The 56,873-nt window shown below is 40.3% G+C and carries 64 protein-coding genes and 1 other RNA gene (1 of these 65 cut by a window edge); 48 read left to right on the forward strand and 17 right to left on the reverse strand.

Annotation, left to right across the window (positions count from 1 at the left end; all coding sequences use genetic code 11):
* The 3 genes from ATG70_RS03060 to ATG70_RS03070 form a co-directional block, all read left to right on the forward strand.
* Positions 1 to 929, forward strand: partial view of an alanyl-tRNA editing protein gene (locus ATG70_RS03060; protein WP_142329548.1) — the 3' portion only. The gene continues 304 nt to the left of window position 1, outside the view; 929 of the gene's 1,233 nt are visible here — the last part of the coding sequence; the start codon falls outside the window, past its left edge; its stop codon occupies positions 927 to 929.
* A 182-nt stretch (positions 930 to 1,111) separates the two neighbouring features.
* Entirely contained in the window at positions 1,112 to 1,435 is a 324-nt protein-coding gene (locus tag ATG70_RS03065) for a PadR family transcriptional regulator (protein ID WP_098442904.1), read from the forward strand.
* A 4-nt stretch (positions 1,436 to 1,439) separates the two neighbouring features.
* Positions 1,440 to 2,186 carry a DUF1129 family protein gene (locus ATG70_RS03070; RefSeq protein WP_098442905.1) on the forward strand — a complete coding sequence of 249 codons (747 nt, stop codon included), beginning with the start codon at positions 1,440 to 1,442 and terminating at the stop codon, positions 2,184 to 2,186.
* A gap of 29 nt (positions 2,187 to 2,215) precedes the next feature.
* On the opposite strand, the gene ATG70_RS03075 is transcribed toward ATG70_RS03070, so the two are convergent.
* Positions 2,216 to 3,181: a DMT family transporter gene (locus ATG70_RS03075; RefSeq protein ID WP_098442906.1), complete on the reverse strand. Its 966-nt coding sequence runs from the start codon at positions 3,179 to 3,181 to the stop codon at positions 2,216 to 2,218.
* A gap of 106 nt (positions 3,182 to 3,287) precedes the next feature.
* On the opposite strand from ATG70_RS03075, the gene ATG70_RS03080 reads away from it, so the two are divergent.
* Entirely contained in the window at positions 3,288 to 3,878 is a 591-nt protein-coding gene (locus ATG70_RS03080) for a helix-turn-helix domain-containing protein (protein WP_098442907.1), read from the forward strand.
* Positions 3,879 to 3,913: 35 nt separating this feature from the next.
* On the opposite strand, the gene ATG70_RS03085 is transcribed toward ATG70_RS03080, so the two are convergent.
* A complete protein-coding gene (locus ATG70_RS03085; RefSeq protein ID WP_098442908.1) occupies positions 3,914 to 5,365 on the reverse strand; it encodes a SulP family inorganic anion transporter in 1,452 nt (483 codons plus the stop codon).
* 356 nt (positions 5,366 to 5,721) lie between these two features.
* Between ATG70_RS03085 and ATG70_RS03090 the strand changes: the two genes are divergently transcribed.
* Positions 5,722 to 5,919 (forward strand): helix-turn-helix domain-containing protein, encoded by a 198-nt coding sequence (locus ATG70_RS03090; RefSeq protein WP_098442909.1) that lies wholly within the window; start codon positions 5,722 to 5,724, stop codon positions 5,917 to 5,919.
* A gap of 58 nt (positions 5,920 to 5,977) precedes the next feature.
* On the opposite strand, the gene ATG70_RS03095 is transcribed toward ATG70_RS03090, so the two are convergent.
* A complete protein-coding gene (locus ATG70_RS03095; RefSeq protein ID WP_098442910.1) occupies positions 5,978 to 7,321 on the reverse strand; it encodes a sugar porter family MFS transporter in 1,344 nt (447 codons plus the stop codon).
* A gap of 192 nt (positions 7,322 to 7,513) precedes the next feature.
* Between ATG70_RS03095 and ATG70_RS03100 the strand changes: the two genes are divergently transcribed.
* The 3 genes from ATG70_RS03100 (at position 7,514) to ATG70_RS22305 (ending at position 9,959) form a co-directional block, all read left to right on the forward strand.
* Complete coding sequence (locus ATG70_RS03100) at positions 7,514 to 8,134, forward strand: TetR/AcrR family transcriptional regulator (RefSeq protein WP_098442911.1); 621 nt, start codon at positions 7,514 to 7,516, stop codon at positions 8,132 to 8,134.
* Positions 8,135 to 8,174: 40 nt separating this feature from the next.
* On the forward strand, positions 8,175 to 9,614 hold the full coding sequence (locus ATG70_RS03105; protein WP_098442912.1) for a DHA2 family efflux MFS transporter permease subunit: 1,440 nt from the start codon (positions 8,175 to 8,177) through the stop codon (positions 9,612 to 9,614).
* Between the two features lie 180 nt (positions 9,615 to 9,794).
* Positions 9,795 to 9,959 carry a hypothetical protein gene (locus ATG70_RS22305; RefSeq protein WP_179886165.1) on the forward strand — a complete coding sequence of 55 codons (165 nt, stop codon included), beginning with the start codon at positions 9,795 to 9,797 and terminating at the stop codon, positions 9,957 to 9,959.
* 42 nt (positions 9,960 to 10,001) lie between these two features.
* On the opposite strand, the gene ATG70_RS03110 is transcribed toward ATG70_RS22305, so the two are convergent.
* Positions 10,002 to 10,805 (reverse strand): MerR family transcriptional regulator, encoded by an 804-nt coding sequence (locus tag ATG70_RS03110; protein ID WP_098442913.1) that lies wholly within the window; start codon positions 10,803 to 10,805, stop codon positions 10,002 to 10,004.
* A 160-nt stretch (positions 10,806 to 10,965) separates the two neighbouring features.
* Between ATG70_RS03110 and ATG70_RS03115 the strand changes: the two genes are divergently transcribed.
* From ATG70_RS03115 to ATG70_RS03130, 4 genes are all read left to right on the forward strand, one after another.
* A complete protein-coding gene (locus tag ATG70_RS03115; protein ID WP_257147598.1) occupies positions 10,966 to 11,871 on the forward strand; it encodes an alpha/beta fold hydrolase in 906 nt (301 codons plus the stop codon).
* A 17-nt stretch (positions 11,872 to 11,888) separates the two neighbouring features.
* Entirely contained in the window at positions 11,889 to 12,449 is a 561-nt protein-coding gene (locus tag ATG70_RS03120; protein WP_098442914.1) for a maltose acetyltransferase domain-containing protein, read from the forward strand.
* A gap of 165 nt (positions 12,450 to 12,614) precedes the next feature.
* Complete coding sequence (locus tag ATG70_RS03125) at positions 12,615 to 13,748, forward strand: sensor histidine kinase (protein ID WP_098442915.1); 1,134 nt, start codon at positions 12,615 to 12,617, stop codon at positions 13,746 to 13,748.
* A gap of 111 nt (positions 13,749 to 13,859) precedes the next feature.
* Positions 13,860 to 14,069, forward strand: coding sequence for a hypothetical protein (locus ATG70_RS03130; protein ID WP_098442916.1), 210 nt, complete (start codon positions 13,860 to 13,862; stop codon positions 14,067 to 14,069).
* 527 nt (positions 14,070 to 14,596) lie between these two features.
* Here the strand turns inward: ATG70_RS03130 and ATG70_RS22310 are convergent.
* The gene (locus ATG70_RS22310; protein ID WP_160919990.1) at positions 14,597 to 14,773 is read right to left on the reverse strand and encodes a hypothetical protein; all 177 of its coding nucleotides are present in this window, start codon (positions 14,771 to 14,773) and stop codon (positions 14,597 to 14,599) included.
* A 353-nt stretch (positions 14,774 to 15,126) separates the two neighbouring features.
* Here ATG70_RS22310 and ATG70_RS03135 point away from each other — a divergent pair, with 353 nt between their 5' ends.
* The 4 genes from ATG70_RS03135 to asnB all read left to right on the forward strand — a co-directional run bounded on the left by ATG70_RS03135 (position 15,127) and on the right by asnB (position 19,360).
* Positions 15,127 to 15,609 carry a DinB family protein gene (locus ATG70_RS03135; RefSeq protein ID WP_098442917.1) on the forward strand — a complete coding sequence of 161 codons (483 nt, stop codon included), beginning with the start codon at positions 15,127 to 15,129 and terminating at the stop codon, positions 15,607 to 15,609.
* A 121-nt stretch (positions 15,610 to 15,730) separates the two neighbouring features.
* A complete protein-coding gene (locus ATG70_RS22710; protein WP_257147599.1) occupies positions 15,731 to 16,330 on the forward strand; it encodes a peroxiredoxin in 600 nt (199 codons plus the stop codon).
* Positions 16,331 to 16,540: 210 nt separating this feature from the next.
* The gene (locus ATG70_RS03150) at positions 16,541 to 17,152 is read left to right on the forward strand and encodes a class I SAM-dependent methyltransferase (RefSeq protein ID WP_098442920.1); all 612 of its coding nucleotides are present in this window, start codon (positions 16,541 to 16,543) and stop codon (positions 17,150 to 17,152) included.
* Positions 17,153 to 17,452: 300 nt separating this feature from the next.
* On the forward strand, positions 17,453 to 19,360 hold the full coding sequence (gene asnB, locus ATG70_RS03155; protein ID WP_098442921.1) for an asparagine synthase (glutamine-hydrolyzing): 1,908 nt from the start codon (positions 17,453 to 17,455) through the stop codon (positions 19,358 to 19,360).
* A 52-nt stretch (positions 19,361 to 19,412) separates the two neighbouring features.
* Here the strand turns inward: asnB and ATG70_RS03160 are convergent, their stop codons facing one another.
* Complete coding sequence (locus ATG70_RS03160) at positions 19,413 to 20,795, reverse strand: DUF2254 domain-containing protein (RefSeq protein WP_257147600.1); 1,383 nt, start codon at positions 20,793 to 20,795, stop codon at positions 19,413 to 19,415.
* 226 nt (positions 20,796 to 21,021) lie between these two features.
* Between ATG70_RS03160 and ATG70_RS03165 the strand changes: the two genes are divergently transcribed.
* From ATG70_RS03165 to ssrS, 5 genes are all read left to right on the forward strand, one after another.
* The gene (locus tag ATG70_RS03165) at positions 21,022 to 21,489 is read left to right on the forward strand and encodes a CBO0543 family protein (protein ID WP_179886168.1); all 468 of its coding nucleotides are present in this window, start codon (positions 21,022 to 21,024) and stop codon (positions 21,487 to 21,489) included.
* Between the two features lie 63 nt (positions 21,490 to 21,552).
* Entirely contained in the window at positions 21,553 to 21,873 is a 321-nt protein-coding gene (locus ATG70_RS03170) for a DUF3889 domain-containing protein (protein ID WP_179886169.1), read from the forward strand.
* 134 nt (positions 21,874 to 22,007) lie between these two features.
* Positions 22,008 to 22,310 (forward strand): hypothetical protein, encoded by a 303-nt coding sequence (locus ATG70_RS03175; protein ID WP_098442923.1) that lies wholly within the window; start codon positions 22,008 to 22,010, stop codon positions 22,308 to 22,310.
* 131 nt (positions 22,311 to 22,441) lie between these two features.
* Positions 22,442 to 23,356: an AEC family transporter gene (locus ATG70_RS03180; protein ID WP_098442924.1), complete on the forward strand. Its 915-nt coding sequence runs from the start codon at positions 22,442 to 22,444 to the stop codon at positions 23,354 to 23,356.
* 81 nt (positions 23,357 to 23,437) lie between these two features.
* Positions 23,438 to 23,621, forward strand: a non-coding RNA gene (gene ssrS / locus ATG70_RS03185) — 6S RNA.
* Between the two features lie 156 nt (positions 23,622 to 23,777).
* Here ssrS and splB read toward each other — a convergent pair.
* Entirely contained in the window at positions 23,778 to 24,806 is a 1,029-nt protein-coding gene (splB, locus tag ATG70_RS03190; RefSeq protein WP_098442925.1) for a spore photoproduct lyase, read from the reverse strand.
* An 11-nt stretch (positions 24,807 to 24,817) separates the two neighbouring features.
* The gene (locus ATG70_RS03195; RefSeq protein WP_098442926.1) at positions 24,818 to 25,078 is read right to left on the reverse strand and encodes a transcriptional regulator SplA domain-containing protein; all 261 of its coding nucleotides are present in this window, start codon (positions 25,076 to 25,078) and stop codon (positions 24,818 to 24,820) included.
* A gap of 596 nt (positions 25,079 to 25,674) precedes the next feature.
* Between ATG70_RS03195 and ATG70_RS03205 the strand changes: the two genes are divergently transcribed.
* The 8 genes from ATG70_RS03205 (at position 25,675) to ATG70_RS03240 (ending at position 32,089) form a co-directional block, all read left to right on the forward strand.
* Complete coding sequence (locus ATG70_RS03205) at positions 25,675 to 26,166, forward strand: CBO0543 family protein (protein ID WP_098442928.1); 492 nt, start codon at positions 25,675 to 25,677, stop codon at positions 26,164 to 26,166.
* 352 nt (positions 26,167 to 26,518) lie between these two features.
* Positions 26,519 to 27,076 (forward strand): HD domain-containing protein, encoded by a 558-nt coding sequence (locus tag ATG70_RS03210; protein ID WP_098442929.1) that lies wholly within the window; start codon positions 26,519 to 26,521, stop codon positions 27,074 to 27,076.
* Between the two features lie 28 nt (positions 27,077 to 27,104).
* Complete coding sequence (locus ATG70_RS03215; RefSeq protein ID WP_098442930.1) at positions 27,105 to 27,647, forward strand: histidine phosphatase family protein; 543 nt, start codon at positions 27,105 to 27,107, stop codon at positions 27,645 to 27,647.
* Between the two features lie 534 nt (positions 27,648 to 28,181).
* A complete protein-coding gene (locus ATG70_RS22715) occupies positions 28,182 to 28,427 on the forward strand; it encodes a biotin/lipoyl-binding protein (protein WP_098442931.1) in 246 nt (81 codons plus the stop codon).
* 237 nt (positions 28,428 to 28,664) lie between these two features.
* Entirely contained in the window at positions 28,665 to 29,855 is a 1,191-nt protein-coding gene (locus tag ATG70_RS03225) for a dicarboxylate/amino acid:cation symporter (RefSeq protein WP_098442932.1), read from the forward strand.
* 122 nt (positions 29,856 to 29,977) lie between these two features.
* Positions 29,978 to 30,733 carry a class I SAM-dependent methyltransferase gene (locus ATG70_RS03230; protein ID WP_098442933.1) on the forward strand — a complete coding sequence of 252 codons (756 nt, stop codon included), beginning with the start codon at positions 29,978 to 29,980 and terminating at the stop codon, positions 30,731 to 30,733.
* Positions 30,734 to 30,829: 96 nt separating this feature from the next.
* Positions 30,830 to 31,276 (forward strand): hypothetical protein, encoded by a 447-nt coding sequence (locus ATG70_RS03235; RefSeq protein WP_098442934.1) that lies wholly within the window; start codon positions 30,830 to 30,832, stop codon positions 31,274 to 31,276.
* Between the two features lie 45 nt (positions 31,277 to 31,321).
* Positions 31,322 to 32,089, forward strand: a complete 768-nt coding sequence (locus ATG70_RS03240) for a TIM barrel protein (RefSeq protein WP_257147601.1) — start codon at positions 31,322 to 31,324, stop codon at positions 32,087 to 32,089.
* 63 nt (positions 32,090 to 32,152) lie between these two features.
* Here the strand turns inward: ATG70_RS03240 and ATG70_RS03245 are convergent, their stop codons facing one another.
* Positions 32,153 to 32,833, reverse strand: coding sequence for a bacteriorhodopsin (locus tag ATG70_RS03245; protein ID WP_098442936.1), 681 nt, complete (start codon positions 32,831 to 32,833; stop codon positions 32,153 to 32,155).
* A gap of 159 nt (positions 32,834 to 32,992) precedes the next feature.
* Here ATG70_RS03245 and ATG70_RS03250 point away from each other — a divergent pair, with 159 nt between their 5' ends.
* Positions 32,993 to 33,619 (forward strand): 3'-5' exonuclease, encoded by a 627-nt coding sequence (locus ATG70_RS03250; protein ID WP_098442937.1) that lies wholly within the window; start codon positions 32,993 to 32,995, stop codon positions 33,617 to 33,619.
* Between the two features lie 29 nt (positions 33,620 to 33,648).
* Here the strand turns inward: ATG70_RS03250 and ATG70_RS03255 are convergent, their stop codons facing one another.
* Positions 33,649 to 34,278 carry a redox-sensing transcriptional repressor Rex gene (locus ATG70_RS03255; protein ID WP_098442938.1) on the reverse strand — a complete coding sequence of 210 codons (630 nt, stop codon included), beginning with the start codon at positions 34,276 to 34,278 and terminating at the stop codon, positions 33,649 to 33,651.
* A 186-nt stretch (positions 34,279 to 34,464) separates the two neighbouring features.
* Positions 34,465 to 35,127, reverse strand: coding sequence for a peroxiredoxin (locus ATG70_RS03260; protein ID WP_098442939.1), 663 nt, complete (start codon positions 35,125 to 35,127; stop codon positions 34,465 to 34,467).
* Between the two features lie 170 nt (positions 35,128 to 35,297).
* Here ATG70_RS03260 and ATG70_RS03265 point away from each other — a divergent pair, with 170 nt between their 5' ends.
* From ATG70_RS03265 to ATG70_RS03275, 3 genes are all read left to right on the forward strand, one after another.
* Positions 35,298 to 36,146 carry an MBL fold metallo-hydrolase gene (locus tag ATG70_RS03265; protein ID WP_098442940.1) on the forward strand — a complete coding sequence of 283 codons (849 nt, stop codon included), beginning with the start codon at positions 35,298 to 35,300 and terminating at the stop codon, positions 36,144 to 36,146.
* A 67-nt stretch (positions 36,147 to 36,213) separates the two neighbouring features.
* On the forward strand, positions 36,214 to 36,468 hold the full coding sequence (locus ATG70_RS03270; protein ID WP_098442941.1) for a hypothetical protein: 255 nt from the start codon (positions 36,214 to 36,216) through the stop codon (positions 36,466 to 36,468).
* A gap of 171 nt (positions 36,469 to 36,639) precedes the next feature.
* Complete coding sequence (locus ATG70_RS03275; protein ID WP_098442942.1) at positions 36,640 to 36,849, forward strand: hypothetical protein; 210 nt, start codon at positions 36,640 to 36,642, stop codon at positions 36,847 to 36,849.
* A gap of 67 nt (positions 36,850 to 36,916) precedes the next feature.
* On the opposite strand, the gene thiM is transcribed toward ATG70_RS03275, so the two are convergent.
* From thiM to ATG70_RS03290, 3 genes are all read right to left on the reverse strand, one after another.
* Positions 36,917 to 37,717, reverse strand: coding sequence for a hydroxyethylthiazole kinase (gene thiM, locus ATG70_RS03280; RefSeq protein ID WP_373560752.1), 801 nt, complete (start codon positions 37,715 to 37,717; stop codon positions 36,917 to 36,919).
* Between the two features lie 109 nt (positions 37,718 to 37,826).
* Positions 37,827 to 38,069 (reverse strand): hypothetical protein, encoded by a 243-nt coding sequence (locus ATG70_RS03285; protein WP_098442944.1) that lies wholly within the window; start codon positions 38,067 to 38,069, stop codon positions 37,827 to 37,829.
* A 2-nt stretch (positions 38,070 to 38,071) separates the two neighbouring features.
* Positions 38,072 to 39,700 (reverse strand): ABC1 kinase family protein, encoded by a 1,629-nt coding sequence (locus ATG70_RS03290; protein ID WP_098442945.1) that lies wholly within the window; start codon positions 39,698 to 39,700, stop codon positions 38,072 to 38,074.
* A gap of 603 nt (positions 39,701 to 40,303) precedes the next feature.
* Here ATG70_RS03290 and ATG70_RS03295 point away from each other — a divergent pair.
* The 4 genes from ATG70_RS03295 to ATG70_RS03310 all read left to right on the forward strand — a co-directional run bounded on the left by ATG70_RS03295 (position 40,304) and on the right by ATG70_RS03310 (position 44,173).
* Positions 40,304 to 41,191, forward strand: coding sequence for a diacylglycerol/lipid kinase family protein (locus ATG70_RS03295; protein WP_098442946.1), 888 nt, complete (start codon positions 40,304 to 40,306; stop codon positions 41,189 to 41,191).
* A gap of 124 nt (positions 41,192 to 41,315) precedes the next feature.
* The gene (locus ATG70_RS03300; RefSeq protein ID WP_098442947.1) at positions 41,316 to 42,263 is read left to right on the forward strand and encodes a nucleoside hydrolase; all 948 of its coding nucleotides are present in this window, start codon (positions 41,316 to 41,318) and stop codon (positions 42,261 to 42,263) included.
* A 193-nt stretch (positions 42,264 to 42,456) separates the two neighbouring features.
* Positions 42,457 to 43,065, forward strand: a complete 609-nt coding sequence (locus ATG70_RS03305; RefSeq protein ID WP_098442948.1) for a serine/threonine protein kinase — start codon at positions 42,457 to 42,459, stop codon at positions 43,063 to 43,065.
* 7 nt (positions 43,066 to 43,072) lie between these two features.
* Complete coding sequence (locus tag ATG70_RS03310) at positions 43,073 to 44,173, forward strand: AI-2E family transporter (RefSeq protein WP_098442949.1); 1,101 nt, start codon at positions 43,073 to 43,075, stop codon at positions 44,171 to 44,173.
* 37 nt (positions 44,174 to 44,210) lie between these two features.
* On the opposite strand, the gene ATG70_RS03315 is transcribed toward ATG70_RS03310, so the two are convergent.
* Positions 44,211 to 45,008, reverse strand: a complete 798-nt coding sequence (locus ATG70_RS03315) for a peptidoglycan-binding protein (protein ID WP_098442950.1) — start codon at positions 45,006 to 45,008, stop codon at positions 44,211 to 44,213.
* Positions 45,009 to 45,246: 238 nt separating this feature from the next.
* Between ATG70_RS03315 and ATG70_RS03320 the strand changes: the two genes are divergently transcribed.
* From ATG70_RS03320 to ATG70_RS03335, 4 genes are all read left to right on the forward strand, one after another.
* A complete protein-coding gene (locus ATG70_RS03320; protein WP_098442951.1) occupies positions 45,247 to 45,510 on the forward strand; it encodes a hypothetical protein in 264 nt (87 codons plus the stop codon).
* 111 nt (positions 45,511 to 45,621) lie between these two features.
* Positions 45,622 to 46,284, forward strand: a complete 663-nt coding sequence (locus ATG70_RS03325) for a type 1 glutamine amidotransferase domain-containing protein (RefSeq protein WP_098442952.1) — start codon at positions 45,622 to 45,624, stop codon at positions 46,282 to 46,284.
* 156 nt (positions 46,285 to 46,440) lie between these two features.
* Entirely contained in the window at positions 46,441 to 46,719 is a 279-nt protein-coding gene (locus tag ATG70_RS03330; protein ID WP_098442953.1) for a hypothetical protein, read from the forward strand.
* Between the two features lie 78 nt (positions 46,720 to 46,797).
* Complete coding sequence (locus tag ATG70_RS03335) at positions 46,798 to 47,667, forward strand: aldo/keto reductase (protein WP_098442954.1); 870 nt, start codon at positions 46,798 to 46,800, stop codon at positions 47,665 to 47,667.
* A 32-nt stretch (positions 47,668 to 47,699) separates the two neighbouring features.
* Here the strand turns inward: ATG70_RS03335 and ATG70_RS03340 are convergent, their stop codons facing one another.
* Positions 47,700 to 48,200, reverse strand: a complete 501-nt coding sequence (locus ATG70_RS03340) for a cupin domain-containing protein (RefSeq protein WP_098442955.1) — start codon at positions 48,198 to 48,200, stop codon at positions 47,700 to 47,702.
* A 232-nt stretch (positions 48,201 to 48,432) separates the two neighbouring features.
* Between ATG70_RS03340 and ATG70_RS03345 the strand changes: the two genes are divergently transcribed.
* The 7 genes from ATG70_RS03345 (at position 48,433) to ATG70_RS03375 (ending at position 55,907) form a co-directional block, all read left to right on the forward strand.
* On the forward strand, positions 48,433 to 48,930 hold the full coding sequence (locus ATG70_RS03345) for a PTS sugar transporter subunit IIA (RefSeq protein ID WP_098442956.1): 498 nt from the start codon (positions 48,433 to 48,435) through the stop codon (positions 48,928 to 48,930).
* A gap of 76 nt (positions 48,931 to 49,006) precedes the next feature.
* Positions 49,007 to 50,410, forward strand: coding sequence for a PTS system trehalose-specific EIIBC component (treP, locus tag ATG70_RS03350; protein WP_098442957.1), 1,404 nt, complete (start codon positions 49,007 to 49,009; stop codon positions 50,408 to 50,410).
* A gap of 91 nt (positions 50,411 to 50,501) precedes the next feature.
* Positions 50,502 to 52,190 carry an alpha,alpha-phosphotrehalase gene (gene treC / locus ATG70_RS03355; protein ID WP_098442958.1) on the forward strand — a complete coding sequence of 563 codons (1,689 nt, stop codon included), beginning with the start codon at positions 50,502 to 50,504 and terminating at the stop codon, positions 52,188 to 52,190.
* Positions 52,191 to 52,194: 4 nt separating this feature from the next.
* The gene (treR, locus tag ATG70_RS03360; protein ID WP_098442959.1) at positions 52,195 to 52,914 is read left to right on the forward strand and encodes a trehalose operon repressor; all 720 of its coding nucleotides are present in this window, start codon (positions 52,195 to 52,197) and stop codon (positions 52,912 to 52,914) included.
* Between the two features lie 118 nt (positions 52,915 to 53,032).
* A complete protein-coding gene (locus ATG70_RS03365; protein WP_098442960.1) occupies positions 53,033 to 53,554 on the forward strand; it encodes a GNAT family N-acetyltransferase in 522 nt (173 codons plus the stop codon).
* A 40-nt stretch (positions 53,555 to 53,594) separates the two neighbouring features.
* On the forward strand, positions 53,595 to 54,842 hold the full coding sequence (locus ATG70_RS03370) for an NAD(P)H-dependent flavin oxidoreductase (RefSeq protein WP_098442961.1): 1,248 nt from the start codon (positions 53,595 to 53,597) through the stop codon (positions 54,840 to 54,842).
* 63 nt (positions 54,843 to 54,905) lie between these two features.
* Entirely contained in the window at positions 54,906 to 55,907 is a 1,002-nt protein-coding gene (locus ATG70_RS03375) for a zinc-dependent alcohol dehydrogenase family protein (protein WP_098442962.1), read from the forward strand.
* A gap of 92 nt (positions 55,908 to 55,999) precedes the next feature.
* Here ATG70_RS03375 and ATG70_RS03380 read toward each other — a convergent pair whose 3' ends face one another.
* A complete protein-coding gene (locus ATG70_RS03380) occupies positions 56,000 to 56,854 on the reverse strand; it encodes a glycine betaine ABC transporter substrate-binding protein (RefSeq protein ID WP_098442963.1) in 855 nt (284 codons plus the stop codon).
* Positions 56,855 to 56,873 lie beyond the last annotated feature (19 nt).

A 56,873-nucleotide genomic window follows, 5' to 3' on the forward strand; every position in this document is an offset into this window, starting at 1 on the left:
GCTTTGATCACATGCAGCAGCATGCAGGACAGCACATTCTTTCAGCAGCTTTTGAAGATCGGCTCGGGTTTTGCACAGTCAGCTTTCATCTTGGTCAGGAAATTTGCACGATTGATTTAGATGTTGCTCAACTGAGCGAAGAAGATGCCGCAGTAGCAGAAGCGTTTGCAAATGATGTCATCCAACAAAACCTGCCGATTGAAACGAAGTGGGTAAACGAAGAAGAATTGGCGAAGTATTCGCTTCGCAAGCAGCTCGCTGTTTCAGAAAATATCCGACTCGTGATGATTCCAAACGTTGATTATAGCGGTTGTGGTGGAACGCACCCTTCTTCGACTGGCCAGGTACGGGCCATTTCACTATTAAAAATCGAAAAGCAGAAAAAACAAACCCGCGTTCATTTTGTTTGTGGGCAACGTGTAACGAATGAACTGCGAACAAAACAAGCTGTTGTACAAGGGCTAACGAATGTATTGAGCGTTCCGGAATCCAAGCTTGTTGATGCAGCTGAACGCGTACTTCTTCAATCAAAAGAATATGAAAAAACAATTGATGAGTTAAATGAAAAGCTCTTTTCATTTGAGGCGAAAGAATTGTTACAATCAGCCGAAATGATCCATGATCAAAAAGTCGTTCAAATGATTTCGTCTCAATATGGCATGAAAGATTTACAAAAGTTAGCGAAAATGATCCTGAAGGAAGATTCAGAGGTTGTTGTCTTTTTCATTGGCGAAAGCGATCAGAAGCTTCAGATCGTGTGTGGTAGAGGAGAAAAAATCGATCAAGATATGAATCTTACCTTAAAAAAAGTACTCCCTTTCATTAATGGAAAGGGTGGAGGAAAGAAAGACTTTGCACAGGGTGGAGGAGACACCATTCGCTCGGCAGAAGAAGTGTTAATTGAACTAGTAAAGGCCACATTTCAATAATAAAGGAGCGCGCTGAGGTCTCAGTGCGCTTTTTTATAGTTGGAAATAAAATGAAAATAACCCTTGCCTTACAAGGTAGTGGTCGATATACTGTAAGCATACCTTGTTTTACAAGATAGTTTAACCATTCTTATAACTCTTGCATAACAAGTGTTGTGAGATTTAAGGAAAAGGTGAAGGACATGCAAACGACGCAAATGTTAAAAGGCATTATTGATGGCTGTATTTTATCAATCATTAATGAAGGAGAGGTTTATGGCTACGAGCTTGCCTCAAAGCTTGATTCGTACGGGTTTGAGTCGTTTAGTGAAGGAACGATTTATCCAATTCTCATTCGCTTACAGAAAGATCAGCTGATTCAATCTACTTTAAAAAAATCGACAGCTGGTCCAAAACGAAAGTATTATTTATTAACGGAAAAAGGAGTGGAAGAGTTAGCGGGTTTTCAAAAGCGATGGGATCATTTAAGTTCAACGGTGAATCAAATTTTACACAAGGGGGAGTAAAAAGATGACGAAAGAAAACGAGAAATTCATTCAAGAGATGCGCGTTTACCTGATTACGAAAGGAGTGGATGAAGAGGAAATTGATAGCTTTCTTATGGAAGCGGAAGATCATCTAACTGAAGGAGAGAAAGAGGGAAAGACAGCAGCTGATATGTTTGGGAAATCACCAAAAGCGTATGCGAAAGAGCTTATTGCTTCGATGGAGCAGTCGCCAAAGGACAATCGAAAGCTTATTGCGCGATTAATCGCTGGTGTATTTGGAATCTTTTTAGTTTCCCAGTTCATCGATGGAAATACTGCTTTCTCGTTAATTGAACTGATTGGCTATCCCTTTTCGACGGTTCTCTGGTTGATCGCACTAATCAGTGCGCTGCGGCTTAGTTCATTTCACAATGGTGTGAAAAGTTTTATGATTGTATATGGCATAACGATGATTCCGATACTTTTTACAGTAGGGGTAACGATTTTTCATATGGAGTACGGAACAGACATTTTATTTCTCAGTCAACCAGTTGTTTTTACAATAGGAGGCATCATTATTCTAGGTTTAATTGCGAACTTTACCTCTCTTATAGGAATCTTATCAAGCCTGGTATTAATGGCCATCCTTTTTGGAAGTCAGTTCCTTATTCGTCTGTTTCAGTTAGAAGGTTTCGGATGGGAAATAGGCGCCTATGCTGTTAGTGTGATTGGACTTCTTTTGATGATGAACTTTCAGAAGCAAGTACCGAAACCATTTATGAAAGGCTAGATTAAGTGACTCCGATGTTAAAAGAGGCTTTACTTAACTACCTCTACAGGTAATCGGGTCATCATGTTTACACGAAAACTATGCAAAATAATGCCAGTGATAATAAGCATCATACCGATCCATGCGATCGTATTTGGGAGTGGACTAGATAGAAAGACTCCCTCACCAGCGAGAACAAACAAGACTTGCGTTGATTGCGTCGCTTCAACGGAGGCAAGCTTCGATTGATTGCGTCTCACACGATCCGTTGCGATGAAGAATAGGGTTGTCGCGATAACTCCTGAACAGACGGCTACAATAAAGGATTGAATCACCTGTCCACTAGAAGGAAGACCAACGTTTGGAATGGCAAATAGACAGATCGCGATCCAAAAAGGCAGACTGGCAAACGTCATGCCAAATACACGCTGAAACGTATCCAGACGTCCGTCGCAAATCTCCATCATTTTTCGATTTCCAAGCGGATAGGCAAATGAGGCAAGTAGGACAGGAAGAATGCCAATGAAAACTTCATTCCATGAAAGATCGCTCGCTTTTTGCCATTGAATGAGAATAACGCCAGCGAGAATGATGGTGGATATGAGAAGCGCCTTCGTTTGGATTCGCTGGCGTTTTTTTATTGGACCAAGTGTCGCTTGTAGGGTTGAATAAAAGAGTGGTGCAACGAGAATACCGGCTACAATTGTGATTTGCCACGTGCCAGCAACAAGCCACCCTGCTCCATATGATGCTGCGTAGGTTAATGGCGCATAAAATAAGACAAATCCAACAAAACTCCAGCTGAACCATTGAATGGGGTGCTTCTTCATTTCAATAAGAACTTGTTTCATGTTCCGTCTAACGAGTACAATAATAAGAAGAAAAGGAACCATGAAGAGGAAGCGAAGGGAAGCGCTCCACATCCAGCTACCGCCTGCTAATTCCATTGATCGATTCAGTATAAATGTGACTGCGAAAAACATAGAGGCGAGAATGCCGAGCGCTATTTCCTTCATCCTTATCACTTCCTATAAGTGAATTATAATTAACTATTGATATATTATAATATACTAAACGAATAAGTGAAGAAGTACAAGAAAAAATTGTAGAGAGGACTATTTTGTGAGCGATCAAAAAGAAACCAATGCACAAAAGCTTGCTCAGCAAGTTGGCGCAACGTTAAGAAGTATTCGAAAAGAACGAGAAATGAGTTTGCAGGATCTTGCTGAAGTAACGGATGTTAGTAAACTGACGTTAGGGAAAATAGAAAGAGGAGAAGCGAATCCTTCTTTAACAGTCATATGGAAAATAGCGAATGGCCTTTCCATTCCGATCTCCAGTCTACTTGCAGAAAAAGAAGAAGTCGTTATTTCGAGAAAAAACGAAGGAAATAAGGTGTTGAGCTCAAATGAAGATTTGACACTCGAACCGATGTTTACGAACAGTGGCTATGGTTCTCTTGAAACACATCGTGCTTTTCTAAAACCAGGTGGTCAGTATTATGCAGAGGCGCACCAAGAGGGTGTGGTCGAATATGTGACTGTCATGGAAGGAAAGGCTACCGTTCAAGTTCTGGAGGAAACATATGAATTAAACATGTATGATTCAATTAAATTTAAGGCGGATCAGCGACATGGTTATCTCAATCCTAACCTCGATCCAGCCGTGCTTCATTTCGTCATGATCTATCCTAATGCTAAGCAACAACCATAGAAAAAAGCCACAGAACTGTGGCTTTTTTCTTCTCATTATTTATTATAAACGGCTAAACGATCAATGAGTTGTGAACTCTCTTGGTTCACACCGGTTACTTTCACATCGACCTCGTTTTGTCTGAATTTCATAATCACTTTATCAACAGCACCAACCCCTGAGTCATCCCAGACGTGAGCATCAGATAAGTCGATTTCGACAGCTTTGATGCCTTCTTCTTTGTAATCAAAGCTATTCACAAAGTCAGTAACAGATGCGAAGAAAAGCTGACCATGAATGTGATAAATCTTTTTCTCAGTAATTTCGTCAATTTTCTCTTCAACACGTACTTTAGAGATTTTAGAAGCAAAGAATAGGGCACTTAGAATAACCCCAGCAAGAACACCTTTTGATAGATCATGTGTTGTGACAACTGTAATAACCGTAACAACCATCACGGCTGCGTCTGAACGCGGCATTTTATGAAGGTTTTTCAGTGAGCCCCAATCAAATGTACCGATTGAAACCATGATCATAACGCCGACAAGGGCTGCCATTGGTATTTTAACGAGTAGATCGTTTAATACTAAAATTAAAATCATTAAGAAAACACCAGCGACGAATGTCGATAAGCGTCCTCGTCCACCTGATTTCACGTTAATAACTGATTGTCCGATCATCGCACAACCAGCCATTCCGCCGAAAAATCCTGCAACTACGTTTGCCATACCCTGACCCTTTGCTTCTTTGTTCTTATTGCTATCCGTGTCTGTTAGATCATCCACGATTTGTGCAGTTAAGAACGTTTCAAGCAAACCAACAACAGCTAAAGCCATTGAATAAGGAAAGATAATCGCAAGCGTTTCAAAGTTCAGTGGGATACTTGGGATCAAAAATAACGGTAATGCTTGCGTTAATTCGCCCATATCGCCAACTGTTCGTACGCCACTGTTTAGTGAAATAGCTACGATTGTGATGACAACGATCGCGATAAGTGGTGACGGAACAGCTTTTGTGAAGCGTGGGACAATATAAATAATCGCAAGAGCACCTGCTACCATTAGATACATTGGCCAAGATTCACCAACAAAGTGTGGAAGCTGTGAAGTGAAAATTAAGATAGCCAGTGAGTTAACAAATCCAATCATGACAGAGCGTGGGACAAACTTCATAAAGCGAGCAAGTTTAAATACGCCAAGGAAGAATTGGATTACCCCTGTTAAGATTGTTGCTGCAAGTAAATATTGTAGCCCGTGATCGGCGACTAGCGTTACCATCAGTAGCGCCATTGCTCCTGTTGCTGCAGAAATCATTCCTGGTCTACCGCCAACGAATGAAATCACTACGGCGATACAAAAGCTTGCGTATAGTCCAACCATTGGATCGACTCCAGCGATGATGGAAAAGGCAATCGCTTCTGGGATTAAGGCAAGTGCGACAACGATGCCTGCTAGGGTATCATTTTTCACATTGCCAAACCAATCTTGTTTAATAGAAGATAAGTTCAATGTTGCACCTCTTTCTAAATCTAGTATTGTGATGACTCCTAACTCTCATAGAAGTCGGGTCCGTTTACAACAAGATGAAGTTTAGCACAGAATCTATGAAAATGGAAATAGGTATGTAAGCGAGAATCATAGGTGTTATTCTTGTTAATTCTCCTATATACGCTTATTTACACATTAACTTGATTTTGATAATTTACTACTAGCACGATAAAAACGAGTGATTGAAGTTCTTTTTAATCTAAATGAACCTAATTTGATATAACCTGTTATAATGAGTTATCGTATTGGTAGAGTTTTGGTCCATAGTCGAAAGAACTTTGTTAGAATAGGGTGATAGATTGATAAGGAGCGATAACATGAGTCAGGATAATGAGCATCATGATATTATGACAATCTCTCAAGTGGCGAAATATTTTCAAATTAGTGAGATGACCACATATAAATTAGTTCAGGATGGTAAAATTCCGGCTTTTAAAATTGGTAGTCACTGGCGTATTCAAAAGTCTGATCTTACTGAATTAATTAAGAAGCTTAAGAACGGTGAGCGGATTTAGACGCGCTAAACGAAGAAAGCCCGATGATCCAAACGGATCATCGGGCTTTCTTCATTACTTATGAAGCAGAAGCTTCTCCTCTAAGCTCATTTTCAATGTCTTCAAGACTTCGTCCTTTTGTTTCTGGTACATATTTCATGACAAATAAGAAGGCAAATACGCCGATTACTGCAAAGATCACAAATACCCATGCTGTTCCGAGCGCACCAAGTAAAACAGGGAAAAACAATGAAACAATTAGGTTTGATGCCGATAACAGGAGTGTTGTAAATCCTGTCGCTGCGCCACGTGCTTTATTCGGGAAGAGTTCTGGTAGCATAACCCAAACAACCGGACCCCAAGTGGCGGAGAAAAAGACGATAAAGAGACCGAGAAAGACAACGGTTAACCAGGCAATTGTCGTGGTCAATTCTGCCGTAAAGAGAATCGTAGCAAGAACGGCTAAGCTTAACGACATGCCAACATTGCCGAGGAGTAACAGTTTTTTTCGACCGAGTTTATCAATCGTAGCGATCGCAACAAGCGTCATTAAGACATTTACGATTCCGATCCCAAGCGTGCCAAGAATGGAAGCTGAATCACCGAGACCAGCTTTCGTGAAAATGGTCGGTGCATAGTAGATCACCGCATTAATACCAATTAACTGCTGAAAGATGGCGATCCCACTTCCAACGAGAAGCATCGGTCGAATCCATTTTGATTTAAGAACATCCCACGTGCTTTCTTCCACTTCTTCAATCTTCTTCATTTGCTTCATTTCTTCATCAATTTCATCTTGCTTTCGCGTTAAAGCCATGACGTTTCGCGCCTCATCTTCACGATTTCTTTTGATGAGCCAGCGCGGGCTTTCTGGCATAAAGAGAACGCCAATCATTAAGACGAGTGCTGGAACGGAAGCGAGTCCAAGCATCCAGCGCCACCCCTCAATTGGTGCAAATGCATAATTAATGAGGTAAGCAAGCACAATTCCTATCGTAATCATTAACTGATTAAGTGAAGCAAGTGCGCCCCTTGATCTTGTTGGCGCCATTTCTGATAAGTATACAGGTACTATGGCTGTGGATCCCCCGACAGCAAGTCCAAGAATAACGCGACCTATAATTAAAACGACAGCGTTCGGAGATAGCGCCAATACGAGTGAACCGATTAAATAAATGAGTGCGATTGCAAAAACAACCCGTCTTCGCCCAAAACGGTCTGAGACATATCCGCTCATGCCAGCCCCTACGATCGCACCACCTAATAGCGAGCTAACGACAACCCCTTGTAGAAAATCGGATAAAGGGATGTCTTGTTCAATAAATAATAACGCGCCGGATATGACACCGGTATCATATCCATACAATAATCCCCCGAGAGCCCCGAAGAAAAAAATCCAACCTTTGCTTATGTTTCTTTTCATAGAAGTACCCACCTTTTTCAAAACTTCTTTCTTCCAAATAACTTCCACTTTTTTGTTGGAAGCAAACATGTCATTTGAAAACGAATGTGTTCAGAAAAGGAAAGCTCTATTCTTGACTTGTGACACGGTGTCACATATAGTTGGGGAGGTGATATGACACCGTGTCATAATTTTGTTGGTAGGTGATTTAATGTGCCAAAAGCAACGTTCTATAATTTAAAAGAAGAAAAGCGACAAATCTTAATTGATGCTGCGAAACAGGAATTTTCAAGAGTTTCTCTTTACGAAGCATCTATATCCAATATCTTAAAAACAGCTGGCATTCCAAGGGGAAGTTTTTACCAATACTTCGAGGATAAAGAAGATGCGTTTTTTTATTTATTAAATGAACATGCAAAAGAACGTCACGAATGCTTGGTTTCAAACTTAAAAAAGTTTGAAGGAGATTTGTTTAAAGCGATTAGTGAAATTTTTAGGTCAACACTTGAGCATTCTGAGGATAAAGGGCAAAGGGATTTTATACGAAACGTATTACTTAACATGAACTACAAAATTGAAAACACGTTTTCACAATATTTATCAGAAGACGTTGCTAATGAGCGGTATGATGATATTTATGATCTTGTTAATGCCGAACAGCTAAATGTATCAAACCGAAAAGAAATGTTTCATGTGATGCAAATTCTAACCGCAGTTACCTTTCATAATTTGATTCAAAGTGTTTCGAACAACTTATCGGTCTCAGCTGCAATGAAGAAATATGAGACGGAGCTTAAACTATTGCAATCGGGTCTTATGCGATCGTCTTCTTAACTAACATCAAGAAAACAAACAGTGAGAAAGAAGGGAGAACATGAACGACAATCAACAATCAGGAGAAGGGATTGGCTCCTTTAACAAAGTGCCGCTTTTGATCGTCCTTTTATCCGGAGCTTTTGCAGCCATTTTAAACCAAACGCTTCTTGCAACAGCTCTGCCTCATATTATGGTCGATCTCGATCTTGAGGCAAGTACAGCTCAGTGGTTAACGTCGATCTTTATGCTCGTCAATGGCGTGATGATTCCGATTACGGCATTTCTAATAGGGAAGTTCACCACAAGAACACTCTTTTTAACCGCGATGGGATTATTTGCAGTCGGAACGGCGATTTGTGCAGTGGCACCGAATTTTCCCCTCCTCATGGTCGGACGAATTATTCAGGCTTCTGGAGCGGGGATTATCATTCCCCTCATGCAAACGATTCTCTTTTTAATCTTTCCCGTGGAAAAACGCGGAACGGCAATGGGAATGTTTGGCCTTGTCATTTCATTTGCACCAGCAATCGGACCGACGTTATCCGGTTGGCTCGTTGAACAATATCCGTGGAGAAGTTTGTTTTATGTCATTCTTCCCATTGTGATTATTGATTTTATTATTGCTTATTTGATTTTGAAAAACGTGACAGAACAAACGAATCCGAAGCTTGATATTTTATCAATCGTCCTTTCATCATTGGGGTTCGGCGGTTTACTATACGGATTTAGTAGTGCAGGAACAAATGGATGGGCCAGTGAACAGGTCGTGATCTCGATGATCATTGGGGCGGTAACGCTATGTTGGTTCATTTTACGTCAGCTAAAATTAAAACAACCCGTGCTTCAATTTAGAGTGTTTCAATATAAGCTTTTCACATTAACAACAGTTTTGGGTATGGTTGTGTTTATCGCCATGATTGGGGCGGCAACTGTGCTTCCCTTGCTGATGCAAAATATGCTTGGTTTCACAGCGTTTGAATCAGGTTTAATGCTTTTACCTGGTGCTCTTATAATGGGCTTTATGAACCCTATTACTGGACGAATTTTTGATAAGTTTGGTGCCAAGTGGCTTGCCATTATTGGGCTGATCATCGTAACGGTGACGACATTTATGTTTACGAACTTAACCCCAGAAACAACGTTCACTTATCTTGCCATTGTGAATGCGGTAAGAATGTTCGGGGTTGCCATGGTTATGATGCCGGTGACAACAGCTGGACTTAATCAGCTTCCAGCTCATCTTATTCCACATGGCACAGCCATGAACAATACCATGCGTCAGGTGTCTGGTGCGGTTGGTACAGCACTTCTTGTAACCGTCATGTCTCAAGCGGCACAGCCATCGCGTGGTGTGGAAGGTCTTGTTCACGGGGTAAATGTCTCCTTTATCGTTGCGGGGATTTCTGCGATTATTGGGCTTGTGATGGCATTCTTTATCAGGCAGCCAAAAGCGGATAAAGAACCTGCTGAACGAACCAAAGTAGCGACTGAAAATTAACAGAGTGGATCATTAAGAGGATCTCTTTTCTAAAGAGTCGATATAGATCTTAAAAAGAAATAACCCTTCAAAAACTCTTTCTACACATAAGTAGGAAGAGTTTTTTTGTAAGAGCGGATGAAACGAATTTCCTACTCATTCGTAGAAAGAGATAACCTTGGTTAGAAGGAGCGGTATGTGATGAAAAAATCAAAGAATGAAAGCAAGATGGGAGTAGGAATGGGGATTGGAGTAGCGATTGGAGCAGGAGTAGGGGTTGCGCTTGATAACATTGCAGTAGGTATTGGTGTTGGTATCGCACTAGGAGTGGCTTATGGTTCAAGCAAAGATAAAAACAAGGATTAGCAACAAAGCCGCGTAACCTACTTTGAGGTTACACGGCTTGTTTTATTTGTTTCTGTCTACATACACAGTCATGGCATCTCTCATAAAAAGCGCGAGACCTTCTCCGTATTGGTCAATGTTTTTCGTGAAGCGCTCATCTTCGATATACATTTGACCAAGTCCTTGAAACGCCTCAAGCGTATAATGATAGCCTATATTGTTGTTTAGAAAGTCATACCACTCGTGAATGGCATTTTGTGCTTCTTCTGAAGCGGGTGAGCCGTGTCTTAACTTGGCAAGGTTTTGATAAATAGCATGAAAAGACTGCTCGAGTACATCTTTTTCAACCGAATTTAGGCTTTTTAATTTTTGTGAGGACTGATTAATCGCTTCATCCCCAAATTTTTTCCGAGCTTCCTGTTCGTACGGGTTTTGAGAAAAATCCAAGCCTTTAAATTTCTCTTGATCTGTCATAGTCCGTTCTCCTTTCACATTCTGAATCGTTTGGTCGATCGTTGCAATGATCGTTTCCAAACGCTCTTTCTTTTCGACAAGTCGTTCTTTTTGATAGTGCAATGCTTCAAGTTGATTGAAATCAGGCCGTCCTAAAATGTTTTTGATTTTCTTAAGTGGGAAATCAAGTGCCTTAAAGAACAAAATTTGCTGTAGCTTTTCAATATCATCGTTCGTATAAAGACGATAGCCGGTTTCTGATGTTGCAGGCGATAATAGGCCAATTTCGTCGTAGTAATGAAGGGTTCGAATGCTAATACCAGTTAAATTAGCAACTTCTTTCACGTGTTTCACAACAACATCTCCTCCTTTCCATGTTAACTTTAGAGGATTACGTAACGTAAGAGTCAACATAAAAGATAAACGTCTTTCGTCCTATTTTAAAGATTCCTCCTCGTACTCGATATCTTTCTAGCGGAAAAATGTTATTATTTAGGTGAATGTAGTGAATATTTAGAATAAACCGATCCACAATTTTCCCCTTTCGCTATAAGACAACTACAAGGAGGAGCATATGCAGGAAATGTCAATGGTTTTAAGAGATGGAAGAAGACTTGGCTATTGGGGTTATGGTGATGAAACAGGGACGCCAATCATGCTTTTTCATGGAACGCCAGGATCACGCATCTGGTTTTTAGAAGATGATGAACTGGCAAAAGCAATGGGCATTTACTTAATTTCAATTGATCGACCGGGATACGGACTTTCGACTTTTCAACATAACAGAACAATTCTCGACTGGGCTGTTGATGTGGAGGAGCTTGCATCCCATCTTGGTTTAAACCGTTTTTCTGTCCTCGGCGTTTCTGGAGGGGGACCGTTTGCTGCGGCGTGTGCGTTTGCTTTACCTGATCGTATTCATCATACCGCACTAGTTTCTTCAGCTACGCCTTTTCGAAAGGGGAAAGCGCCGAAGGGAATGGCAAAAGAAAACCGTATTGCCTTTTTTCTCACAAAGTACTTTCCATGGGTAATTAGGAAAGCCAACCTAGCTCAAAAGAAAATGATAGAGAAAAATCCAGCGAAATACAAGTCATCCATATTAACTGCCTCACACCGTCATCTCTCCGAGTGGGATCGCGAATTGCTAAAAGAAGAACCACTTGTGGAAACAAGCTACTATCATGCAAAAGAAGCTTATCGACAAGGTGTAGAAGGTGTGTTGTATGAAACGCAGCTTTTATCGAAGGAGTGGGGCTTTGAGATTAGTGAGATTCGAAGTCCACTTCGAATTTGGCATGGAGAAAAAGATACGCTCTCACCAGTGAGCGAAATTCGTAAGCTGGCAGCACAGAGTTCATCAACTGAAATTACTGTAATTGATGAAGCAGGTCATTTTTTAACTGAAAATGAAGATCTTTGGGCTGATATGTTAGGCTATTTAAAAGGTAGCAGTAATGGCGTTTACGTAAACGCTTAAACGATGGAGATGATGAATTGAAAACAGAAAGAGAAAAAATGGTGAGCGGGGAGCTTTACCGTCCAGACGATCGTGAGCTTCTAGGGGATCGCCTTCATGCAAGACAGATAACAAGATTATACAATCAAACCATTGAAACAGATTTAGAAGAAAGAACGAGGTTGTTGAAGACCTTTCTTGGTTCAACGAAACAGAACGTATACATTGAACCCACGTTTAAATGTGATTACGGTTACAACATACATGTGGGAGAGAACTTTTTCGCGAATTTCGACTGTGTGTTTCTCGATATTTGTGAGATTCGATTTGGAGACAACTGTATGTTAGCTCCAGGTGTACATATTTACGCAGCTACACATCCCCTAGATCCGACTGAACGCAATTCAGGTCAAGAATATGGAAAGCCTGTTTTGATTGGTGACAACGTTTGGATTGGCGGAGGCGCGATCATCAATCCAGGTGTAACGATCGGAAGTAATGCCGTTATCGCTTCTGGAGCGGTAGTTGTTAAAGATGTACCGGCAAATGTGGTGGTTGGCGGGAATCCAGCAAGAGTACTTAAACACATAGAGGGCTAAACCACTTTTAAGTGAGAAGCATCTTCTATTTGTCTAGTTACTTATGACCCATTCTCTTATCACAATACCACGTTTAGTTCATCGTCTAATGTAACGATGAAAGCGTTACATTAAACTGGTATACTTTTAACAAGACCGATACATGTAGAGAGGGGTGAACGAACAATGGCTGTACGCGAGCAACTACTAGACTATCTGGATCAAAACCTGGAAAGCTATCTTATTAAATGGAAAGCAAAAATTCGAATTGCCGATACGGATGTTCACCGAGATAAAGTAGAGGCGAATGGCATTCTTATGTACCGTCTAGTGCAGAAAAACATTGAGGAGCCGATTTGTGAGGAAAAAATCATATCGCTAGCTCATAAAGTTGCGATTGAGCGAGCTGAAGCAAACGTGAATATTGGCGATTTTATTTACAATGTGAATGCAGGCCGAAGCGTTCTTATGAAGCATATGACCTACTCAAATGTCCAATTGAATGACTTGCAAACGATTTTAGATTCTATCAATGAACTCTTTGATCTGTTTTCATATCATGCAGTAACAGAATATACGAAGTTAAAAGAAAATGAACTTCAGGAGAAAATTTCTTTTATTGATGAAACGCATCAGGAGAAGCTTTCGATTCTAGGTCAGATGTCTTCTAGTTTCGTACACGAATTTAGAAACCCACTTACTGCAATTATGGGGTTTGTAAAGCTGCTACAAAAAGAAAATCCCTCATTAAATTATATTGATGTGATAGACCATGAACTTCAGCAGTTAAATTTTCGTATTGCTCAGTTTCTTCATGTCTCGAAGAAGGAAATCGATAGTGGTCTTGAAGAATGGTTAGAAGTGAATGCGATCTTCGAGTCAATTATAGAATTCATTTATCCTAGCATTGTTGACATAGACGTAGAGATTCGAAATGACTTTCCTGAAGGGATTTCTATTTTTGGACAACAGGATAAGTTAAGGCAAGTTTTTCTTAACATTCTCATGAATTCTTTAGATGCTTTGAAGGCTGAAGGTTATCCAAGATGTATACACATTCATGGTGAACGGTTGCATGGAACAATTCATATTTATATTACGAACAACGGTCCTAAAATCCCAATGGAAACATTAGATCGAATATTTGAACCTTTTTATACAACGAAAGAACTTGGCACTGGAATTGGTCTGTATGTTTGTCAGAAGATCATTCAAAATCATAGCGGCAATATTAGCTGTCAGTCAGATGAAAACGAAACAACTTTTACGGTAAGCTTACCCTTTCTAGATAAAAGCGATCTGTCGAATGAAACACTTTAAATTGCTTTCCTATTAAGAGGACGATTATAATATGGGCAAGATTCATTTGACTTATTAGCTATGAAATTCCTTTTTAGGGGAAACTGGCTTCAATTTAAGGGGTGAGAAGTAATGATTACGAAAAATGCAGGTAAGCTAAGTAAGGCTTATTTTAAGTCGTATATGCAACTCGTTATGAGTTCGCGAGATTTTTCTATAGAAAAGGCGAGGTCATATGCGTTTGAAGAACTTTTTCAAGGTGATGAAATGAAAAACGGTGAGGAAACGTATCAGAAATTTACACAAGCCTATGATGAACTTTCGCAAGAAGAACCGCGTTAGTCGAGGATGAAACATTGAACAGTTGATGAGAGACTCCTAGCAGTCTCTTTTTTCATTGCTGTTTCGGTTAAAGAGAGGGGCGTTATCTTGTTTGGATGGGAGTATGTGCCCGATTGGTTTCCATGGTTTGCTGTAGTAGTGGTCATTTTGTTTATCGCTTTAAGCGAATGGTGGATTAGAAGATAAAAAACAGGTCAGGATTATATTCCTGACCTGTTTTTTCGTATGCATTTTTTTGAAAGGTTCCAGCGCTTGTCGGACCTACCGGGCGCTTGCGCTTTTCTGATCTAGCTCCAGCGCCCAGGTCCTCGAGACGCTTCACCTTTCACTCTGAACACAAAGGGCGTGTTCAAATTGAAAGGCTCCAGCGCTTGTCGGACCTAAACGGGCGCTTGCGCTTTTCTGATCTAGCTCCAGCGCCCAGGTCCTCGAGACGCTTCACCTTTCACTCTGAACACAAAGGGCGTGTTCAAATTGAAAGGCTCCAGCGCTTGTCGGACCTAAACGGGCGCTTGCGCTTTTCTGTATTAAAGCATTTTATATTCTTCGTGTCTTACGACGATGCGTTTTTCTTCGTCTTCTGAGTATTCTTCCCATTCAGCCACTATCGTTTTGTTCAATAAGCTAACTACTTTAGCTTTTCGGTTATCGATTTCGACTACACTACCGATTTCAGGGAGAATAATTTCCTGTTCTTCCTCCATGCAAATCCCTCTTTTCCATTTAAACTGATTTATATAATAACATAATTCATTTCTTATGCCTAACAATCTGGGAAATTTGGTTCTTACATTTAAATCAGAAGATAAAAGTGTGCGTAATTGCTTGAATTGAAGCGGAAAGGCAGGTTAGATTGTACGCAGAGCCATTTTTCCTGGTCATAATGGTAACGTGGTGTGCATATAGTGAAACATAGCCTATTCTCTCCCCCCTCCTTGCGAGGGGATTTTTGTGTGTTGGAACAGACTTGGAAAACAGGTATTTTCGCTCTTTCATGTCTTATAGGTGAGGTGTAAAATAGGAGTAGAAAATGAATACATATTCAGGAGGTTATCAAATGTTCCGTCAAATGGAAGATTTTGTTCATGTTTGGGAGCGCGAAACGGCGCAAACTGGTAAACTGTTGAGTTATTTAACAGATGAGTCTCTTTCACAAAAGGTTGCACCAGATCATTTTACGCTTGAAAAGTTAGGGGTTCACTTATCACAGGCAATCACGTTTATGATGTCTAGTGCTGGACTTGATCTAACTCCTTTAGAAGAACGGGAGTCATACGATGCTCATGAAATTAAAGCGATATATGAGCAAACGGCTGAAGGTTTTGTCCGTGTGCTACAAGAGCAGTGGAATGATGAAAAATTATTAGAATTAACAACGTTTTTTGGTAGTGAAACAACTTACGGAAGTATTCTGTATTTATTGCTTCAACATCAAACACACCACCGGGGACAAATGACGGTTCTGATGCGTCAAGCCGGTTTAACCGTTCCTGGAATGGTAGGACCATCTCGAGAAGAGTGGGCTGCTATGAAAGGGTAATGAATGCGGAACAGAGGGTTTCTTCAATAAAGAAGAAGGTCTCTGTTTATTTGTTAGAAGAAAAAAGACAATAAATCTCTTTTGCTCACATATACTGCCTGTGAAAAGAGGTGGAAATGTGGTGGATGAAAAGCAATCATGTTCTCTTCCGAACTGTGCACAAACAAACGATCAGGCTCCTTTATTTCGAGCTGAAGCCTATGACCCGATTGAGAAGAAGATTAAAGAAATCGATCTTGCGGACTATAAAGGAAAATGGGTAATCTTATTTTTCTATACAAGTGATTTTACCTTTGTGTGACCAACAGAACTAGCAGCGGTCGCTGCTATTTATCCAGAGCTTCAAGCTATGAATACTATTGTTCTTGGAATTAGTACAGATAGCGTGTATGCCCATAAAGTTTTTACCGAGGTGTCACCAGCCGCCTCTAAAGTGAACTATCCTCTTGTTAGTGATCGGAATCATCGGATTAGCCGAGACTACCGCGTGTTAAATGAAGAAGCGGGTGCAACGTATCGAGGAACAGTTATTATAAATCCAGAAGGCGTAATCGTTTCAAAGATGATGTATCCTGTCGAGGTGGGAAGAAACGCTTATGAAATTCTTCGTCTCATGCAAGCACTTCAATATAATAAAAAAACGGGAGAAGCAGTGCCGGCAAATTGGGTGCCAGGTCAACCGGGAATCGTTCGTCGGTCAAAGTATATTGGAAGGGTGTGAGAGCTTCGGAATCAGTCCGCTGCTCTTTTTTTTATGGCTATCAATGAAGGGCACCATTTCGATAGCATGTTAGAAGGTAGGGGAGAAGGGGAAGGATAGTACTGTTGAAGGTTATGGTGTGAAATACGCGAAAATAATGGGATGTTTTCCAATTGATCAATCACGTTGGATGTTCTAAAAGAAGTTGTTAGAAGGGTGGGAAGTTTCACTATGAATCCAACGAAACAAGCTAAAATATTTGATACCCATGCCAAAATGTACGAAAAAAGAAGACAGAAAACAACAATAGATACGAAGTGGAGACACGAGTTATTAGCTAAGGCAGATGGAGATATACTTGAGCTATCTGCAGGAACAGGAACGAATTTTCCGATCTATCAAAACATTTCCTCGCTCACAGCCGTCGATTTTAGTTTGGAAATGATTCGGTATGCGAGGGAGGCTGCAAAGGAAACGACATATCCGTGTACGGTGCTCCATAAGGATGTGGAAAAACTTGAGTTTGAAGAAAATACATTTGATACGGTTGTATCGACGCTGTCTATGTGTTCTTACCCACACCCGGCCTTTGTGCTAGAGCAAATGGCGAAATGGTGTAAACCAGGCGGACAAGTTTTATTGTTTGAGCATGGCATTAGCACAAATCCCGTAGTAGGCAAATTACAGAATAAACTAGATCCCTTCTTATCAGAAAGGATAGGCTGTCATGTTGACAGAGATATGTTGGATTATGTTAAGCAATCAAGCTTGCATGTGAATCGGATTGAAAGCCACTTATTTGGTATGTTTCATCTTATTTTTGCAACAAAACACGGGGCATAGCAAAGGTTGATTTTATCTAAACTTGTCGAATAATGACTTGTTTTGATAAGCGGTTACGATTGGATCAAGATTGTGATTTAATAGAAGAAGTGACGAGCGGACAGTGAACGAAATAGCTTAAGAAAATGATTCGAATGAAACCTTTTCTATTGTTAAAACGTCTATAGAATGACGCTTTTTGATAACGAAAGTTCGTCGCAAAAAATTAGAATAATCGCCCATTGTAACATTCGGATTACTTTTTTGTTACGTTAATGTTACAATGGGCGTGTTAATCTAAATGAAAGTGTGGCTATAAATATGTGTGGTTTTGTTGGCGTATTACGTACAGAACCAGGAAAAACGGATCATCATAATCATGCTGATTTCAAGAAAAGAAATCAAATTATTACGCATAGAGGTCCCGATGATGAGGGCTATTATACAGATGAATCAATTTCTCTTGGTTTTAGAAGATTAAGTATTATCGACCTTGAAAGTGGCCATCAGCCTTACCATTATGAAAATAAGCGCTATTGGATGGTTTTTAATGGTGAAGTTTATAACTATGTTGAACTTCGTGAACGATTAAAGAAAGAAGGTTATACGTTCCAAACAGAGTCAGACACAGAAGTTGTGCTAACTCTTTTTGTTCATAAAGGAGAAAAAGCATTCGCAGAATTAAGGGGAATGTTTTCTATCCTCATTTGGGACAAGCTTGAAAAAAAACTCGTTGGTGCTCGTGATCCTTTTGGCATTAAGCCGCTTTACTACAAGGAAACAGAAGAAGAAGTGATTTTTGCTTCTGAGAAAAAAAGCATTACGATGATTGATCAGTTCGAAGCAGTGAATCCAGCAGCTCTTCAGCATTATTTAAGTTTTCAATATGTGCCAGAACCGCTGACAATGACGGAGGGTATTAAAAAAGTCGAACCTGGTCATTATTTTGTGAAGAAACATCACGAACCCATGCTATTCAAACGTTATTTCCACGCAACATTCACACCAATAACAGCAGAACGAAATTGGGTGAAGGATATTCAAAACGTTCTTTATGATTCCGTTAATATGCATATGCGCAGTGATGTGCCAGTAGGTTCTTTCTTATCTGGAGGGATTGACTCATCCATTATCGTTTCCATGGCAAAGAAATTCAATCCGCAAATTAAAACTTTTTCTGTTGGTTTTGAGCGGGAAGGGTACTCTGAAGTTGACGTTGCCAAGGAAACGGCTGATAAACTTGAGGTTCCTAATTATTCATATATGATTTCTGCTAAAGAATATGTTCAAAAGCTTCCTAAGATTATGTGGCATATGGATGACCCTCTGGCGGATCCAGCTTGTGTGCCTCTTTATTTCGTGGCACGTGAAGCAAGAAAGCATGTGACGGTTGTTTTATCAGGTGAGGGTGCTGATGAGCTCTTTGGTGGATATAACATTTATCGTGAACCCGATGCGCTTCGTCTCTTCCAGCCAATGCCGGGAGTTATGAAAAAAATGGTGAATCGTGTTGCGAATGTGTTGCCTGAGGGAGTTCGAGGAAAAAGTTTTCTTGAGAGAGGTTCAACACCACTTTCTGAGCGTTATATCGGAAACGCTAAGATGTTTGAAGAAAACGAAAAGGAAAAACTTCTCACTACTTACTATCAAAACGAGCATTATCAAAAAATCACTAAGCCATTTTATCAAAATGTGAAGCGAGACAATCCGGTCAATCAGATGCAATACATCGACATTCAAACATGGTTAAGAGGAGATATCCTTCTTAAAGCGGATAAGATGACGATGGCGAATGCGCTTGAATTACGCGTTCCATTTTTAGATAAAGAAGTGTTTAAAGTGGCACGGGAAATTCCAGTTCATGAGAAAATAGCAGACGGTACGACAAAATCAATTCTCAGGAAAGCAGCTCGTGGCATCGTGCCGGATCATGTTCTGGATCGAAAGAAACTTGGTTTCCCAGTACCAATTCGCCACTGGTTACGAAATGAATTATATGAATGGGCAAAGCAGTTGATTCATGTAAGTGAAACGGATTATCTGATTGATAAAACGATTGTGATAAAGCTTCTTCAAGCACATAAAGCTGAAAAAGGGGATTATTCCCGAAAAATATGGACCGTGCTAATCTTTATGCTCTGGCATCAAATTTTTGTAGAAGGCGTTTATTCGTTTGAAGAACTGCAAAAAGAAGATGAAATTGTAAGCAAAGTAGCAACGTATCGGTAAATAAAAAAGGTGACCCTCTAGAGGGTCACCTTTTTTGCGTTCACGTCAAAAATTAGGAATGTTTTTCTTCAATTTCAAGAAGGCGTTTTTCGATTGGTTTATAATCATCTTGATGCCCTGTAAAGTTGGCGAGGTCGTATAGGCGGTTTAACAAGTAATCTCGGTCAAGATCGTAAATGAACTGTTTGGGTATATGATCCATCGAATTTTTAGCAAAATCCCAAACAACATCAAGCTTATCTTTACTAATCGACTGGGCAACCATGCTAAGGGCTGCGATAATTTCAGTTATGATCGGGTAATTGTCTCCTGCATAATGCCTTAAATAGCCAAAGCCACGATATAGATAATAATTAAAATCTTCTGCATCCATGACAACTCTTACTTGTTGTTCATGATCGGCAAGATAAGGGGTAAATGTAATGTCTCGCTCGACTTCTAGAAGGAGATCGGCCATTTGGTGGATGACGGTAATGGTTGTTTGAGGGTCGTCATTCCCTAATGATTTCACCCCGATTTCTGCGAGTTTCGTCATTCCCATCTTTAAATCTTGAATTTCTGTTTCTTTATAGCCCTGCTCAATGTGCTGGCAGTACTTTTCGACGTTTACTCGCTCTGCACCAGTTCCCCAGTAAGAGAAGAAGCGGTTCCCTTTTAATACGTAATCTCCTACTTTATTATGAAGTTTAATAATAATTTGATCTTTTTGAGCTTCATCAATCATTGTTTTAAAGTCAATAAGCTGGATGTATCCTGAGTCGGGAGCAGTAATAAGCGTTTCGGTTTCTCGTTCTTTCTCCATCAGATCGCCGGGGTTTTCACAGCGAAATTGCTCAAGATCATTTCTAAGTGTTTCGCGCACAATCGAGATCGATTCTTCTTTCATGTTTGTAGCGATATTATGTACTTGCATCCAACTTGTTGCATGGTTGATAAAGAAAATAAACGTTATAACCGTAACAAATGCTAGGAAAACGGTCGTGCCAGGGATAGCAACAAAATATTCATCTTCTTTACTTGTAATAAATAAGAAAACAACAAGGACATAAACAAAGCTTCCGTGGAAAATACCGATAAAGTGCTGAGTGGTTCGATCAGCTACGAAATTAAGTAGCATTCGAGGTGAAAATTGTCCGCTAAATGTTGTCAGAACAACGAGTAAGGAGTTAAGCGTAAAGGCGCTTAGCGTTAAAATCCCACCAATAAGGGCACTAATGAGTAGCCTGGTAGGTTGTGCAGTCGTTCGGATCATATTGGGCGTGTACTGTGAGAGTTCGAGAACTAAATCTAAATATAACGTGGCCGCTACAAAAACAAAGGCACCTAAAATATATAAGCCTGGCATATACCAGAGCGTTGCCTGAAGTTCATGTTTACGGATTCGCCTTGACATCTCGAAATACTTCCGTAACTGCCATGGTATTAGTTTCTTCATTATGACTGGGGCTCCCTTCAATTTCTTTCATTAACACTTTAGAATTACCCTCAGTGTGGGTCGTTAAACCGTGGAGGGAAAAAAAGTATTCTTTTTTTCTATTAATGTAAGGCGGTTAACTAAATTCACACTTTATGAAATAGTTACGAATCAACGTACATGCATAGGTTATGAAGGCGGGGGAATAATGAATTGATAGAGCATGAAAACGAAGGTGATCAACATGATGTTCGAAAAAGTAATCCTCTGGTTATTAGTTTTTTTAGGAATTGGTTTATTTTTATCTAGTCTTCGAAAGCCCCCATTAAAAGAATGGCTTCTCTTTTTTTTACTTACAGCGTATTTTTCTTCTATTATTGGAGTTATTGTTGTCGAAGAAGGGATGCTTTCTTATCCTGTTAACTTGTTTAATCGACATTTTGACTCTAGCCTTACATATGAATATGTATTATTTCCGGTATTAGGCATTTATTATTATCAGTCGACACTTCGTTCAGGATGGGTTGGTTATTTTGGGAAGGCAGCCATTTATTCGGCGATTATTACGATCTTGGAATTTTTTCTTGAAAAATATACAGATCTTATTCACTATGAGAGCTGGACTTGGTGGTATACGTTTTTGAGTACACTGTTATTGTTGGTGATTATTAGGGTGATTGTAAAATATTTACCTGGTGTCGAACAGCAGAGATAACGCATGATTTTTACAATAGGAATGAATACTATCTTCAGAGTCCATTGAATGGAGGTAGTCGAGTTGTTACAAAAACTAATCTTTTTATTAAGTGTAACGGTGCTTTTCCTTGTCCCGATTAACGTTCATGCAGAAGCTCCTTCTTATGCAAAATGGGGAAAAATGGCGATTGAGGAAACGACGAAAAAATATCCAGATCAACAAGTGACAGACTATAGGTACGATGGGAAAGTATTTATCTCTGATGTAAGAGAACAGTATGATTTCGAATTTACGTTAAAGCAAAACGGACAGTCGAGAGAGATTCGCGTGTATGTGCTCGTGAACCCTCAAAAAGATAAGCTGATCGATGTGAAATATGATGAGATCGAAGAATTTCAATAAGCCACGTTGTAAAAGCCAGTTGTGATAACTGGCTTTTTGTTGTTGGCGCTGTAAAAGAAGGATTTTAGTGTGTTAAATCGAATAATAGTAGCTAGAGATAAAGAGCGATTTTGCAAAATAAGGAGAGGAAGAGCGTGAACATTATTAAACGTAAGGCAGATGTAGAAGCATTGCTAAAGGATTTCGATCAACTAGCTGAATTTGATCAGGTTGGTCAAAAGCATTATATGGTTTTTGAGGATACTGAAAGAAATGGCCTTTGTACACTCATGAAATATAAAAATTCGTCGTTTTCTATTCATTGTAAAGGAGCATCGTATTGCGATGAAGAGGAGCGTTTTTTGGAATCTGAAGAACTAATTCACTATTTATGGAAGCGCCGAAAAGCCGTTAATGCGGTGCTCCGTGATTCAATGAAGGAAAAGATTGAAGCTTAGAACAAATGAATTGAATTTTACTCTTTGTGTAATTGATTCCTTATAAGATTAAGCAAGAGTACTGAAGAGTTTCTGAGATTCGTGTAGACTGTAAAGGGAAACAGAATGCAGTTAAGAATTGAGGGACTCTTGTGTTAGGTGTTTTTATTGAGATTATCGTGCCCGTGTTTATTCTAATTGGGATTGGCGTAGTGCTTCATCGTATTTTTCAATTTGATTTATACACGCTTGCAAAAGTAAACATTTATTTTATCGTGCCTGGATTTATTTTTCTAAAGCTGTACGAAACAGCTTTTTCTTTATCATTATTTCTCTCCGTACTTACGTTTTTTAGTATTTTAATTGTGGTTTTATACTTTGTGTCTCATTTAATCAGTCGATTATTTGGCTACAGTCGAAGCGTACGTGCTTCGTTTACAAACAGTATACTGTTTTATAATTCAGGGAACTATGGCGTCCCTGTAAATGATCTCGTTTTTAAACAAGACCCCTTTACGATGTCGATTCAAGTCATTATCTTAACGTTCCAGAACATTCTTACGTTCTCATGGGGGATTTTTGCATTGAAAACGGTCGAAGGAAGCAAGGTAAGCGCGCTTCTTGGTTATTTTAAAATGCCGGTTTTATATGCGATGTTACTTGGGATCGGGTTCAATTTACTAGATGTCACTGTTCCTGAATTTGTCCTCATACCAGCAGATTACATTGCGGATTCGATGATCGCGATCGCGTTATTGACACTTGGCGCTCAAGTTGCTCAACTACGTTTATCGAAGAATTTATCTGTTGTGTATGTGAGCTTGATCATCCGTCTTTTACTTGGACCACTCATTGCCCTCGGCATTATTTTTGTATTAAGGATCGATGGTGTGACAGCGCAGGCCTTGTTTATTTCATCCGCGATGCCAACAGCTGTGAATAGTGCGATTATTGCGCAAGAATATGAGAATGAGCCCGAGCTTTCTGCACAAATTGTTTTGGCCTCCACCGTATTCAGTATGATTACGGTTACCGCGGTTATTTCCCTTGGTCGTTTGTTATTTTAACGGAAGAGGGACGCTGAATTGGAAATCAGAACCATTGATTTTGTTTGATGGAAGGTGTAGAGTATAAGCATAAGCAATACCCATTTCCTGCAACGCACGTTAACAACGGTTGTCTCAAACCGATGCTAGTTTTCCGGGAACTCTACATCCAGTTGCTGATAACAAGCCGGCCTTCTGAGCGGGACGTTAAAGGTAGCTGTGCGGGTACCCACCTGCTTTTACGCGGGCTTTGAGACACTTATAGTGACGACGGAGCGGGTTTGGGTTTAAACTTGCTTATGTGAGTACATAGAGTGATGAACGTTCATAGATGAAAGGCATGGAAGCAAATTGCTTCCATGCCTTTTTTAGTGTGCAGAGCACCTGTTCGACACATTTCGAGCTAAAACGGGTGGTGACAGGCACTGCCCGCACTCCCCACCTAAGTGAAGTACTCCAATTTCGCATCTGGGAAGAACTTATTGATGTATCCTCCTAATGTGTCTTTCATATCCTGCTGCTGATCTTTTTGATAGACGTACTTGCCGATGCCGTATTTTCCCCATTTGTACATCCGGTCTTCTTCTTCCATTTCAAGTTTTGTCATCGGGTAATTTTTTTGAATAACCCGCTTCGCCGGTTTTGTGAACCGGTGCTGAATGAGTTCAAATGTTAAATCTCTCGTTGCGCTTTTAGGAAGCTTTGCTTCAAGTTTCTCAAACAAAGTTAGATAGCCTTGCTTCCAATCATCATACAAGTAAATAGGTGCGATGATAAATCCAAGTGGATAACCAGCTTCAGCGACTTTCGCTGCTGCTTCAATCCGTTCATCCAGTCGCGATGTACCCGGTTCAAGAAACTTAATCACATAATCGGCATTCATACTAAAGCGAAAGCGCGTCCTTCCTTGATGGTCCGCATCGAGAAGGTGATCAACGTGTGCGAACTTTGTTACGAAGCGTAGGCGTCCGTAATCTGATTTTCCGAAGTATTCAATCGCGTGTTTCAATGTATGTGTTAAATGATCAATGCCAACGATGTCAGACGTACAGGACGCTTCAAACCGAGTTGGTTCTGGCGCTCTCTCCTGCATATATTTCTCGGCTGCATCGAATATGTCATCCGTATTCACGTACGTTCGGATATAGGGCTTGCTTCCCATTGTGGTTTGAAGATAACAATAATGACAGTGGCCCATACAACCAGTCGCAAACGGAATCGCATATTCAGCAGAAGGTTTGGAAGTATCAAACTTTAACGTTTTTCTTACACCAACAACAAGCGTTGATTTTGCAACGCGGTACTGCTGGAAATGATTATCTCCCGGAAGGTTCCTTACTTGATTGTGTGAGGTTGTTTCCCTAATTTCAATATCCATTTTAGAGAACTTCTCGTGCAGTTCCCGTCCAAGAGGATATTCTAACGCTCTTGGTTCCATGTAGACAAGCTGAGGCACAAATGGTTTAACCAATGAAAGACCTCCTATTCGATCGATCCGAAATATGTGGCATAAGCCTGTTCTGCTTCCGCTTCTGAATGATAAATCGCAATCTCAGAATCAAGTGGGTAGTAAGTTTCATATAAGAACAAGGCAAGCTTACCAGGTTGATCAGGATCGTTCACAACAGCAGCTTCCTGGATGTTTGCAACATTGTAAGTATGCGGATTACGATACATAACGTAAACGACGTCACCCGCTTGATATCCTTGTCCTGAATCATACGTTGAATCATGTAAATCCATCTTATCACTCCTTTACGTTCTTCTTCCTCATTGTTCCACAAGAGTGAGGATTCCTTTCTGGTAAATAACGCCTGTTTTAGTCATAAAGCGCTTAAAGAGTGCATACGTTGTTCTGTTGACTTATTTTTAGGGGAGGTGCGTGAAGGAGTGTTAAAGTGGATTAAAATCTTGGTGCCTTCACATAGTGTGACAGACAGGATCTTTGCTCGGTTCAAACTGTACAGGAAATTGAGAGGTGGCACATGGCAAAAGGTATCTGATCGAGTAGCTCCTAAGAAAAGCGTTTGGGTTAGAAAGGAGGTTAATGCTGAGGATTATTATGTATGGAAAACAGAGGTCCATGAATAGGGTCGGATTTTAACGCCCATATTATTAAATAAATTCTCGACAAGTATTGACAAATAGCGGGTGGTGTCAGGCACCCGCTAGAATAAATCAATGGAAAAGCCCTATACTATTTGTATATATATGTAAAAACGTATTCTAAAAAGAAAAGTACTAAAAACAGTTATGGAGTTGGAAAAAATTGTAGGTCATACTACGTATAAAAATCGGAAGATAAATCCCTTTAACCGTTCGGAAGTAGGAGATAAGTAATGAACATTGGTATCGTTATTCTACTAGCGTTACTTGCCTTATGGAAAGCTGATTGGAAAAATTGGGAGAAATACTACCCAACTATGCTATATATCGCATTAGCCGCATCTGCATATGAAATCATTGCTTATGAGAAATTTCATTTGTGGGATTTTAAAGAGAGTATCATTCTGACTAAAGTAATGGTTCATTTTATACATAATTTAATCATAAACCCTCTCGTTGTCTTGCTCTTTTTATCGAATTATCCTTCTAGTGGAAGTGAAATTATCTACAATGCAAAATGGGTTGTAGGATTTTGGAGTGTTGAATGTTTGGTATCAACTACCGATGCAATTACATATCATAATGGATGGAATTTGGGTTGGTCCTTATTATTTCTTATCGTTATGTTTCCAATGGTTCGTCTTCATCACCTTAACAAAAGCCTCGCACTGCCTTTATCTATCGGAATTTCAATACTCCTTTTACTTCTATTTGATTACATATAATAAAGCATTCATTGGATAAGAGACACTAGTTGGCTAAACGAAAGTGGTTAAAAGATAAATTAATTTAATAAAGACAGTCATCAATATGCAGGTATTGTTGACTGTCTTTTCCTATGAATGCTTTTTCGAATCTTTTTTATTATGTTTATCGCACTTCCATTGTTGCAATGGTGGATCAGAAGGAAGGTTCGATTGAATCAATAAAATTTTTCTAGCCTTATATGGAAAATCAACAGAAGCTTTGACGAAAATTGATTCTCCTACATATAAAGAACAATGAACGCAAATCCGATGATAACGTTTATAGGATAAGCATCATTGAACATTATGACAAGAGGAGGAATCAACCAGGATGAATGCTTTTCAAATGATCACTTTTATTAAAGAACTTGAACGACTGAAGGATACAACCCGGACGGCATACATGAGAAGCGGCAGAAGAGAGAGTGTGGCAGAACATTCCTGGCGCCTCGCGATGTTTGCTTTTGCCTTAAGTGACGAATTTCCTGAGCTCGATCACTTTCGTGTTTTATGTATGTGTCTTGTGCACGATCTTGGGGAGGCGTATGACGGTGATATTTCTGCAACGATTCAGGTTAATCAACAAGAAAAGATTCGAAAAGAGGAGGAAGCGGTGCAACGTCTCACTTCCGCTCTTGGTAGAAAACAGAGTGGCGCTATTCTTTCGCTATGTCAGGAGTATAATCGCGGCGAAACGAAAGAATCTCTGTTTGTCAAAGCTCTAGATAAAATGGAGACGATCATTCAGCATACTCAGGGAACAAATCCACCTGGATTTGATTATGAGTTTAATCTTACTTATGGGAAAGAGTATGCAGAATATGATGAAATGATAAAGGCAATACGTGATGAAATTGATAAAGAAACGTTAAAAAAAATGAATGAATGAAAATGCGTAAAAGGTAAGGTGTAAGAAGGTGGAAATTAGATTAATTCGACATGGAAAATCCTCATGCGATTTTTCAAAGCGTATAACGAGTTGGGATTACCGAGAATGGGTGATCAAATATGGAGAAGCAGGAATCTGCGATGAAGCACCTGCAAACGTACAACGGGCATTAAGAGACGCTTCTATCGTATTTACAAGTGATTTCAAACGCGCTATCGACTCTGCCCAATCAGCGGTTGCGATCCAAAGTGATTCAATCTATCGGGAACTCGAACTTCCTCATTACCATGTTAAGTTGCTCAAGCTAAACCCTCGCACATGGAGAGTTTTCTATCGATTTCTCTGGCTGATGGGATTTTCCAAGAAAGTAGAAAATAAAAAACGAGCGACGAAGCGGGCAAAAACGGCCGCTCAGCAATTAGAAGATAGCGCACGGAAACACGGTACCGTCATGTTAGTGGGACATGGATTTTTTAACCGCTATATAGGAAATACCTTAACAAAACGTGGCTGGACATTAGAAGGGAACAAAGGCACAGCAAACTGGACAATCCATACGTATACCAAATGAAATACACAGATGGGCTTGTTTCACCACAAGGTGGTGAACGAATCGGACTGATACGTTCCAAAAAAATAATCGAGTGATTTTCCTTAAATCCTTATTATGCTGAAATATTTTTAGGGGTACGGTGGAAAACAGAATTATTTCATAGAGGTCTTACATCATGATGGTGGCATACGAAGTCATTCTCCTATGAGAGCGGTTACGTGGTTTTCATCTTCAGTTAAGTAAAGTGATTTGTTAACAATGCATGTGTGGGACGAATTTTGCTTTTACTAAAAAGATATTCAAGAAAGCATATTTTAGGAAGAACCTTGATGTTATCGCAGCAAAGCATAAAGGAAGAAGCTGGGGGTTATTTAGCTGATCGCTTGTGAAATGAAGGGGTTGTCAAAAATAAAAAAGTAGGTAAAATGGACGCAAGGTTAAAGAAATGGAGTGTTTGGCATCATAGAAAAACATGCCAAACATATCATGGAAGTATAGAAAACAAACTGTTCCACAGAGGAACCATTACATGCTTAGAAAGGGGAAAAAATCATGAATCGTTCAGTGGTCTGTCCATGTGAGGGTGTTATTGAGAAGATCTTTGTTCATCATTCATCCCGCGTTTATGAGTGGGAGCCAATGTTTGTCATCCGAAACGGGCAGGGCAATACCGAGAAAATTACGCTTGGAGTAAGCGGAGAAATTTCTGAACTTCATGTGAAAGAGAATGATCGTGTGACAGGCGGATACATTCTTGCGTCAATGAAAGAAGATGACTTTGTAACAGGAAGCGATTAATAATCGGTCTTTGCCGAACACATTTATAAATAAGATTGACACGAACTGGTGCAAGCATGACGGGCTACCGTAGTGCTTGTGCCTCTTTTATTTTGTGAGTTAAACATTTCTCGCTTTTTGCTTACAAAAGTTTCTTGTCAGAATCTAACGAATATGTCTTGCAGGATCCATTGATTTTTAGTAAAGTACACATATATTACACCCGAGATGGACAAATGTTTTTGTATGGAGGACACTATGAAGAAAATTGGACTATTGCCACGTATTCTTATTGCTATTGCACTTGGTATTGTTATTGGAGCTTATCTTCCTGAAGCGGTTGTACGTATTTTCGCGACGTTTAATGGGATTTTCGGAAACTTTCTTGGTTTCGCGATTCCATTAATCATTATTGGCTTTATTGCACCTGGAATAGGTGAAATTGGGAAAGGCGCGGGAAAGTTGATCGGGATCACAACTACGGTTGCTTATCTTTCTACTTTTTTGGCTGGTTTGCTTGCCTTCTTCGCCGCACGAAATCTTTATCCCCTTTTTCTTGAAACGGGCGGAGCTGCCTCAGAAATGGCAAACCCTGAAGAGTCATTGTTAAAACCTTTTTTCGAAGTTGAAATTCCGCCTATTATGGGTGTGATGACAGCGCTCGTACTGGCGTTTACACTAGGACTTGGAATGGCCGCCATGAAGGGAAAGATGTTAAAAGGCGTTATGGTTGAGTTTCGAACCATTATTGAGAAAGTGATTCGTTTTGTCATCATTCCATTATTACCGCTTCATATTCTTGGTATTTTTGCTAACATGACGAGTGCTGGACAAGTTCAGACGATCTTAAGCGTATTTGCAAAAGTGTTTGTCATGATCATACTCCTTCACCTGACAATGCTTTTAATCCAATATAGTGTGACAGGTGCTGCTACGTCACGTAATCCGTTGAAGCTTCTTAAAGGGATGATGCCAGCGTACTTTACAGCGCTTGGTACTCAGTCTTCTGCGTCTACGATTCCTGTAACATTAAGGCAAACGAAAAAGAACGGTGTACGTGAGAAAATAGCTGACTTCAGCGTTCCACTTCTTGCAACGATTCACCTTTCAGGAAGTACAATTACAATCGTTTCTTGTGCGATGGCAGTCATGATGTTGAATGGACAAGATCCAACGTTTGCATCAATTATTCCATTTATCCTTATGCTAGGGGTAACGATGATTGCTGCACCAGGCGTACCGGGCGGTGCTGTGATGGCGGCGATTGGATTGCTTGAGACAATGCTAGGATTTGATCCAACAATGGTATCGCTTATGATCGCGTTATATCTTGCACAGGATAGCTTCGGTACAGCTTGTAATGTGACAGGTGATGGTGCTCTGTCAGGCCTCGTTGATCGATTAACGAGAGAGAAAGCACCAGCAAAAAGTACGGTTAAAGCTGGATAAAGAACTGGATAGGCACTCGCTTGTCCTTTTTGTATGCAAAGCGCTCGCCTCTTTATTCTCCGATGGAAAAAGGGTTTCATACGCTTATTCCCGAATTGATTGGAGTTGAGGAGGAGAGATCGATGAATAACACAATTTTAAACCAGAACAAACAAAGCTGGGACAAAGTAGCGCATCATTTTAATGGAATTGATGCGCTACCTCACTATGGTCCTTATGCACAAACAGAGGAAGAACTTCATTTATTTGATGAAGTGGCAAATGCGAAAGTACTCGAGATTGGCTATGGTAGTGGCCATTCACTTCGGTATATGGCTAAAAGAGGAGCTGCTGAACTTTGGGGAATTGATTTGTCTGAAGAACAAAGAAGAACGGCAGAAAGTACGCTAGCCGGTTTGTCAGCTAAGTTATTTTGTGCGCCGATGGAACAAGAGATCGATTTACCAAAAAACTATTTTGATCACGTTTTTTCGATCTATGCGATTGGCTGGACAACGGATTTAACGCGTACGTTTGAGCTTGTTTATTCCTATTTGAAAAAGGGAGGAAGTTTTATTTTTAGCTGGGATCATCCTCTTTATGTTCATGTAACGAGTGAGAATGGTGAGATTTCGTTGAACGGTTCTTATCAGCAGGAAGGCCTGCATACGTTTGAAGATTTTAAAGGGGAAGGCGTTCGGATGACAATCCATAAGCGGAAAATGGCCACGTATATCAATAAGTTAATCCAGGTAGGTTTTGCCATTCAAGAGGTCATTGAAAGTGATGTTTCAAACCTGTATAACGAAGAGAAGGAGGCTATCTCTGACCGGTATTATTCTCTTTATAAAGCGAGAAAGTTTCCAACTACGATGATTATCAAGGCGGTGAAAGAATGAATTGAAAAGAATAATTTGGAAGAAAACGTAACTTTCATGATTTTAGATCGTAACTTTAAAAGAGTGTCAGTTAATCTTTTAAGGAAGTGATCCGATTTGATCGTTAAATTTCTCGCAAGCTTTAGCTTTCTAGTTATGGCTGTTCTGTTTGCTGGGGTACTGAGCAAGGTTTCTTCGGTTGTTGAAACACGCTTTTTAAGTAAGCTAAGTGCTCGAGAGCAGAGAATCTTTTTAATAGGAGGGACGGTTTTTTTAGAATCGTGCCTTGTCATGCTACTAGCTAAAGCAAATGAATGGTCTTACATCGATTCTTTGTTTGTTGCGAGTCTATTATTATTAGCGCTTATCTGGTTACCTGCTTACTTTAGACCCTATCAGGAGAATGCCAGTCGTACAATCGGTAGATTTCATAGAGGACTTCACTCAGGTGAAATCGATATACATAAGAGTGGATCGCGGCACCCTTTTTTTATCGGGACGTTGATTTTTTGTACAGTGGGATTACTTACTGTTTTTGCATACTATTTTTCGTATGTGACGTAAAAGGGAATTGAGTCAATGTAATAAAGCTATATGAGGAGTTGACCATTGTTGAAATATTCCCTATGCATTGGAGCCTACCCAGGTGAGGATGTGATCACTCACCTGGAAAAAGTGAAGGATCATGGATTTCATGGGCTAGAATATTATGATTGGACGGAATTAAATCTGGAGCAAGTGGCTAAGGCCCAGAGTCAAATTGGCGTTGGAATTACGGCAACTTGTACGCGTTTTTTTAATTTAGTTAATCCGAAACTGCGAGAATCATATCTTCAAGGATTATCAGAAACGATTGAAGCGTGTAAAAAACTTGGAACGCCGTCGATCATTACCCAAACGGGAAACGTGATGGTCGATACGCCCATTAGCCTACAGCAAGAAGCGATGGTTGAAACACTTAAAAGAAGTGCGGAACTATGTGAAAAGGCTGATGTTGTCCTTGAAGTTGAACCGTTAAATGGGCTTGTTGATCATGAAGGTCATTTTCTACAATATTCAGATCAGGCAGTGTCGATTGTCGATCAAGTGAATAGTCCACATGTAAAACTATTATTTGACGTGTATCATCAGCAAATTACGGAAGGAAATGTTACCCGTAACGCAACAAATTTTTGTAACCGAATCAATCATTATCATATTGCTGATAATCCTGGACGTCATGAGCCGGGTACAGGTGAGTTGAATTTTAGGAACATCTTAAAAGCGATTAAGAAGACAGGCTTTGAGGGGTTTATTGGGCTCGAGTGCAACTACACAATTCCAACAGATCAAGCAATCGATTCGTTTAAGAAGACAATTTTACAGTCTGTTGAATAAGCTACATGAAAAAGAGCGAGAAAGACGCGTTTGAAATACGTCATTCTCGCTCTTTCTTTGACACTATCCTTTTATTTTTCGAAGACCATGAAGATCCAAAATGCCAAAGCCAACTTTTGAGAAGATTGGAAGAACGATAAACGCTAGTGTATCAATGATGCCTTTCGTTAGACCTACTCCTGATGCGCCAAAGAACCATGCCAACGGATAAAGCACCCAAAAAGATGTTAAATAAATGGCCATTCGCTTATAGTGCTTGGCAAGTTGGTCGCTTTCATGTGCCATTCTCTTAAGAGGGCCCCATATAATTCTTAATATGATTGCAAGGGCAACAAGCCCTAGACTATACCAGATGTATTTTAGCGAATCAGGTGAAAAATCGGCGATCAGTCCAGTTAAAATCATGAATACGTCAGCTATAATCAGAGAAGCGATCAGTGTGCGGTTGATTTTCCTTTGGTAGAACATCGCGGTTAAGGCAAGTGATAATAGTAACAGGGGAGTAGAGACCACCCAATCTAAGTATCGTGCAAAGTAAATCGTTTTCTCTGGTCTTTCTAATAGCCCCTGACCTAATGCAATGGATAAATAAGCGACTCCAGACCATCCTGTAATGACGATAGCGATCACATATTCATACAAAGGTACGCCCTTTGGTTTTCGGCTTAGGAAATAAAAATAAATGGCGCTTGAGATCATCACGATAAAATAAAAAATATGTAACGATATATCGATTGAATTCATGTTTCACCTCACTAGCAAGTTGTGTTACCCAGTATTGACATTGCATAAGGATTTATTCAGATTAGTAGAGGCGCTCGTATAGCAATGTAAGGCAAACAGCTAGACGAATCATTAAGAACCTTTTAAAATGTGGGTAATGAACGGTAAAGGAGTTTCCATATGAATTTTGTGGCGTTAGATTTTGAAACAGCAAATTCTTCACGAGGAAGCGTTTGCTCGATTGGTCTTGTTGAATATGAAGATGGTCAGTTGATTCGAGAATATTATCGTTTAGTGAAGCCGAAACAAAATGTTTTCTCTGGCATCAATATTAGCATTCACGGGATTACAGAAGAAGATGTTGAAGATGCACCTGAATTTGATATTCTGTGGCGAGAGGAAATTCGTGAGTTAGTTGAGGGGAAATTCCTCATTGCTCATAATGCGCAATTTGATATGAGCGTGCTACGTGCTGTTCTTGACCAATATGGTCTCCCATATCCAATGCTTGCGTATAACTGCACTGTGAATCTATCAAAAAAGACATGGGTGTTACCCAAGTATAAATTAAATGTTGTCTCCGATTATCTTGGAATTCAACTTGACCATCACCATGCGCTAGATGATGCAAGAGCTTCTGCTCAGATTTTCTTAAAAGTGGCAGAGACGTTAGATACGGCAGATATCAATGAACTTATCGCAAGAACTGGTACAGCAAACGGCGTTTTATTTGATAGCGGCTATGAACCTGCCAAATTAAATAAGAAAAACTCAAAAAACACAAAGAAAACCCCTGCGCCACGTTGAATTTTGGTGAGGGGTTTTCGTGCATCTTATTAAAAGAAATGAATCAGGAAAGAGAGTGTATCCAGTTCACGTGCTAAATCAATTTGTTGAAGGTGAACGTTAGCTGGGAGCTTAAGGTAGGCAGATGAGAAATTCATAATACCAAGTATTCCGGTTTCAGATAGCTTTTCAGAAACCATTTGCGCTGAAGCGGCGGGAATAGCTAGAATGGCTACCGTTACACTAGCGGTTAAACGTTCATTCATTTCATCGATATGATAGACCGGTACACCTGCAATGGTTTTGCCAACGACTTTTGGGTTATTATCAAACGCCATTTTAATTTTAGGTGACGATTTCCGTAAGTGATTATAGTGAAGAAGCGCTGTGCCCAGTCGACCTGCGCCAATTAAAGCTGCTTCAGGCTCAGTCTTTTCGTTTACAATCAAGTGAAGGTGATTCACAAGTTTTTTAACTTCGTACGCTGCCCCTTTTCGACCTGGGGCTTTTATCTTAGAAAAATCTCTCCTCACAAGATCCGATTTAAAATTAAGCGCATGACCAATCTCAACTGAGGAGATCGATTTTTGCCCTGATTTCTTTACGCTCTTTAAATAAGAAAGGTAGAGAGGAAGACGCTTTATGGTTGCATTTGGAAGTTTATTCTCTTCCTTTTTCATACGATTACCTCCGTCAAACTATATCCGCTTTCTTCTCTATTATAATCTTAATCTAGCAAAGTGCAATTTGGAAAATAATCCAAAAGAACTAGTGAGGAGATAGGTTCCTGTAAAATTCCCAAACGATGGAATTCATATAGAGTCAACAGAAAAAGAACCGGTCATTAGGCCGGTTCTTTCAAACGATTATTGATTTAAATCTTTTTTGCATAAATACCAATCAATACATTCAAGACCTTCTTCGTTTTCCCTCTTTTTCATATCTTCCTGTGTTTTAGGAGGAGAAACAAGGACCTGATCTCCTGGTTCCCAATTGGCCGGTGTCGGAGCACCGTGCTCATCCGTTGTTTTTAACGCCTTTACTAATCTCATAATTTCATGCATGTTGCGACCGGTCGTAAGAGGATAGTAGATGACAGCTCGGACAACTTGTTTATCATCAACTACGAAGACTGCACGACTCGTTTCCGTTTGACTTTCTTCCGGCATGATCATGCCGTAGCGCGTCGCCACTTTTCGATCGAGATCAGCAATAACCGGAAATTCAATTTCGGTATCAAAATTCTTCTCAATGTTTCGAACCCATGCTAAATGTGAGGAAACGCTATCGACACTAAGGCCGATTAACTCAACATCAAGCTTTCGTAACTCAGGATAAATTTCCTGAAAAGCCACAAATTCTGTCGTACATACCGGCGTGAAGTCAGCGGGATGCGAAAACAACACAAACCATTTTCCTTTGTAATCATCGAGTGAAAGTTGCCCGTGTGTCGTGTTGGCAGTAAAGTCAGGGGCTGGTGACCCGATTCGTGGTAGCTGATAAGCTGTTTCTGTTTGTGGTTCTGACATATTGAAACATCCTCCTTCTATTCGAATCTATGGTTGGTTTTCCCTCCTATTTTTTAAATAAACTGTCTTTTTTGTGACGAATATTGTTGAGATAACTTATGGAAAAGAAAGAAAATGATAGAATGAAAGAGAGGAAAAGAATTCCAAAGATAGGAGAGAGGAGAAATCGTATGCAAATTGAATTTCTTGGTACCGGTGGGGCCATGGCGATCCCCCGGCCACTATGTCAGTGCGCAGTTTGCGTAGAAGCGAGAGCGAAAGGTGTCCCTTACAGTCGATCGGGTCCTAGTGTTTTTGTTCACGGTCCTAACGTATTAATTGATACGCCTGAAGATAGCTATATGCAGTTAAATCGCTCGCAGATTTCGAGGATAGACGGCGTATTTTATTCGCATTGGCACCCTGATCATGTTATGGGGAGGCGGGTGCTAGAATCAGTAAATGCGGATTGGGTCAACCATCCCCCAGAAGGAACAACAACGGACGTTTATTTGCCGGAGCAAGTGGCGATTGACTTTCAAACAAGATTAGGTAGTGGTGAACATCTTGCTTTTTTTGATCAACAAAAATACATAGCGCTTCATAAGCTGAACGATGGGGAGAAAGTAACCATTAATGGCGTATCAATTACTCCGTTTCGCTTATCTGAGGATTATGTTTATGCGTTCCTGTTTGAAGGGGAAGGCAAACGGATATTGATTGCTCCAGATGAACTTTATGGTTGGGAGCCAGAGGAACTTGGTGAATTGGATGTAGCGGTATTGCCGACTGGCATCTGCGAATTTCATCCTTTAACAGGAGAGCGACAAATCAGTGAAGATCATCCTGTTTTGAAAGAAGAAGCAACATTTCGTCAAACACTATCTATTATTGAAAAGTTACAGGTGAAAGAAGTGTATTTAACACACTTGGAAGAACCTGATCAATTGAGCTATGACGACCTCAAAAAGGTGGAAGAAACGCTTCTGCATGATAAAAACATTTTATTTGCGTATGACACCTTAACAATTAATCTATAGGAAGACACGGTTTAAAAATCCGTACTTTAGGGAAAGATTTTTTTAGATATAGAAACGAGGTGAGCGTATGGAACTGTCATTTGGGCTTATTCTTAATATTGTCATAGCAATTTATTTATTTGTGGATGCAAAAAAACGGGATAAAAGTTCTTTTTTCTGGGCGATTATCGGGTTAATTTTTGGACCAATCGTTCTTGGAATCTACTTTATTCAAACAGGTAGAAAAGGCATTGGTTGGCTTATTATCATTCTTGCCCTTATTTGGTTTATTATTGCCATTGTGTTAGGTATATTGGCAGGGATCATTGGTCTCTTATTTTAGGATTAAACCTGAAGCGTACGCTTCAGGTTTTTCTATGGGTTTAAGACTTCATGGAATGTGGAAGAGTATTGAGATACTATTAAAACAAATGAGCGCTTGAGGTGAATGTGTCAAATTGACGAATGAGGGGATCTCACATTCATAGATAAGTAATGACTCAAGGGGGAAGCAATGGATGAAGAAGCAAAAGTGATAGATTGGATCACTTCCGAAGTCGAAGTAGAAACATGCACCATGCAAGATTATCCGGTGTACCATTCGGGTAAACGAGTCATCGATCGAAGCGGAGATTATCTTATTGTCTACTTTCATCCGTTGCTTGAAAAAGTGGTTTATACGTTTAAAGGGATTGAAGATTGTTTTTTCATTGCTCATCGTTAAGCAATTTTGAAATAGGTAAATCGAATTAATATAAAAAAGAGGAGCGCAGTTGCGCTCCTCTTTGGTGTTATTTGACGAGGTGGACATTTGCTTCAATGTCTTCTGGTGTAATAAGCGAAAGTTGATTTAAAAGCGCAATTTGAAAGTCGCCTGGCCGATTTTCAATATGATCGGCGGCTTTTTCACTTGCAACACCATAAAACGCAAGTACGCCGTATGCAGCTAGCATCGGATCTGACTCCACAGCTGCGAACGCACCGAGAAGAGAGGAGAGAAGGCAGCCAGTACCGGTTACCTTCGTTAAGATCGGGTGGCCGTTACCAAGTTTAAGTGTCGTTTCGCCATCTGAAACAATGTCGATCGCCCCTGTGAGGATGACCGTACAACCAAACATTTTTGCGGTTTTTCTTGCTAGCATTTCGCTATTTCCTTCTCCTTCTGTAGCATCAACGCCTTTAATTGACCACTTTTTCCCTGAAATATTTGCAATTTCAGCTCCATTTCCTCTTAGAAATTGCACATCGACTTCTTTAAGAATATGTCGAGCTGTTGATGTTCGATACGGAGTGGCCCCTGCTCCAACCGGGTCGAGAATAACAGGAATGTTCATTTCATTTGCCGCTTTTCCAGCGATAACCATCGCTTCCACCAGTTCTTTTGTTAACGTACCGATATTTAAAACAAGAGCTCCAGAAATCTTGGCCATATCAGCGACTTCTTCTTTCGCATAAGCCATAACGGGGCTTGCTCCTGCAGCGAGTAAGCCGTTCGCTGTAAAATTGGTTACGACGGTATTCGTTATATTATGAACGAGAGGGGATGCCTCTCTTACTTTTGTAATGAGGTCAGCTGCCTGAGATTTTTCCACGGTCAACATCCTTTCTTGCTTGTTATTTCTAATGGTTTTTCCCTTTTTTTTATTGTAACAATAAGGCGTGTTCGTGAAAATAAAAAGTAAGGAGTTCCTTTTTCCTATATTAAGGTTTTGAGTAACGATTCCAAAACCGTAAGATCCATGAAAAAGGAAATGGTAATCGGTACCCGGCTTTTTCAAGTTGTTTTAGAAGGTTTATAAATGCACCGCCAACGCGACGCTGTTGTTTTAATTCTTCTTCATTCGCTTTCACTGTAATGCGATAGCCATCTTGAAGTCCCTCCACTTTCACTTCTTTTGTACCAAGCTTTTCAGTAGTTTCTTTCATCACTTTCGATTCTTCCATCTTTATTTCTCCTTTTTTAACCAGAGTCGTTTTTCCATTGCACTAACAGTAAAGAGGACGAGTAGAGTAATGCCGCTGGATATGACAGTAGGAAGGAATAGGGACTGAATCTCAAAAGCAAGACTTACAAAAAAACCAATGAAACTTAACGAAAAGAGAATAAAGGCATAGTGTTTATTCCATAACATACTTTTTGATCGAATTTCTGTTTTCTTCACGTTTTCTTCCCATTGGCGGTGATCGGCGAATTCATCCGAAAGTCGATCAAGTGGATTTTCAATTGAAGAAATTCTTGCATAGAACTGCTTCAATAGTTTTTTAGGGTCATAGCCAGCCGATTCCTCGCGATTGATCCACTCTTGAACTATTGGTTTGCCTTCTTCAATTAGATCAATATTGGGATCCAAAGTGTAAAGAATCCCTACGATGGTTGAAATGGCTCTCCCTAGAAAAGCGAACTCACTCGGTAACTGTATAGGCTGCTTATTTACGAGCGTTTGTACTTCCTTTAAAACTTGTTCAGCAGTATCTTCATCCATCATCGTTAAATCCTGTTCAATGAATAAGGTCACTAGCGTCTGTATGGCTTTCTCAATCTGTCTTTTATCAGAGTTAGGAAGAAGAAAGCGCAATTCGTCTAGAGTCTCTGTTACATCGCTGTACTGACTAAGCACGATTCCGGTAATGAGCTTTCGAATGGAAAGAGCATCCCTTGCTTCAATATGTCCGACCATACCAAAATCGATAAAAACGATCGTCCCGTCTTCTTGAATAAGAAGGTTACCAGAGTGAGGATCGGCATGAAATTGTCCTTCTTGAAGAAGCTGTTCAAGATATCCCTTTAAAAGCTTGCGAGCTAGCTCTCGTCGATTAATGGCTTTCTTGTCAATATAAGAAAGGTTTGTTATACGAGCGCCTTCCATCCATTCCATGACGAGCACTTTTTTCGTTGACCATTCTGGGACGTAATTAGGAACCCGATAGCCTGGACTATCGCTGTAGCGCTCCTTAAAGTGAAGGCCATTTTTCAATTCTTTCTTAAAATCAAGCTCATCTTCAATCACGTGTCGAACTTCCTCGTAAAGCCTGCTTAAATCAAGCTGCTTGCCGTACGATGTAAACTTATCCATAAGCCAGAACACGATGCGAAGGGCTTGAAAGTCAGCCCGAATAATCTTGCGAATGTTGGGGCGGCGTATTTTAATTGCCACTTCTTCGCCCGATTTTAATGTTGCTCTGTACACCTGTCCTATGGAAGCTGATGCAATCGGCCGATCTGAAAGGTTGTCAATCACATCTTGAACGTCCGCTGCCCATTCTTCTTCAAGAATTTGTTTCGCTTTCTCCCAGGAAAAAGAAGGGACGCGGTCAACGAGATCTTCAATTTCTTCTAGAAAAACTTTTGGAAGGATATCCGCTCTAGTTGAGAGGAATTGTCCTAGCTTAACGAGCAGTCCTTCAAGCCGAATCGCTTTTTCCTTGTACTCCTTTGCCTGCTTTTTTAATAGTTTCTGCCAGCGTTCCTGATCCCACGAATGCTTGCTTTTTCTTCGAAAGCGTTCAAGTTGGAGGAAGAACTTAACGGACATCCAAACGATCACGCTAATGCGATACAGCGATTGATATTTCATAGACGACTCCTACTCCTGAATAAGTTGTTTAGTGTTTAACATAGCCTATTTCCATCGATTAGAAACAATTTTTTACGAGTAAGGAGCACATCAAAAACCCCTATCACAACTAGCGATAGGGGGTGTCCAACAGTATTGTATGTAAATGGGGGTGGAGATCGTGTCTCTATTTCTAAACAAGGAGTTACTTTAAGCGTTTATTAAGCCACTTTTGAATGAAAAACGCAAGGGCAGCAGAGGTTGCCAGTACAATAATGGTTACTAAAAAAGAATTTTCCGCACTTGTATAATTGCCTGCGCTAGAGTAGGAGGATTGGTTATGGAAAACAGTGAAAAAAATTCCTGATAAGAGCTGTAAACAAAAAAATAACACGATAAAACTGCTAACGAATGAGAGGTAATTCTTCATCGGTATTGTTCCTTTCTATGATCAATAAAGCTAGCTTAAACGGCTTATTAATAATACTTCGCGTGTCGTATCGATTACTAGGGGAGAAAAAACAAAGCTACACTTATCCTTGATCGTAAGAACTGTTTCACCTTCCAAAAAGAGGGGAATGGTAGAAACAGACTTTGCAATTTCTGTTTAGGGAGGACAAAATCGTGAAACGTGCTATGCTCATAATAAATCCATCATCTGGTAAAGAAAAAGCAATGAATTACGAAGAAGAAGCACTAAACATTTTACAACAAAATCATGTGGACGTTACAGTGAAATATACAGAAAAAGAAGGGGATGCGATCCGTTTTGCTAAAGCCGCATGCGAGAATCATTTTAACACGCTTGTCGCAATGGGGGGAGACGGAACGATTAATGAAGCCATTAACGGATTAGCAAGTGAGTCGGAGCGCCCTAATTTTGGCTTCATTCCTTTAGGGACAGTTAATGATTTCGCAAGAGCGCTCGGCATCTCTATGCAACCGAAAAAGGCGCTAAAAGTTCTAGCACAACAGCATACTAAACCGGTCGATATCGGACGTATTAATGATCAGTACTTTATGAATGTGCTTGCTGTAGGTGCGATTGCAGAAGCCGTATATGACGTGACGCCTGAGCAAAAATCCAAATTTGGACCGCTTGCTTATTTAATTGAAGGTGGAAAAGCGCTAAAAGATAAAACACCTTTTGACCTGAAAGTGACGTATGATGGAAAACAATGGAATGGAGAAGCGTATATCATGCTGATTGCTTTAACGAATTCAGTAGGTGGAATTCAATCGTTCGCCCAGCATGCTGAGGTGAATGATGGGTATTTTCACATCTTTATTTTAAGAGAATTTTCTCTACCTAAAGTATTTAAAATTATCCCAGATCTTTTTAGTGGAAATTTACAAGACAACGCTCAAGTGGAATATTTCCCCGCCTCTAAATTAAAAGTAGAGTCAGATCATGAACTTGTCGTCAATATTGATGGGGATGAAGGTGTCAATCTTCCATTTGAAGCTGAAGTGATGCACAACGAATTACATATTTTTGTTCCTGAAGAGTAGGACGCCTACTCTTTTTTCACGTTGACTGGATCGAATACCTAGTGCATCTCGAAATGTCCTGCTTCTTATTCTCATTTTTCATGAATAGGCTAGTTGTGATGAAAACTGGGATGAGGTGAAAAGCATGGGACAAAAAGTATTGTTTTTTGGAGACGTTGGGATTGATGACACGATTGCTCTGTTGTTTGCTTATTTATCAGAAGGTATAGAGGTGATTGGTATAGTAGCCTGTTACGGTAATGTATCGAAAAAGCAAACAACGCGGAATGTGCGTTACTTACTTCAAGAAGTGGGCCGAACAGATATCCCAGTAATGGGTGGTGCGGAAAAGCCAATGACAGGTGAAGTGCCAACATATTATCCGAATGTTCACGGTCCCGAAGGTTTAGGTCCGATTAGCCCGCCACCAAATGAAGCTGAGCCATTAGAAAATTTCTTTGAAGTTATCACTCTCATTGAAAAATATAGTGAAGATCTGGTTATTGTTAACGTGGGCAGAATGACTTCGCTTGCTACGCTGTTGCTTCTCTATCCAGATACGATGAAAATGATTCAATCTTTCTATATTATGGGTGGAGCATTTAATGTACCAGGGAACGTCACTCCGAGTGCAGAAGCGAATTTTTATGCGGATCCCGTTGCAGCGAATATCGTCATGAAGTATGCAGAGAATGTTTTCTTATTTCCCCTAAACGTAACTCAGCACGCTATTGTAACACCAGGAATGGTCAATTATATTGAAGCAATCAGTAAGCCTCCTTTTCTTAAACCGCTTCTAGATTATTATTACGAGGAATTTTATCAAAAGATGGTTCCGGATATTGAAGGAAGTCCCGTTCACGATGCGCTCACTATAATGAGCGTGGAAAATAATAGCATCTGTACTTTTTACCGTACGCCAGTTGCAGTAGAAATTACTGGAGAGGCGCGGGGGCTTAGCATCGGTGATTTTAGAAAATCCTTTGAACAAGCAGAATTTGATAATAGGCCGGCTCATCATGTGGCGATCGAACTGAATTATTTTATGTTTTATAAATTATTTATGGAAACCATGACGGGAGAGACATTTTAGAAAGTGAAACCTTTTCTTGTCATTTTTCGTAAAGAGAGTAAAATCGATAAGAAAACACCATTTTTTAGCTACCTAGTGACAAATTGACTTTAATTAAGTATAGAGGTTGGTTCCCCTTATACAAGACATCTGTTGCGAATAGATTAAAATATAGAAACGTAACAAATGTAAGAAGTGAAGAGGGTGCTTGTGCTTGAACGACATTGAGAGAATCATGATTAATATCAGAATAGAAGGGACAAGTGTTCTTCATAAACCAGATGACTTAACGATCATCGGTAGAGGAAGAAGTGCAGTTGTTTTTAAGATCCCGGATGAGCAAAAAGTTCTTAAAGTTTTTTATCCTGATTTTGTTCATCTTGCAAGACTTGAAGCATCGATTTATCAAGAGTTAAACAATAATGATGACTACCCTTCTTTCTATGAAGGAGGAGAGGGGTATGTCGTATTAGAATATTTAGAAGGACTGACCTTTTACGAATGTTTAATTCAAGGAATCGTGATTACAGAGGAAATGATTGCAAAAGTTGATCATGCTCTTAACTACGCGCGTAAGAAAGGGCTAAATCCTTCAGATACGCATCTCCAGAACGTTATGCTACTATCGAATGGGGAAGTTCGCGTCATTGATGTCGTTCGCTTTCGTCAAAGCAAGGTGTGTACACACTGGGAAGATCTTAAGGTAGCCTATGACCGCCTTTATTCATCTCGTTTCTTTCCGAAAAAATATCCAGTGTGGTTCGTGGAGATGATTATTCGCCTTTATCGTAAAGGCTTTATTCGATTGAAAAAAAGGAAGTGAAGACACAGTGCAACAATCGCGCTTATTTCGATTTTTTATTTGGCTTCTTCTTATTTTTACAGTGATTTGGGTTGGCAGTAAAATTGAATTTATTTTTCGTCCCCTTGTCATCCTAGTAACAACATTAGCGTTTCCAATTATTGCAGCAGGAGTGTTTTATTACATTCTACGCCCTGTCATTGCTCTATTAGAAAAATGGAAAATACCAAGGCCACTCGGTATTCTTCTCGTTTATCTGGCGCTAGCTGGTGGTGTAACGGGACTTGTTATTAGTATTGGTCCTGTACTTGTTGAGCAATTTAATAGTCTTGTGAAGGGTGCCCCAACGCTTGTGAATGATTTGCAATCCGCGATTAACGACTGGCAGAGGAATCCGTACATAGCTAGAATTCTTCAAAGTGAAATGATCGACATACAGGGATTGACCGATCGCATTTCTGGTTCAATTGGAGAAATTAGCTCTTCTTTTGGAAATTACATTTTTTCAATCCTAAATGTTGTCACGAATGTGCTCGTTGGGATTGTTCTTCTTCCATTCATTTTGTTCTTTATGCTGAAAGATGGAAAAAAGCTGATGCCATCCTTACTTCGAGTCGTTCCTAAAGCCCACCGGAAAGAGGGAGCGAAAATACTAGAAGATATGGATGACGCGCTAAGCGGATTTATCCAGGGACAGCTGATCGTAAGTGTCTTTATCGGAACGTTTGTTTATATTTGGTATGTCATCATTGATCTTGACTATGCCTTAATTCTCGCGATGATTGCTCTCTTCCTTAACGTTGTCCCATTTATCGGTCCGATTATCGGAACAGCACCGGGCGTCATCGTCGGACTGATCCAATCACCGTTAACAGCCCTATGGGTTGTCCTTGGTGTCATTGTGATTCAACAAATTGAAAGTAATCTTGTCTCACCGCTTGTGATGGGGCGTAAGCTGGATATTCATCCCTTAACGATCATCTTGCTCCTATTGGTGGCCAGTAGTCTTGCAGGGTTTCTCGGGCTTATTCTCGCCATCCCAACGTACGCAGTGCTAAAAGTAATCTTTACTCATACGTATCGGTTAATTAAGCTGCAGCAGCGAGGCAAGCATTCAACAAACGAATAGTAAAAAGACAGGTTCTCTAAGCGAACCTGTCTTTTTACTATTCAATGACGCGTATCGTTACATCTTTGCGACCCCAGTTAAGGGCGTTTTGTTGGTTTGGAATAAAAACATCAATTCGATTGTGATCGATGTCACCGCCGATGTCAGCTGCAATTGCAGTTCCATATCCTTCCACCTCGACAATTGAGCCTAGTGGGATTTGATCTGGATCAACAGCAATCACTTTCGCATCAGGGTATTTTTCTAAATCAATGCCCATCTTAGTAACGCCAGAGCAACCGGTGCAGTTGGCCGTATAAGCTGTACTTTCAACAGTCATTTCTTTTCCAGCCGCCGAGTCAGGTGATGCCATTTGATCTAACGCTCTTCGTGTCGCTGGTCCAGCAATTCCATCAGCCGCTAGCCCTTTGTTACGCTGAAACTGTTCGACAGTAGCGACCGTTCCTGAACCGTAAATACCATCGACTTGTCCTTCATAGCCAGCTTGTTGAAGCTGACTTTGTATATGTATGACCTGTTTTCCAATATCGCCTCTTCTAAGTACTTGAACCGCTTTGTTTGTTTCTGAGCCGGCAAGAACATCCACTTGCAAATTTCGGCTTTCTTGAAACGCAGCAACGGCATTTTCCGTAATACTACCAAAATAACCTGTAGCTGTATGGTAAGGAAACATTCCTTTCGTCATTAAATAGTCTTGTAGTTCTTTCACATCTTCCCCAGAATTCCCATTTTGCATCGTTCGATCTCCTAATGCCGCTGAAGCAAAGGATGGTGTGGCTACAAAAATAGCGCTTACGATTAGTAGCGCTGCCACGATTCTCATTTTTTGAATCATCATTTCTCCTCCTTAAATGATTTTACTTTACAAGTGAAACCATTCGGCTAGAAGAAAGGATATTCGACGTTTTATCAACAATATACGACATTTTGATTAGAAAAAGACCAGATAATGGAATGGTTGAACGATGAAAAGAGACTTAATTGGAATTGATCGTTGACTCTTACACATAAGAAAAGGAAAATGGAATGAGCATCGAAAAGAACGGGCTTGTAAGAAAGGGGAAACGCGTGTTGTGAAAGATCTTGACCGAAAGTGGATTCATTTAATTAACATCATCCTAGGAGTAATTATCGTTCCATATTCTATTCTTGAATTCGTCGCAGTCCTTAAGTTAGCTGACAATAATGACTATTTATTAGTCCCTATTGGGCTACTCGCACTCTGGCTAATCCTGTATCTTGTTCAGTTAAAAAAGATGAAAACCCTCCTTGTTATGGGCGCTGTTTTTCTAAATGTGTTCTACTTATTTTTTGTTATCCCGCAATTGCTATATTAGAAAACTTTCTGGATCTTCAATAAGATGAATACTTTTATGAAAAGCGGGTATTGTACTAAAGTGGTCAAAGAGACTAACAAAGTACTTAGAAGATAAAGGAGAGGAATTCAAATGACTAAAGTATTAATGGTCGTAACAAATCATACAGAAATCGATTCAGAACACAAAACAGGGTTATGGCTTGAAGAGTTCGCTGTCCCTTATAACATCTTCAAGGAAAAAGGGTATGATATTAAAGTAACTTCGATCCAGGGTGGCGAAGTTGAACTTGATCCAAATAGTATTCCAGAGGAAGATCCGAAAGAGTGGGAAGATGCACAGAACCAACTTAAGAATACAACAAAGGTAACGAAAGAAGATGCGAATAACTTTGATGTTGTGTTCCTACCAGGTGGTCACGGTACGATGTTTGACTTCCCAAATAGTGAAGTCCTACAGCATATTCTTCAGGAACAAGCTGAAGCTAATAAAATTATCGGCTCTGTTTGCCATGGTCCTGCTGGACTAGTAAACGTTACGTATAAAGACGGTACTCCTCTTGTAAAAGGGAAGAAAGTAAGTGCCTTTACTGATTCAGAGGAACGAGAAATGGGACTTGTTGAGCAAATGCCATTCTTGCTTGAATCAAAGCTACGTGAAAAGGGAGCGAACTTTGAGTTAGCAGATAACTGGTCCGTTTTTTCTGTTCGTGACGGTAACTTGATTACAGGACAAAACCCTCAGTCAAGTGAAAGTGCTGCGAATAAAATCATTGAAGCAATTGAAGGAAAATAAAAATATTCTTATCGTAATAAAGCGAAATGCTTTGAATGAATAAGGATTGAAAAGGAGTGGGCCTGTTCTGGTTCGCTCCTTTTCTATGTTTGTTCTTTTTTCTAAAGAGGAACAGAGCAAGCATATGTAGAATGAATGAAGAAGAGGATGATGAGTTTGAAATTAATTTTATCTCACCCTTTTGTTAAGGTGACACGAAAAATAGAACGGAACGAGCAGAAAACACTTGAGCAGGAGCACGACTTAAAATTATATGAAGATCGTATTATCGTTGGGCAGGATCAATTTGCGATACAAGATGTGTTTGATATGTCGTATCGTTTTCAATCAACCCTTTATGGCTTTTTGTACCTTCATACCAATCGTGGTGTGGTTACGTTTATTATTAAAAAGGATCCAACGGTTTTTATTAATGAATACCGAAAGCTCATATAAGGTATAGGAAGCAAATTGGAAAAATAAATTAACTATAGCTTTGTTTAATGAAATTGAAACGAGAGAAGGGGGTAGGTTATGATGGGGATCGACAAAAGAGTAGTGCTTTCTAATGGCGTTAAAATGCCTTGTTTAGGCTACGGAGTTTTTAAGATGAGCGATGAAGAAGTAATTAAAGGTGTTAAGGTTGCTCTGGAAACAGGCTATCGAGGAATTGATACGGCTTCTTATTATGAAAATGAAGAAGCGGTTGGAATGGCGATAAAGGATTCGGGCGTTCCGAGGGAGGAAATCTTTCTTACTTCTAAAGTTTGGAATGATGAACAGGGATATAATGCTACTTTAGCCGCATTTGAGCGGTCGCTTGAGCGCCTTGGCACCGATTATCTCGACCTTTACTTAGTTCATTGGCCCGTACCCCACTTATTCCTTGAAACGTGGCAGGCTTTAGAAAAGCTCTATCATGAAGGGAAAGTTTGTGCGATTGGCGTTAGCAATTTTGAAACCCATCATCTTGAAGCCATTTCTCGCATCTCAACTGTGACACCGGTGCTCAATCAAATTGAGCTACATCCGGAATTAATTCAAGGCGAACTGCGAGATTATTGCCAATCAAAAGGAATCCGAGTTCAAGCATGGTCTCCGTTAAAGAGGGGTCAGGTGCTAAGTCATTCCGTTATTCAAGCCATCAGCGATCGTTATGGGAAAACCCCTGCTCAGGTTGTGATCAGATGGTGCTTACAACATGACCTTCTTTTAAATGTAAAATCAACTCGTGAAGAACGAATTAAAGAAAATGCAGATGTGTATGATTTCCAATTAACGGATGAAGAGATGACATCGATTGATTCGCTTCACGTAAATAGCCGTATCGCCCATCATCCAGATCATCTGGATTTCTATGAAAGAACGGTTCCGGGTTTTAAAAAATCAAAATCTATCACCTAAAAAAGACGCCACTGGCGCCTTTTTTTGTGGAACTACTGTTTTGTCCAGCTTTTTTTTAAGGGCCCATCCCTTCCGAAAACGGGATCGAATTCAGGTACAGGCACATTTTGAATGTTCTCAAGAACCGTAGGACGCTCATTTGGCTCCCCAGTTCTAAGGTCGTGATCGCGGCCATCTGGATAAGCGCCGACAACGAGAAAGTCGGAGGAAGCTTGTTCTCTTTTGTGACCAACTCCTGCGGGTATGACAACAACGTCTCCTTTCTCCACACGAATCGTTTCTCCTTTTTCACCCCCGAACGTAATCGAAGCTTCTCCTTTTACAATGGCAAGTACTTCGTGTGTATTGCTGTGATAGTGGTGATAAGGAAAAACGCCATTTTGCCATGCGTTCGTCCAATTGTTCTTGTTAAAAAGGGCCATCGCATCGTGGTTTTCTAACGCAGCACGATAAAGGGTAAGAGGATAGAAAGCGTTGTTTGGAATCTTGCCGTCATCACCAAAGTAAAGCGTTTTAATCATTTCTTTCTTCATGTCATCACTCCTTCTTTCTTATGTATACGTTTTTGAGCAAAGTGAAACATGAGCGTTTAGGAAATGGAGTGAAGGGAATTTACCTACGAATCAATCCTTCCCCCTTGGGTTGAAAAAAGATGAGCTTTGGAGTTGACTAACTTGTCTATACAAGATAGACTACAAGGTGAAACATGAACTTGTCTATACAAGATGTTAAATAAATGAAAGCGGTTGAAAGGAGAAGATATCAATGTTGAAAAAACTATTTGGTAAAAAAGAAAAACCTTCTGAAGAGGTTATTTATGCTCCATTAAACGGTAAGGTTGTTGAACTTGAAACGGTTCCTGATCCGACATTTTCACAAAAAATGATGGGAGACGGTGTTGCGATCGAACCTACAGATGGCAAAGTTGTATCACCGGTAAACGGTAAGGTTATTCAATTTTTCCACACAAAGCATGCTGTTGGAATTGAGTCTGAATCAGGTCTTGAGATTTTGATCCACGTTGGTCTTGAAACAGTTGGCATGGGTGGCGAAGGTTTTGAAGGTCACGTGAAAGAAGGCGACAAAGTAAAAGTTGGCGATCCACTTATTACTGTTGACCTTGATCTTGTGAAAGAAAAAGCAGCAAGTACCATTACGCCTGTCATTATTACGAACGCAGATGTTCTTGAAAATGTTGAGAAGAAATACTCAACAGGTGCTTCAAATGAAACGGAAATTATGACTACGAAAGTAAAAGGTTAAAGGAATGTAACTTAGAGAGCACTGCTCAACGTGCTCTCTAAGGTAAATAGCTTTTTTTACTAAGGGGGAAGAAAACATGGCGATTAATCGAGAGTCTGTTGAACACATTCTTGAAGCCATTGGTGGAAAAGAGAATATTTCGACCGCCACACATTGTGTGACTCGTCTGCGTCTTGTCTTACATGATGAAAGTAAAGTTGATACAAAAGCATTAGAAGAGAACGAACTTGTGAAAGGATCATTTTCGGCTAATGGACAGTTCCAGGTAGTTATTGGACAGGGAACGGTTGATAAAGTATTTAAGATTTTTGCAGAGTTGGCAGAAATTGAAAGCGCGTCCAAACAGGATGTAAAAGACGCGGCTGCAAATAAACAGAATTTCCTTCAGCGCGGTGTGAAGACGCTAGCCGATATCTTTATCCCGATCTTACCTGCGATCGTTACTGCTGGCTTGCTTCTTGGGATTAATAATATTCTCACAGCACCAGATATTTTCTTTAGTGATCCGCTAGTCGAAGTCTATCCGCAATGGGCAGATTTAGCGAGTATTATTAACCTGATTGCCAATACAGCCTTCGTCTTTTTACCAGGTCTGATCGGTTGGTCAGCCGCCAAGCAATTTGGCGGAAGTCCATTGCTCGGTATTGTTCTTGGTCTCATTCTCGTCCATCCGGACTTACTGAATGCGTGGGCATATGGTGAGGCAGATGATATTCCAACGTGGAACTTATTCGGACTTGAAATTGAGAAAATCGGCTATCAAGGTCAAGTGTTACCAGTACTTGTTTCAGCGTATATCTTAGCCAAAATCGAAACGTTCTTAAATAAACGGATACCAGATTCGATTCAGATGCTGATCGTGGCGCCTGTAGCGTTACTTGTCACTGGTTTCCTTGCGTTTACTCTAATTGGTCCCGTAACATTCTGGATTGCGAATCTCTTAACGGATGGCTTTATTGGCTTGTTTGATTTTGCGCCAGCCATTGGTGGACTAGTCTATGGTGCCTTGTATGCACCGCTCGTTATTACAGGGATGCATCACACGTTCCTTGCTGTTGACTTACAGTTGATTGGTAGCACAGGAAGTACATTCTTATGGCCGATGCTAGCTCTATCCAATATTGCGCAAGGTGCAGCTGCACTTGCGATGATGCTTATTACTCGTAATGAAAAAACAAAAGGTCTTGCCGGAACGTCAGCCGTGTCTGCCTTTCTTGGTGTGACCGAGCCCGCTTTGTTCGGGGTAAACTTACGCTTTAAATTTCCATTCTTCGCTGCAATTATCGGATCAGCGATCGCTGGTCTTGTCATTACCGTTAGTGGCGTTGAAGCAACATCAATTGGTGTAGGTGGTATACCAGGATTCCTTTCCATTTTCAAAGAATACTGGGGTGCTTTCTTTACAGGTATGGCTATTGTACTTGTTGTGCCATTTGTTTTAACATTCTTATATGGAAAAGTAAGAAAAGTAAGCGAGTAAAGAAAAGGAGCGATATCATTAGGTGCGTAAGAGCTCCAATGGTATCGCCTTTGTTTTTAACTGTTTAATCTAACATTAGGAGTGGAATTAAATGCAACCATGGTGGAAGAAATCCGTTGTTTATCAAATTTATCCAAAAAGCTTTAATGATACGACAGGTAGTGGAACGGGAGACATTCAGGGGATTATTGAAAAGCTTGATTATTTAAAAGAGCTAGGGGTAGACGTTGTTTGGTTAACACCGATCTATGATTCTCCTCAAAATGATAATGGTTACGACATTCGTGATTATTTTAGTATTTATGAAGAGTATGGCACGATGGAAGACTTTGATCGTCTTTTAAAAGAAGCTCATGCAAGAGATATAAAGATTATTATGGACATTGTCGTGAACCACACATCAACAGAGCATCAGTGGTTCGTAGAATCTCGTAAATCAAAGGATAATCCTTATCGTGATTATTACATTTGGAAAGACGGCGTTGATGGAGCGGAACCGACAAACTGGCAATCAAAGTTTGGCGGCAATGCATGGCAGTTCGATAAGGAAACGGGTCAATATTATTTACATCTTTTTGATGTCACTCAGGCTGATCTAAATTGGGAAAATGAGAAAGTGCGTGATGAAGTGTATGATATGATGACATTCTGGTTTGAAAAGGGAGTAGATGGCTTCAGACTTGATGTCATTAACCTGATCTCGAAAAATCAAAACTTCCCGAATGATGATGGGTCTGTCGCACCTGGTGACGGACGCAAATTCTATACAGATGGTCCTCGCGCTCATGAATTCATGAACGAAATGAATCGGAACGTCTTTATGAAGTATAACAGCATGACAGTAGGCGAGATGTCGTCTACTACAATTGAAGACTGCATTCAATATTCGAACCCTGAGCGAAATGAATTAAGTATGACGTTCAATTTCCACCATCTAAAAGTCGACTACCCTAACGGAGAGAAATGGTCTGTAGCAGCCTTTGATTTCTTAAAGCTTAAAGAGATTCTTTCCACATGGCAAACAGAAATGATCAAAGGTGGCGGATGGAATGCGCTCTTCTGGTGCAATCATGACCAGCCTCGCATCGTATCGCGCTATGGAAATGACGGAGAGTACAGACGAGAATCAGCTAAAATGCTCGCTACCACGATGCACCTGATGCAGGGTACTCCTTATATTTACCAGGGAGAAGAAATTGGGATGACAAACCCTAAGTTTGACGCAATCTCTTCTTATCGTGATGTAGAGTCATTGAATATTTTCTCGATTTTAAAAGAGGAAAAAGGATATAGTGAGGAAGAAGTTCTTGAGATTTTGCGCCATAAATCAAGAGACAACTCCAGAACGCCTGTGCAATGGACGCCTGAACCTCATGCTGGATTTACGACAGGGGAACCGTGGATTCCGGTCGCGAAAAACTATGAAGACATTAATGTAGAAGATACCTTGAAAGAAAGAAATTCCGTATTTGATCACTACCAAAAGCTGATTTCATTAAGAAAAAGTGTCGATCTCATCACATATGGTAATTATGAACTCCTTTTAGATGAAGATCCTCAACTATTCGCTTATATCCGTAATGGAGAGAATGAAAAGTTACTTGTCATTAATAATTTCTATGAAACAGAAGCAACCTTTGAACTGCCGTCCCATGTTGAAGTAGATGGGTATCATGCAGAGGTATTGATTTCAAACTACGAAGATTCTCCATCAACCTTTAAGAAAGTGACGTTACGACCATATGAGTCGATTGCATATCATCTAACTGAGACAAGGTGAGTCTATGAAGCAAACGAAGTATCAGCAAATTTACAATGATCTCTCTGAGAATATTCGAAACGGAACCTATAAGCCGAATAGTAAACTGCCATCTGAGCATGAGCTTGCAGAAACCTATGGCACATCAAGAGAAACCATCCGCAAAGCGTTAAATTTACTATCCCAGAACGGGATGATTCAAAAAATTAAAGCAAGAGGATCGGTCGTTCTTGACTTAAGTCGCTATGAATTTCCTGTTTCGGGACTTGTGAGCTTCAAAGAAATTTCAGAAAAGATGAACCGATCTTCAAGAACAATCGTTCATCATCTTGAAAAAAAGCTACCTGAGGAATGGATTCGCGAACAACTTGAGCTTGAATCCGGGGCAGAAGTTTGGCACGTCCTTCGTGCGCGTGAGATTGAAGGCGAAAAAATCATCTTAGATCGCGACTTTTTTTCCGCTAAGTGGGTACCTGAACTGACACGAACGATTTGTGAGAATTCAATCTATGATTATTTGGAAAATGATCTTGGTCTTTCCGTTAGCTATGCAAAAAAGGAAATTGTCGTAGAAGAGGCTGACGAAGAGGATCGACGTTATCTAGATTTGCATGATTACAAACATGTTGTGGTCGTTCGAAATTACGTTTATTTAAATGATACAACATTAATTGAATATACCGAATCACGACACCGTCTTGATAAATTCCGATTTGTCGATTTTGCAAGACGTGAAAAACAGTAAAGAGGGCGCTCCAATAAAATGGAGCGCTTTTTAATGTTCTTTTTACTTTGAGGGAAGGAAACGCTACTCTATTCTCGAATGGAGAATGGTGTCGGAAAACATGAGAGGAGCGATCACATTGAACGTAACCGAAAAAAAGATCACACTCACGAAAGTAGCATCTCACCACCTTACATCGTTAAAGCAATTTACCTTACATGAACATCAGCTCGCTTTCACTTCAATGCCGATGCCGGCCTACGAAAAATGTATGCGCGATCCTAATCGTTTACCTGTAGCGATTATTGAAGGCGTTCGAACGGTTGGTTTTTTTGTTCTCGATCAAGGGGACGATGTTTTCTCGTATACAACTCGTCCACATGCGATTTTATTAAGAGCGTACTCCATCAACTTACCAGATCAAGGCCGTGGTATTGCGAAAGCATCTCTTCGACAATTAAAACCATTTGTAGAGAAACATTTGCCTGACTGTAGAGAAGTCGTGTTCGGTGTAAATGAAGATAATCCTTCAGCCAAAAAAGTCTACCTTGAGGCTGGATTTATTAACACAGGTGAGCAGAAAATGGGGCGCTCAGGTCCTCAGGCGATTCTAACATTTTTTATGACGTGTTCTTTCACTTCGGAACCTCTTAAAAGCTAGTCACATGCCAAAAAAAGTGTATGGAAAGGAGAGGATCAGCATGTGGTATGAGACGCCAGTGACGTCTATGTTAAACATAACCTTTCCGATTGTTCAGGCAGGAATGGCGGGCGGTGTGACGACCCCTCAGTTAGTTGCTTCCGTCTCAAACGCCGGAGGACTCGGAAGCTTAGGGGCGGGCTATATGACACCTGAACAGATGAAGAAGGCAATAAGTGATATTAAACGGCTCACTCCGAAACCTTTTGAGGTTAATTTATTTATTCCAGAGGACGATCCGTCTTCCGAAGAGAGTATTGCAAACGTGCAAGTAAAGCTTCAACACTATGAGGACCAACTCGGTATTTCTGATCAAGAACGTAAGAGGAAGTCGTTTGTAGAAACTCAAAAAGAACATCAAGATAAGCTTCAGATTATCATTGATGAAGCCATTCCAGTATGCAGTTTTACCTTCGGGGTTCCTTCTATAGAAGATGTTCAGCGTTTAAAAAAAGAGAAAGTGATTTTAGTGGGAACAGCTACGACTGTAAAAGAAGCGATTATCAATGAGAAAAATGGAATGGATCTTGTTGTTATGCAAGGAATGGAAGCAGGCGGTCACCGCGGAACGTTTACAGGTGATTTTCAAGCTTCACTGATTGGCAGTGCTTCACTTATTCCTCAAACGGTCGATGCCATTCAAATTCCTGTTATTGCAGCAGGGGGAATTATGGACGGAAGAGGGATTCTTAGTATGCTCGCTCTTGGGGCAGATGCTGTTCAAATGGGCACAGCGTTTGTAACATGTCAGGAAAGTGGTGCAAATCCACTTCATCAACATGCCATCTTAACTAGTACAGAAGATCAGACAGTTGTAACTCCAGTGTTTAGTGGGAAGCCTGCACGTGGCATAAATAATGACTTCGTTGCTGAGATGGCGGGTCAAAACGATTTACCGGGATACCCGACGTTAAATACGTTAACGAAAGAAGTAAGAAAACAAGCAGCGATTCAGAACCGTCCAGAGTGGATGTCGCTATGGTCAGGGCAAAGCCCGCGTCTCAGCACATCGAAATCTGTGGAGCAAATCATCGATTGTAGCGTGAAACAAGTGACGGACATTTTGGAGGTTAACGACATAAATGCGATAAAACGGATCAGGCCCCTCTCACAATGTGAGAAGGGCCTTTTCAATGACTTGCATTGGTACGGCCGGTCATCTGACAGCATCTTTTATTATGAAAAGATAATGACCGGCTGTATCATGAAGTTTAGTCATAAATCAGTCAGACAATACCTGTTTGTTTAGAAAGTTATCAGGGAAATGTAAAATGAATAGAAAGTATGTAGCATTTAAGGAGGACGTTTAACGATGAAAGCAGTAGTTATTAATGATTTTGGAAAACCTTCTACGTTTAGCATAACGAATCTCTCTACAAGAGAGTTGAAGCCAGGCGAATTAAAGATTAATGTAAAAGCAACAAGTGTTAATCCTGTTGATACAAAGGTTCGTTCTGGTCAAGCTGAAGCATTTGCACCAGCATTTCCAGCGGTTCTCCATGGTGATGTCGCCGGTATTGTAGAGGAAGCCTACGAAGGAAGCCCTTTTCAAAAGGGTGAGGAAGTGTATGCCTGTGCAGGTGGTGTAAAAGGTCTTGACGGAGCACTTCGAGAACAAATGATTGTCGACCAAAAGCTCGTTGCGAGGAAGCCTAAACGATTATCGATGAAAGAAGCTGCAGCACTACCGTTAGTCTCCATTACGGCATGGGAAGCCCTTGTGGACCGCATGAACGTGCAGCCAGGTCAAAGCGTTCTTATCCATGGTGCAACGGGTGGCGTCGGGCACATCGCCATTCAGCTTGCGAAATCATTAGGAGCGATTGTGTACACGACGGCGTCTACTTCAGAGAAAATGAAAATCGGTCAAGATCTTGGAGCAGATTATGCGATCAACTATAAAGAAACAACTGTAGAAGAATATGTAAAGCAGTATACAGATGGCAAAGGATTTGATGCAGTTTTTGATACTGTAGGCGGTGAAAATATGGAAAAGGCGTTCCAGGCAGTGAGGAACGGTGGACAAGTTGCCTGTATCGTTGGTAGCGGTGAGCATGATATGACACCACTGTATGTGAAAAGCGCTACCTATCATGGCGTATTAATGCTCATTCCGATGCTAACAAATGAAGGAAGAGAGCACCATGGTGAAATCTTAACGAGCGTAGCGCGAATGGTAGACCATGGCGTACTTAAACCGGTGTTGGATGAAGAAAGCTTTACGTTCTCTACTATTGCTGAAGCACACAATCGACTTGAATCAGGAAAGACGATCGGGAAAGTTGTAGCAGAGAATGATCTTTCACAATTTTAAGAACTGAATAAAGCTATGACAAAAGGAACCTTTCTACATGTGGAAAGGTTCCTTTTCTTTTAGATAAAGAATTCGAAGATGAAATGAGTGCGTTAGTTCGTCCACTCGGAGACAAGTTCTTCGTTCTCTTCAATCCACTGCTGTGCACCTGTTTCGGCATCATCAGCGTCTTTGATCGTAGCCATCAGACTACCAAGAGAATCATCGTCCATCTGCCAATTGTTCATCCACTCAACAATCTCAGGGTGATCGTCACTGAAATTTGTTCTTGTCATAAAAAAGATATCATCTGCTTCACCGTAGACGTTCTTTGGATCTTCGAGATATTTCAAATCATATTCTGCAAAAGCCCAATGAGGGTTCCACAGTGTAACGACAATGGGTTCCTCGTCTTCATACGCTTTTTTTAATTCACTCATCATCGCAGGCCCTGAACTATCAACTAGGTCATAGTTTAAGTTATATTCTTCAAGCGCGGTACGACTCATTTCCATCAAGCTTGCACCAGGATCGATCCCGACAATTTCTTCTATGCCCAGCTCGTCTTTTTTGTCATTTAGCTCATCCATGCTTGTGATGTCCATATAAGAAGGAACGACAAGTCCAAGTCCTGTACCTTCATACCATGCTTCGTGTAAGACAATATCTTCTTTGTATTCCTCGTACAATGGTTTATCTGTTGTGGGGAGCCATACTTCTGCAGCTATATCAAGATCGCCTTGTGAAAGCCCGGCCCATACAGGGGATTTCTCCATTGATTTAAGTTCAATGTCATATCCTTTTTCTTCTAAAATAACTTTCCACATGTTTGAAACCGCAATGTTTTCAGCCCAGTTGTTTAAGCCCAACGTTACGGAACCTTTCGATTTCTCTGCACCCTCTTCTGAACCGCTACATGCAGCCAGCGACAGTGCTACAATGACCATGATTAATATTCCTCTCCTCATAGATACTCTCCTTTTTTCT

Source organism: Bacillus sp. es.036, assembly GCF_002563635.1.
GTDB lineage: Bacteria > Bacillota > Bacilli > Bacillales > Guptibacillaceae > Guptibacillus.

Excerpts from the sequence above, each read along its gene's own strand:
- ATG70_RS03255 (WP_098442938.1), bottom strand. The coding sequence starts at position 34,278 with ATGAAAAAGGAAGAGAATAAACTTCCAAATGCAACCATAAAGCGTCTT.
- ATG70_RS03070 (WP_098442905.1), top strand. The coding sequence starts at position 1,440 with ATGACGAAAGAAAACGAGAAATTCATTCAAGAGATGCGCGTTTACCTG.
- ATG70_RS03195 (WP_098442926.1), bottom strand. The coding sequence starts at position 25,078 with ATGGATTTACATGATTCAACGTATGATTCAGGACAAGGATATCAAGCG.
- ATG70_RS03075 (WP_098442906.1), bottom strand. The coding sequence starts at position 3,181 with ATGAAGGAAATAGCGCTCGGCATTCTCGCCTCTATGTTTTTCGCAGTC.
- treP (WP_098442957.1), top strand. The coding sequence starts at position 49,007 with ATGGCGATTAATCGAGAGTCTGTTGAACACATTCTTGAAGCCATTGGT.
- ATG70_RS03325 (WP_098442952.1), top strand. The coding sequence starts at position 45,622 with ATGACTAAAGTATTAATGGTCGTAACAAATCATACAGAAATCGATTCA.
- ATG70_RS03095 (WP_098442910.1), bottom strand. The coding sequence starts at position 7,321 with ATGAAAAGAAACATAAGCAAAGGTTGGATTTTTTTCTTCGGGGCTCTC.
- ATG70_RS22715 (WP_098442931.1), top strand. The coding sequence starts at position 28,182 with ATGAATCGTTCAGTGGTCTGTCCATGTGAGGGTGTTATTGAGAAGATC.
- ATG70_RS22310 (WP_160919990.1), bottom strand. The coding sequence starts at position 14,773 with ATGGAGGAAGAACAGGAAATTATTCTCCCTGAAATCGGTAGTGTAGTC.
- ATG70_RS03135 (WP_098442917.1), top strand. The coding sequence starts at position 15,127 with ATGTTCCGTCAAATGGAAGATTTTGTTCATGTTTGGGAGCGCGAAACG.
- ATG70_RS03260 (WP_098442939.1), bottom strand. The coding sequence starts at position 35,127 with ATGTCAGAACCACAAACAGAAACAGCTTATCAGCTACCACGAATCGGG.
- ATG70_RS03375 (WP_098442962.1), top strand. The coding sequence starts at position 54,906 with ATGAAAGCAGTAGTTATTAATGATTTTGGAAAACCTTCTACGTTTAGC.
- ATG70_RS03150 (WP_098442920.1), top strand. The coding sequence starts at position 16,541 with ATGAATCCAACGAAACAAGCTAAAATATTTGATACCCATGCCAAAATG.
- ATG70_RS03160 (WP_257147600.1), bottom strand. The coding sequence starts at position 20,795 with ATGAAGAAACTAATACCATGGCAGTTACGGAAGTATTTCGAGATGTCA.
- ATG70_RS03265 (WP_098442940.1), top strand. The coding sequence starts at position 35,298 with ATGCAAATTGAATTTCTTGGTACCGGTGGGGCCATGGCGATCCCCCGG.
- treC (WP_098442958.1), top strand. The coding sequence starts at position 50,502 with ATGCAACCATGGTGGAAGAAATCCGTTGTTTATCAAATTTATCCAAAA.
- ATG70_RS03115 (WP_257147598.1), top strand. The coding sequence starts at position 10,966 with ATGCAGGAAATGTCAATGGTTTTAAGAGATGGAAGAAGACTTGGCTAT.
- treR (WP_098442959.1), top strand. The coding sequence starts at position 52,195 with ATGAAGCAAACGAAGTATCAGCAAATTTACAATGATCTCTCTGAGAAT.
- ATG70_RS03130 (WP_098442916.1), top strand. The coding sequence starts at position 13,860 with ATGATTACGAAAAATGCAGGTAAGCTAAGTAAGGCTTATTTTAAGTCG.
- ATG70_RS03110 (WP_098442913.1), bottom strand. The coding sequence starts at position 10,805 with ATGTTGACTCTTACGTTACGTAATCCTCTAAAGTTAACATGGAAAGGA.
- ATG70_RS03275 (WP_098442942.1), top strand. The coding sequence starts at position 36,640 with ATGGATGAAGAAGCAAAAGTGATAGATTGGATCACTTCCGAAGTCGAA.
- ATG70_RS03105 (WP_098442912.1), top strand. The coding sequence starts at position 8,175 with ATGAACGACAATCAACAATCAGGAGAAGGGATTGGCTCCTTTAACAAA.
- ATG70_RS03380 (WP_098442963.1), bottom strand. The coding sequence starts at position 56,854 with ATGAGGAGAGGAATATTAATCATGGTCATTGTAGCACTGTCGCTGGCT.
- ATG70_RS03205 (WP_098442928.1), top strand. The coding sequence starts at position 25,675 with ATGAACATTGGTATCGTTATTCTACTAGCGTTACTTGCCTTATGGAAA.
- ATG70_RS03300 (WP_098442947.1), top strand. The coding sequence starts at position 41,316 with ATGGGACAAAAAGTATTGTTTTTTGGAGACGTTGGGATTGATGACACG.
- ATG70_RS03335 (WP_098442954.1), top strand. The coding sequence starts at position 46,798 with ATGATGGGGATCGACAAAAGAGTAGTGCTTTCTAATGGCGTTAAAATG.
- ATG70_RS03225 (WP_098442932.1), top strand. The coding sequence starts at position 28,665 with ATGAAGAAAATTGGACTATTGCCACGTATTCTTATTGCTATTGCACTT.
- ATG70_RS03090 (WP_098442909.1), top strand. The coding sequence starts at position 5,722 with ATGAGTCAGGATAATGAGCATCATGATATTATGACAATCTCTCAAGTG.
- ATG70_RS03230 (WP_098442933.1), top strand. The coding sequence starts at position 29,978 with ATGAATAACACAATTTTAAACCAGAACAAACAAAGCTGGGACAAAGTA.
- ATG70_RS03285 (WP_098442944.1), bottom strand. The coding sequence starts at position 38,069 with ATGGAAGAATCGAAAGTGATGAAAGAAACTACTGAAAAGCTTGGTACA.
- ATG70_RS03125 (WP_098442915.1), top strand. The coding sequence starts at position 12,615 with ATGGCTGTACGCGAGCAACTACTAGACTATCTGGATCAAAACCTGGAA.
- asnB (WP_098442921.1), top strand. The coding sequence starts at position 17,453 with ATGTGTGGTTTTGTTGGCGTATTACGTACAGAACCAGGAAAAACGGAT.
- ATG70_RS03290 (WP_098442945.1), bottom strand. The coding sequence starts at position 39,700 with ATGAAATATCAATCGCTGTATCGCATTAGCGTGATCGTTTGGATGTCC.
- ATG70_RS03340 (WP_098442955.1), bottom strand. The coding sequence starts at position 48,200 with ATGAAGAAAGAAATGATTAAAACGCTTTACTTTGGTGATGACGGCAAG.
- ATG70_RS03270 (WP_098442941.1), top strand. The coding sequence starts at position 36,214 with ATGGAACTGTCATTTGGGCTTATTCTTAATATTGTCATAGCAATTTAT.
- ATG70_RS03370 (WP_098442961.1), top strand. The coding sequence starts at position 53,595 with ATGTGGTATGAGACGCCAGTGACGTCTATGTTAAACATAACCTTTCCG.
- ATG70_RS03315 (WP_098442950.1), bottom strand. The coding sequence starts at position 45,008 with ATGATTCAAAAAATGAGAATCGTGGCAGCGCTACTAATCGTAAGCGCT.
- ATG70_RS03210 (WP_098442929.1), top strand. The coding sequence starts at position 26,519 with ATGAATGCTTTTCAAATGATCACTTTTATTAAAGAACTTGAACGACTG.
- ATG70_RS03165 (WP_179886168.1), top strand. The coding sequence starts at position 21,022 with ATGTTCGAAAAAGTAATCCTCTGGTTATTAGTTTTTTTAGGAATTGGT.
- ATG70_RS22305 (WP_179886165.1), top strand. The coding sequence starts at position 9,795 with ATGAAAAAATCAAAGAATGAAAGCAAGATGGGAGTAGGAATGGGGATT.
- ATG70_RS03345 (WP_098442956.1), top strand. The coding sequence starts at position 48,433 with ATGTTGAAAAAACTATTTGGTAAAAAAGAAAAACCTTCTGAAGAGGTT.
- ATG70_RS03250 (WP_098442937.1), top strand. The coding sequence starts at position 32,993 with ATGAATTTTGTGGCGTTAGATTTTGAAACAGCAAATTCTTCACGAGGA.
- ATG70_RS03245 (WP_098442936.1), bottom strand. The coding sequence starts at position 32,833 with ATGAATTCAATCGATATATCGTTACATATTTTTTATTTTATCGTGATG.
- ATG70_RS03065 (WP_098442904.1), top strand. The coding sequence starts at position 1,112 with ATGCAAACGACGCAAATGTTAAAAGGCATTATTGATGGCTGTATTTTA.